Origin of the sequence: Chryseobacterium luteum, assembly GCF_000737785.1 — a bacterium.
Taxonomy (GTDB): Bacteria; Bacteroidota; Bacteroidia; order Flavobacteriales; family Weeksellaceae; genus Chryseobacterium; species Chryseobacterium luteum.
In genome coordinates this window covers 1-57,671 of sequence record NZ_JPRO01000014.1, presented here as the reverse complement: position 1 = coordinate 57,671, position 57,671 = coordinate 1, and the positions used below count along the sequence as shown (strand labels likewise).

Sequence of the window (57,671 nt, the reverse complement as noted above, 5' to 3'; positions counted from 1 at the left end):
GTAGTAAAATCCAAGTTCATCAAAAAATAAGGTTTATTAGACCATACCTTTGTAAAGCCGGCTGGAAGATTTTCCAACCGGCTTTTTTATCCCAAAAACTCATTTCTTCTTATCATTTCAGGATAAAACAAGATAAATGTCATGTTTTTATTTAGAATCATTAAAAATAAATACAATACTTTTGTAGAATCATTCTAAATAATAAATGTAAAAAATCAGTTATGAAAACAAAACTATTATTGGCTTCGGTATTGGCTCTTTCCGTTCAGCAGACTGTTCTGGCGCAAACTGACGCATTGGGATACACACAGGTAAATATGACGATGGGACCTTCTTACCAGAACCGGGTGTTTTTCAATCTTGCAAATGGTAATACGGTTTCTCAACCGGCTAATACCTGGGATGTTGCTTTTTACAGGAATTCCAACTTTTCATTCGGCACAAGAATTAATGATGCCCTGAATATTGAAGTGTACGCTGCTTCCACAAACTTAGCAGACTGGGAGAATATCAATATCAACAATATAGCAAACTGGGGTGAACCATTATACAACCCTGATCAAACAACAGACTTAAGCCAGGGAGCTTTTGAGCAGGGCCCTATCACATCCCCTAATCCCAATCTTCCTGCAACTGGCTGGGGCTTGTACAACAGCATGAATCACCATATCGAAGGGAAAGCAATTTTTGTTTTAAAGTATACCAACTCCGATTCATATATCAAATTTGCCATTGAAGATGCTTTTGCAGGATATACATTCAAATACTCCAAATGGAACGGAACTTCATGGGGTGCTACTGAAACAAGAACGATAGCCAACGGATCGGATGATGCCTATTTTAACTACTTCTCATTTACCACAGGGGCAAAAGTTCCCAATATGGAACCTTCCAGAAGTGCATGGGATTTTATGTTTACCAAGTATTACACTTTCTACAATAATATGTTGATGTATCCTCTTACGGGGGCAATTCAGGGACCCAGTGTAAAGGTGGCAAAAGTACAGCCTGAAGCACAGGAAACCGCGACTTTCACTATGCCTGCTGACGGTAGTTTCTCTTCCAATATTACCACCATCGGCCATTCATGGAAAGGTATCGGAACTGTTAATACGAATGTAGTGTATTATGTCAAAAAAGGAAGTGATTACTACAGAATGTACTTCACCACCAACGGAGGAGCCACTACGGGAGACATGTATTTCAAATATAAAAAGATCACCGGTTCTTTAGGAATAACTGAAGTAGGCAAAAAAGCATCTTTCGGGATCTATCCTAACCCTACAACAGCTGACAAGAAAGTGACTGTACTTTTTGATGTGAAGGAAAAAGCTAACAACAAAGGAAACATCGAGGTTTATGATCTTACAGGGAAAAAAGTATATACTGCCGAACTTACCAACCAGGCAGGTTTCTACAAGCAGGATCTGAACTTATCTCACCTTACTGCCGGAAATTACCTGGTAAAAATAACCTTCGGGGGCAGTACGGAGACGAAAAAACTTATCGTAAAATAAACTCAAAATTTTAACTTTCTATTTTTTCTAATCAAAAGGCGGTTTTCAGAATCCTGAAGCCGCCTTTTATATGCTATTTTTAATTTAAAGATTGAAAATTTAAAGATTAAAGGATTGAGACAGACCGTATTTAATCTCTGCTAAATCCAATATTTAAATTTTTAAATGATTAAATGATTAAATCTTTGAATCTTTGAATCAATAAATCTTAAACCCTTTATACACTTCCGCAGAGCTTTCCAACATTTTTGAAGCATCTTTACGAAAGTCAAGAAGATGGTCCTGTCCGTTGTGCCTGTTGTGGTGGTCAACGCTTTCCCAAAGCTCGATCAGGAAGAAAGTCCCTTTATTGTCTTTGTCTTCAATAAGATCATACCGGAGACATCCTTCTTCTTTTCTTGTCTCCTTTACAAGGTTCTGAAACAGTTCCACAGCATCCATCAGATAGTTTTCGTTAAACTTAAAAAGCGCAATTATATGCAAATTCATGTTCTATTATTTAGTGGTGTAAAAGTAGAATATTTTCAAAACCAAAAGTATTTTTAAGGGATTTATTTTTCTGCCAAAACCATAAATTTTACTTGAAAACTGATTTATAAATAGTTATAGAACTCATCACAATAACAAGGATCCCGATAACCACGAACATTTTTTTAACGGGAAGTTTTGCCGTAAGCATAGCCGAAAAAGGTGCGGTAATGATCCCGCCTATCAGAAGCCCGAGAATGATATTCCAGTGCTGGATCCCCAGGGTAAAGAAGAAAGTCACGGCGGCAGTGATAGTCAGTATAAATTTAGCAACAGTGGAACTTCCCACCGCAAACCTGGGAGTGAAGGCATTTTTGATAAGAGTTCCGGTAACCAGCGGCCCCCAGCCTCCACCGGCAAAGGAATCTATAAAACCTCCGATCACACCTAGTCTTGTAAGGTTGGTTTTTCTTTTCATCGACTTACTCTGTTTTTCTTTGAAGGCATTAGACAGAATCTGGATGCCCAGATAAAGGGTGTAAAAAGCAATAAGTGTTTTTGTGATTTTGGCGTAATATTCTCCTAAATATGTCAGGCTTACTGCTCCTATAATGGCGCCTATAACCGCCGGAACGGCAAGTTTTTTAACCAGGTTCCTGCTTACGTTTTTAAGCTTGATATGACTTAAACTTCCTGCGGCCGTCGTGAAACTTTCCGCAGAATGAATGCTGGCACTTACAATATGCGGAGGAATATTCAGGAATAGAAGGGTCGTTGTGCAGATTACACCGTAGCCCATCCCCATTGAGCCAGCTACAATCTCTGCGAATACACCTACCAGCAGCATCCAGTAAAAAATATAATTGTCCCGGGCTAAAATATTGAGCAGTTCGTCCGTATAACCCAATTCGTACATGGACAAAACCGTGACCAGCAGTACAGCCGCCGTAATAATGAATATATTGAGCCTTATCTGGATTTTTCTTGAAATTATCATATTGCAATATCATTACAGCTCCTGCCCTGCCCTTTAATGCATCAAATATCTGGTATCATCTGCTAAAAAAAGTAATACAGGGGCACTTTCAGGGTGATGAAAGCATTTAAGCCACTGCAAATATCAAACAAAAACACTATCCTACCAAATAAGTAGACTAGTTATTCAAAAAAAAGGACCGGGTCAGTCTACCAGATCCATCAGAGTTTTTTTCTCCAGGATATTCAGAGAGGCGTCCCGTACTTCGATGAGCACATCATGCAGCCCGCAGTGGTCTTCATTGCAGTCTTCACATTTTTCATAGAAATTCAAGCTTACACAAGGTAACATGGCAATAGGCCCGTTTACCAGACGGATGATCTTTGCCAGCTTTACATTTTCAGGGTTTCCTTTTAGAAAATACCCGCCTCCTTTTCCTTTTTTACTGTCCAGGATGTCTGCTTTTTTCAGTTCCAGCAGAATATTTTCTAAGAACTTCAAAGGGATCTTCTTGTGTTCTGCAATTTCGGAAATAAGAACGGGGCCATCATTCCTTTTTTCTACAAGGTATGAAAGCGCTTTAAAAGCATATTGGGATTTTTTTGAAAGCATTACAGCAAAAATAAGAAAATAGTTTGAATTAGATAAATTAAGAAATAATGATCTGAAAAAATAACAAACCGCCAAAAAATGAAAATTAAATTTTCTATTAGCTCTTCCTGAGCTCTTTGCCTACCATATATTTTGCCATTTTCCTATTAAATTCTTAAGTTTGTTTATATGTTCAGTAAACAAGAAGCACAGCAATTAAAAAAGGAGTTTTGGACGGCTTTTGGAAAGTCTTTTCCAAGAAAATGGATTCTGTACGATACCAAGGTGAAGGATATGTCATTTAAATTCTATGCCGATAATAAGAAAGCGGAAGTTTCACTGGACATAGAAATGAAAGATGAGATCTTCCGGAATGCTTATTATGAGAAGATCTGGTCTTTGGAAGATATCCTGAAAGATTTCACCGGAGATTTTCAAAAAGAAGAATATTTCACCCTTGACAATGGAAAAGTGATCAGCAGGATCTGGGTTGAAAAACATAACGTTTCTATATTCAATAAAAATACATGGCAGGAAATTTTCGAGTTTTTCCGGGAGAAAATGGATGGTTTTGAAAGGTTTTATTATGAATATGAGGATTTTATCAAGGACATTTAATTCTTTTTATATCTTTCAAATTACTGCAAAATAGAAGATATTTTCAAATGTTTTTAATTTATAACCATTAAAAATATGAATGTTCTGGACCAATATAAGCTGTTCTTTGTAGACCGTCCATTCACTTTTCCTGGTGATAAAACGGTTAATAGAAAAACAGCTATACACTGTGTTGACAATGATTTCCTTGGGTATTTTCTGAACCGTTTCACTGATGGAGAAAGCATTGATGAAATCATTACACAGATCGATTTTATTATTTCAGAGGGTTTCTATGATCCTGAATATGGTACAGAAATCTATCTGGATTTTATTACGATGCGGTACAAGGATACTTCTGCCCTGTTTGAAGATATTGACATCAATAAAACCCATCTTCAGGAAATTCCATTTTCTGACCTCAAGGAGATCCTTTATTTATGGAAAGACTTCATCCGGTCCTCTCCTTTTGACCGGACGACCATAGATAGCAGAACTGAGTTTTGCTACTCCCTGAAAGACTATGAAACTGAACAGGAAATAGCTTCATTCCTTGTAAAAACATTCCACGAAACAGACTTCACTTTAATCAGAACTGAGAATATGGGCGATTACAGAAAAGAATTCAGCGCAGGTTACAGCAAAGGAAAGGCTGATGAATTCTACGTTACCTCTCTGTATGACAAAAACGGCAGGATGATCTATGAAAAGGAGGAAGATTACTTCAATGGAGTATCCGAAATTATTATACGGAAATATTACTTTGATGAGCAACTTCAGTATAATGTCGAACTTTTATACAATCGTAATGGTGAGTTTTCTGCTATTGAAAATATCAATCCGGAGAGCCCATACATCTATGCTTCCGAGATTGATATGCTTTACCCCGGCTTCTTAGTAAAAAATCCTTATTATAAAAATTCAGATATGATTCCTTAATTCTCTGATTTTAAATATATTTGAACTCACAAAAACCAACCCATGAAAACCGAGTACAGAGATGAGAGCTTTAAGCTTGTAGACCGTTCTCATAACGATGAGAACAATTCAAACGGTGTGAACATTTCTTACGCAAAACCAAGATACTAGTAACACAATATATATCAAACTACTAAGCATGAAAAAAGTATATAAAAATATTTTTGGAGAAGTGATTTCAAAGGCAAAAGCTGAGAAACTGGATGACTATCATTTATATTATTATGAAAAAGATTCTGAGGTCCTGAAAGAGATTGAATTTCTGGCGGAAGAAGGAATATACAGCATCAATTATTTTATGAGCCCGGATGAAGATGAAACGCAGGTTTTGAATTATCTGAAAGAAAAATCAGATTTTTTTGATATTGAAAAGCGGGAAAATGCAGGAAATTTCATCGTTGCCACCAACACAATGTATTCATTAAGCGTAGACGAAAAGCCTTTGATCTCAAAGACAGTTTTTCATCACGATGATCCTGAAAATTTTATCTGCTCCCAGATCCTGGACAATACAACGCTGGAACCTATACCGGAAAGAACGACAAAATGCTGGTATAATTCTGATAAAAACGGCGAAAAATATGCTGCAATAGAATTCAGTTACCAGGAAGACGGAAAGCTTGAGCTGGCTATAGATAAGACCCCGAACCCGGATAATGAGACGGATTGGGAACATTATGAATACGCTACGTTTAAAGATCTGCAAAGCAAAATTCCGACAGATATAAGTTACTACAAAACAGCGCAACTGCTTCCTAAGACGGCAAAGCAGCAACAGTAACGCATTAAAATTTCCATCAAAATCAAACATTTGTTTATTTTTTTCCTTATTTTTAATCCAGCTAAAAAAATGCAGGGTTTAAGAATACTTTTAAACTTGGCATTCTATCAGATTTTAATCATTAACCACCAATTACAATGGAAGAGAATTCGTTTATATTTACCGATGGAAAAGATCCTAAGATGATCGAAGCGTATGAAAAAGCAAGGGAAACGTTTAAATATTTCTGGCGGGAGCAGTCCTGGGAAAACAGAAGGATCATACCGGGGCTTGACCTTGCCTGTGTAAAGGCATCATTCAGCCAGGAAGATCCCGAAACAGGAGAAAATACCGTGGAACATATGTGGATCAATGAAATTGATTTTGACGGCGACACAATAAGCGGTTTCCTGATGAACAATCCTAATGAACTTACCAATATACAGGCCGGAGATTATTTTGAAGTTCCACTGCATGAGATCAGCGACTGGCTTATTGCCATTACCCCTGCCGAAAAGGTACCAAAGGGACTTTCTCAACTATTTTCTTCACCTGAACAGCTTTTACCGAAAACTTACGGCGGATTTACCATTCATAAAATGCGTGCAGATATGGATGAAGATGAAAGAAAAGAGCACGATGACGCATGGCAGCTTGATTTCGGGGATTTCAATGATATACAGGTAGTGAATGAACAGAAAGAAAAACCGGAAAATCTTATTGAGCATCCTATGAGCAAAAACATGGCGGAAGAGTTCGTTAAGTTTATCAAGGAATATCCGGACGAACTTACCCATACTGATGAAAAAGGGCTTACTCTTCTTCATAAGGAAACCATCGCCGGAAATTTAACTTCTGTAAAAGTTATGCTGGAAGCCGGTGCAGACAAAAATGTACAGTCAAACACCGGAAAAACCGCTCTGGATTATGCAAAACAGCTGAAATGGGATCATATTGTTCCGGTTTTGGAAGGTTAAATAACATTCTGATTAAAAACATTCAGCATATAAAAGGGAAACTTCGGTTTCTCTTTTTGTATTTTATCAGAGATCTTTTTAGGCACTGGTATCTTAATTATTCTATCTATTCTATTCATGAAAAGTGAATGTTTTATTTTCCCATTATAATACGACAAGTTCTGTCGCTTTCTCGCAATATCTTTGTTTCATAACAACATTGAAACACCGGTAATTGATAATATTCATATTAAATCTCATTAACGGGACTTGAAATACGTTAAAAAGTGTTAAATTTGCCGGAAAATTATAAATAAAACTAATCTTAAATATACAAACAGATGAAGAAAATTTACTCCTGTGCATGTATTCTATGCACGGTTCTTGGATTGTCTGCCCAGGAAGTACTGTGGCAGAAAGATATAAAATCATCCACTCAGGATTTTCTAAGCCAGGTTACCACAACGATCGATCAGCAGTATCTCATTACGGGAAGCTCAATCCAAACATCCAAAATTCAGGATGGAAATAAACAAAATAACGGCTACGATTTTCATTTAATCAAATTGAATCAACAGGGACAGGAGGTTTGGGAAAAATACATTTCTGGTCAGAATCATGATTATTTATCTGCTGCTGTTTCTACACAGGACGGAGGCTTTCTGCTTTCCGGGACTTCTTATTCCGGAAAAGGTCTGGATAAGAAAGACGACAGCAAAGGCGGATCAGATATCTGGCTCATCCGACTGAATGAATTCGGGGATGAACTGTGGCAGAAAACAATGGGAAGTTCTTCCGACGACGAAGCCAGATCAGTCATTCAAACAACAGACCTGGGATTTTTTGTAGCTGGGAATGTTCAGAATTCAGCTAAAGGCTACGGTTCCAAAGATATTTTGATTGTTAAATTAGATAAGAACGGAAAAGAGCTTTCTCAATCTATTTTAGGAGGAAAAGGTCTTGATGAAGTAGAGAAAATGATTCCCACTAAAGATGGCGGTGCTTTGTTAGGGATCTATTCCAGAAGCAATATGGGAGGTTCAAAGAAAATTGAAAACTATGGTGAAGGAGATTACTATATCATCAAACTTAACAAGGAAGGAAAGGTTGAATGGGAAAAGAACTTCGGAGGAAAAGCAGATGACCATATCAGAACATTAGCTCTTACTTCCACAGGCTATTTAATCGGTGGAGAATCCAGATCAGAAAGATCAGGAAATAAAACAGTAGGAATAGAAGAAGGAACAGACTTATGGCTGATTTCTTTAAACGAAAGAGGCGAAGAGCTTTGGCAGAAATCCTACAATTTTGGGAACAGGGATATTCTGATGGGAATGAGTGTGCTTCATTCAGCAGATGATCAATCATCCAAAGGAATTTTATTAGGAGGTTACACTCAGGCAGAAGGCCGTATAGAAACTAACGATGAGACCTTTTGGATGCTGTACCTGGATCAGAATGGCAGCGAGCAGTGGAGAAAACACGTGAAAGGAGAATCCAGAAAAAAAGAAGAAAAATTATCTGACATCAAATTGAACAGAGACGGCTCAATCATTTTGGCGGGAACCAGTGCTGAAGAACTTGGAAAGGAGAATTGGAAGATTGTGAAACTGGGAGTTAAACAGCTAGATCAGTTAATTGAAAGACAGGATATCAAGATCTATCCGAATCCTGTTTCAGATTATGCTTATGTAGAAATAGGCTTTGAATTCAAAGAGGCTGATATTATGCTGTATGATATGGGCGGAAGGCAGCTTCAGAGTTTGAAGACTAAGAATAAAGTGACTAAGATTAATACCCAGAATTTGATTCAGGGGGCTTATGTGGTTACGATAAAAACGAATACCAATAAAACTGCTAATGCTAAACTTATTAAGTTATGAGAAAAATATTACTAAGAATTTGTCTATTTCATTTTTTTCTTATTGGAAAATTTTTATTTTCTCAAGGGGCGACGCCAACTGGTGCTAATTTTTTTCCGCAAAGTCCTAATTCGACACCTTTTGCTGTAAATGGTAAAATTCCAGTCAACATGTACAAGGGAACACCATCAATCAATATCCCTTTGTTCAATAAAACTATAAATGGAAAGTCTCTTGATGTTTCATTAAATTACAACATTAAATCCGTGAAACCGGAGACAATACCAACTTGGGCAGGATTAGGATGGAATTTACAAGTGGGTGGATCTATTTCGCGAATTGTAAATGGCGGAGTAGATGAAGTTTATCAAAGTCTTATTACTCCAAATAACAGGTTCTCTTATCTTGATAATTATTCGACATTGAATAACCCTTCATGGGCTAGTTTACAATCCATGCAAAACTATACCACTAATAATTTGGCTACAGGATCTTCTTTTAGTGATCCCGTTCCAAACCCTGATGAATTTATTATAAATTTTTGTGGTATAACCGGCAGCTTTTATCTCAATGAAAAAGGTCAATGGATTGGGAGGACAAGAGAGGGTAAAACATTTATGGTTTCTTATAACTACAAATCTGATTACATATTGAAAGAAAAGACAATAAGGGGATCAAGCTACCTAACTCCATTAAATACCACAATAAAAAGGATTTTATATGGCTTTACGATTACTTTAGATGATGGAACACAAGCTGTATTTGGGAATGACGACAATGCTTTAGAATTTACGTCTACTGCCGAAAACATCGATTCCTTTAATCCTCAGATCATAGTAAGTAATTGGTATTTAAAGGAACTTAAATTTATAGATAATAAAAAAATATTATTCTCTTACACAAGAGATGATAAGGCTGTATTTTTAAATAATAAGGGAGGAAATATATTTTACCATAAGCAAGGATCAAGTGGATGGGTATCCAATTCATCATTTGGTGGAAATTTTAATCAAATAATAAGTAATAGATTACATAACACCTATTTGACCAAAATTGAGGGAGATGATTTTACGATCAACTTTAACAAAAGCCTTTCTAATCAAAAGGAATATAACGATCTTAGTTATGCAATTGGTACTTGGGGAGGTATATACACACATCACATGAGTTCCTATGGTAATTTTAAGCATTGGTATAAATTAGATAATATCAATATTACTGACAAAGCTGGTACGGTTATAAAAAACATTGTGTTTAATCATAATAATGACCCCAGTGACCGATTATTATTAAATAATGTTACCATTAATGGAATTGAGAAATATGACTTTAAATACAATCCCCAAAAATTACCTGATTATCTTAGCACTTCTACTGATGCATGGGAATATTATAATGGTAATACATTCTTAACTGCAAATAATTCTGCTGGTTTACCTCAAGATCAGTTAAAGAATCTTCTTGTTAATAATTATCCTCCATCTAAAATACCTAATTTATCACTTTCTAAAGCAAGTACATTAGAGCAAGTGACTTATCCAACAGGAGGAAGTAGTTATTTTACTTATGAATTGAATAACTATTCAAAATATGGAGAAAAGATTTCAACAGAGACTCCTCTTAAAATAAATTCAACTACAAGCGATGAAGTGGCAGGAGGTCTTAGAATTCAAAAAATAAAATCCTGCGATGAGAATAACAATTGCTTTTTTAAAACATATTCATATGTAAATGATGATGGAAGATCAAGTGGTATTCTACCATACAAACCCACATATATGTTTGAAGGCAGCGAGCCATCAATTAATTTGGTATTTTGGGAATGGAGCACTCATTCTTATCAGTCACTTAAAGATGAGGACAATTCTGTTGGATATAGTAAAGTAACCGAAATTGATGATAACGGAGGAAAAAAAGAAACTTATTTTACTAATTTTGATAATCCTGATTTTAATGATGTTTCAGGGCTTGTATATTATGGATGGAATAATATAGGTATATACAAACAATTACCTTATACCTCGTATGCCTTAATGAGAGGGAAACCAAGTAAAGAAGTTGTATATTCAACTAGTAAAAAAATTTCAGAGACAAATTATTTATATTCAAAAAGCACTGACTTTATTAAATCCTATGCTTTTATTTATAAACAGTTTGGACAACCAATTAATAGTGGTCCGTTTATTGACTTAGGAGGAGTATCCTATGGTACGCTTCTAGATGCTCACAATATTAACTTTAACACGAGCTTTTTGACGCAGAAGAAAACAGTTTTCGAGAATATAGAAACAACGGAAACAAACACCTACAATTATGTTTATAATACTCCTGTAACTCAAACTCAAACTGAAAGCGATGGTACAACTTATCTTACCACGTATAAATATGCTTCAGACATAAATAACCAACCTATGTTGAATTCGTACATGGTTGGAATACCTGTAAGTAAAGAATCAAAAAAAGGTAATAAAATTATTTCAAAAACTGAAACCGTTTACCCCACTTCATTACCAACACCACAGACAGGTAATATAATATTACCAACATCAGTATTGTCTTATAATTTACAAACCCCGACAGTTACTTCAACAGAAATGCTATATGATAAGTATGATTCCAAAGGTAATTTGCAGCAGTACACAACAAAAGATGGGCTTTCGATAGCTATTGTTTGGGGGTATAACCAAACCCAGCCCATTGCCAGAATAGAAGGCGCAAAGCTTTCAGATATTTCACAAACACTTATCGACAGTATTGTTGGCGCATCTGCTAATGATGCCCAGCTGGGTACCGATGCTTCCGAGCAGTCTCTAATCTCCGCTTTGGATCTCTTTAGGAATAATTCTGCTTTAGCAGGGTATCAGGTCAGTACCTACACTTACGATCCATTAATCGGCGTAACCAGCATCACGCCTCCATCGGGAATCAGAGAGCTTTACAAATACGATAGCGCCAACCGCCTTGAAAAAGTGATTGACATCAATGGAAAAATACTGAAGGAATACAAATACAACTACAAAAACTAAACACAGACATGAAAAAAATACTCATTCCCATTGGTTTGCTGCTGGTCACTCATTCAGTACAGGCCCAGCTTACCCAGGAAGAAAACTATATTCAGTCCAAAACATACCTGGACTACAATGGCACCCAGCCACCGAAAACGTCAGAAATCGTTCAGTATTTTGATGGACTGGGACGCCCCAAACAAATCGTCAGCGTAAAAGCCTCACCTCTTGGAAAAGATGTTGTTACCCATATCGAATATGACGGGTTCGGAAGACAGGTAAAAGACTTCCTTCCTGTTCCACAATCGGGAACTTTGAATGGAGCTATCATTCCAACTCCACTAGGAAATGCTTCATCAGTATATGGATCAGAAAAGATATATGCAGAAAAAGTACTGGAAAATTCACCATTAGACAGAATCCAACAGCAAGTTCAAGTAGGAAATGACTGGTCAAACAAGCCTGTAACTTTTCAATATGAAACCAACAGTAATAATGAGGTTTATAAATTTACAACCAATACCACTTGGGTAAATAATGCTACATCATCAGCATTGGTTCTGGAATATTTCCCTCCTAACCAATTGTATAAAAATACAGTAACTGATGAAGATGGTAACACTACTGTAGAATACAAAAATGGGCAAGGACAGGTTATATTGGTAAGTAAAGAAGGAACAAATACCTATTATGTATATAATGAATATAATCAGTTAGCATTTGTTATTCCTCCCAAAGCATTACAAGGGCCCATTACAGAAACAGTGTTGAACGATTTATGCTATCAGTACCGTTATGATGGCAGAGGCAGACTTGTCGCAAAGAAACTTCCTGGCAAAGGTTGGGACTATATGGTGTATGATAAATCTGACAGATTGATTCTTAGTCAGGATGCTGTAATGGATTCACAAAATAAATGGCTCATGACCAAATATGATAAATTGGGAAGAGTGATCTATACAGGAATAGTGGCAGGAGGAGAAAGACCTGCTATGCAAAACCTTATTAAAGACCTCGTGATTACTGAATCCCGAAATACAACAGGTTTTACCAAAAACGGGATGCCAGTTTATTATACCAATGACTATTTTCCCGCAGACACACAATCTATTTTAAGTATCAATTATTATGACACTTATCCAAATTACAGCTTCAATCCCTCTTTTCCAACTGATATTTTCGGAGCAATTTTAACGGATAATTCAGCATCAACTGATGGAAGAAGTACTAAAGGACTTCCTGTCATGAGCCTGGTAAAGAATATTGAAGATGATAACTGGACAAAGAATTACAGCTATTATGACACGAAAGGTCGTGCAGTAGGAACTTACTCTATCAATCATTTGGGAGGATTTACAGAAACAAGATCAGAACTTGATTTTTCGGGAGTTACAAAACAAAGTGTAACCCGTCACAAAAGATTGAATTCGGATACAGAAAGAATAATCACAGAAACTTTTGAATACGATCATCAAAACAGATTACTCGTTCACAAACATAAAGTAGATAACAACCCGGAAGAGATCCTGACTCAAAATAAATACAATGAGCTTTCCCAGTTAGAATCTAAGAAGGTTGGAGGAACAAGTATTGCAACGCCACTTCAAAGTATAGATTACAAATACAATATTCGTGGATGGATGACTAAGATCAATGATCCTGATAATCTTAACGGGAAATTATTCGGATACTCAATGAGATACCAGGATCCTGCTATTCCTACCACATCGGCTCCCCAATATGGAGGGAATATTTCAGAAGTACACTGGAAAACCGCTGATGATGTTTACAAAGCATACCATTATGTTTACGATAAACTAAACAGACTGACCGATGCGATTTACAGAGAACCATACACTACTGCTCCCAATAATTATTTCTTCAATGAAAATGTGGCTTATGACCTGAACGGAAATATCACTCATTTAAATAGAAACGGAAAAGCCCCTACAGGAACAACTCAGCTTGTTGATGATCTTACCTATAATTATGCAGGAAACCGCTTGAACCAGGTCATTGAAAGTTCCTTAAATAACGCAGGGTATGAAGGAGGAAACAATATAATTGATTATGACCTGAACGGCAATATGATCAATATGAAAGATAAAGGGATACAGGATATTGTTTACAATTACCTTAATTTACCCAATACCTTTTCCATAACTCAGATAGAGCCATTAGGAAATGGCCAGCCTTCCAATATTAGCCTGGACTATCTGTACCGTGCAGACGGAACAAAACTTCGTAAAAACTATGTCAAAGAAGGCAAAAGAGGTTCGCCGGGGACAACCCATATTACAGATTATCTTGATGGGTTTCAGTATAGCTATTTAGATGGAGGTAGTGTGTGCCTAACATGTAGAACGGACACTGCTTTTGAAGAGCAGGCATATGGTAATATAGAAAAAACATTTCCTGTTATCGGAGGACCGCCTGAATGGAAACTGGATTTTGTAGCTACTGCTGAAGGATTTTACAGTTTCACGGAAAACCGCTATATTTACCAGTACAGAGACCACCTTGGAAATGCCAGGGTAAGTTTTACGAAAAACAGCGAAGGCGCTCTTGAAGTAACGGATACCAATAATTATTATCCATTTGGGTTAAATCATATTCAGGGAATGCTTATCAGTTCCAGGCTTGGAAGCTATTACAGTTATAAGTACAACGGCAAGGAGTTGCAGGAGACGGGAATGTATGATTATGGTGCAAGATTCTATATGCCGGATATTGGAAGATGGGGAGTGATTGACCCAAGAAGCCAATATACTCACGAAGCATATAGCTATGTTTGGAATAATCCAATAACCTTTACAGATCCAACTGGCATGCAAGGGGAGCTGGCTTATCCTGATAGGGATGGTAGGAAAGATGGAGAAATTTGGAAAGACACCGATGGAACATTTTATTGGGATGCAAAAAATAGTGTCTGGAAAGATTTTAACAATGGCAACTCTTTAATCACTCAGGTGAACTTATTGGGGAAATCCAAAGTTAGTGACACAAGTGGATATGCTGCAGCAACTACTCTTGGAGCTCTTACTTCAGAAAGTGGTGTTGGCTTGGTTATCCTAGGGTTAGTAGGACTTGCTTACATTGTAGATCAAGCTACAAAACCTTCTTTACAATGGCATACAACAATTGCAGATCCCAGTGTAGGTTACAAAAGTATGAATACCGAAGATAGTGCGGAAGAAGATAAAGATGTAAATGGAGTTGATGTTCCAAAAGAGAAAAAGGTTCCTGTTAGCGGTAAAACTGGTAAAGAAGCTGCCAAAGATGTACCATCATGGGTGAAAGAACAAGGTGAAGCACCTTATGTTGATGAAGATGGGAAAACTTTTGCAGAGAGGGTGTTAAATGGCCAGTATGGTAAAGGAGAATGGAATAAGGGTAAAGCAAGTAAAGGACCAGGTTCCGAGTTTAATAAAATAAAGAAATGGGGGGATAGAGGGTTTGAATTACCAAAGAAAAAATAATTGTAGATGAAAAATTTTATATACGTTCTTGAACATATTTATACAGTTGAATCACAAACAGATTATAAGCTTTTAGGTTTTTTTGATGATTTGAAAGAATTGGAAAAAACTATAAATATTATATCGAAGTTTTCGGGATTTAAAGATTATCCTGATTGTTTTTTAGTTAAAAAAAAAGAATTAAATAAAATACATTGGGAGACGGGATTTTATACTGTGGTAGGTGAGATAGGGAGAAACTATTTGCCTGAAGAAGATTTATTGAGTGAAGAAGCTCATATAGTCCAAAATTTAAAATCTATTTTTAATATTAGTCATGTATATACTGTTAATTCTTCCTTGGATGATGAAAGAACAATAGGTGTTTTTTCAGATTTAACAAAAGCAGAACAAGTTATTGACCAATTAAAAAAGCAACCTGGATTTAAAGAACATCCAGATGATTTTATTATCGATATGGTAGAATTAAATGAGCATTTATGGACTTCTGGATTTTAAAAAAACTTATGTTGTTAGCTTGGCATTAGCATCTCGATTGTGTCCCATAAAAATAACCTGTAATAGTTAAGACTTAATCTGACAGTTATAATCAAATTAAATAACTTTAAAACAGATTAAGTATTATGACAACACAACAAAAAATCATCAAAAACAAGTTAGGAGTACTTGAGTTAGCACAACATTTAGGAAATGTATCCAAAGCTTGTAAAGTAATGGGCTATTCCTGATCCCCCGCTGGCGCGAGCTTGTAGCTCGTGTCCTGGTATAAAACAAAACCCACTGCAATTGCGGTAGGTTTTGTGTTATACCGCTACAATATTTTTAATTTTCAGGATCAAGCTTTTCGATGTCGTTAAAACGGTTGAGCATTACACCACATCAGCTCCTCAATATGGTGGGAATATTGCAGAAGTACACTGGAAAACCGTTGATGATGTTTACAAAGCATACCATTATGTTTACGATAAACTGAACAGACTGACCGACGCGATTTACAGAGAACCATACACTACTGCTCCCAATAATTATTTCTTCAATGAAAATGTGGCTTATGACCTGAACGGAAATATCACTCATTTAAATAGAAACGGAAAGGCCCCTACAGGAACAACTCAGCTTGTTGACAATCTTACTTATAATTATACAGGAAACAGGCTGGATCAGGTTATTGAAACAATGAACACAGCGGGCTATGAAGGAGGAAACAATATGATTGACTACGACCTGAACGGAAGTATGGTTAATATGAAGGATAAGGGTATTCAGGCTATTGCTTACAATTATTTGAACCTTCCTGATAATTACTCAATCATCCAGAATGATCCGCTGGGCACATCAGTAAGTTTTGGTTTACATTATTTATACCGGGCTGATGGGTCAAAACTCCGAAAAACCTATTCATCGGGAGGAGGAAGAGGTCAGTCTATGACCAATAAGATTACAGATTATTTAGACGGTTTTCAATATAACTATAGTGAAACAGTAGCTCCCTGCGACTGGTGCAGAACAGAGGCGGCTTATGAACAGCAGGCTTTTAAAAATGAAATTACTGATCGTCCTCCTTCTATTCCTGAATGGAAGCTTGATTTTGTACCTACTGCCGAAGGGTTTTACAGTTTTACAGAAAATCGTTACATTTACCAGTACCGGGATCATTTGGGTAATGCCAGGGTAAGTTTTGCCAGAAACAGTGAAGGAGTTCTTGAAATTACGGATGTCAATAATTATTATCCGTTTGGTTTAAGCCATGTTGGTGGAAATAAGGGGCTTTTGGGTGGATATAAAAGCTATAAGTACAACGGAAAAGAACTGCAGGAATCTGGAATGTATGATTATGGCGCAAGATTTTATATGCCGGATATTGGTAGATGGGGTGTTGTGGATCCGCTGGCGGAGAAATCAAGGAGGTTTACACCTTATAATTATGCATTTAATAACCCGATTAGGTTTATTGATCCTGATGGGAGAGAAGGAGAAGACTGGTTTAAGAATTCAATGAGTCAAATGGAATTTAGAGATGATGTAAAGAGCCAACAGGATTTAACAGATAAAGGAATAAATGGGACTTATGTAGGCGAAACATCCCAGCAGGGAAGCTTAAATTATGCATCAGACGGATATGTTTATGATGATTCTACAGCTGGTGGAGGAAAAGCTATTGCTGATGGAAGAATTCATGATGTAGGAGAAGTTACGATTACAAAAACTAGTTCATGGAATAGTCCTTTAGCCAGATTTTTAGTTCCTGACAGATTTGGATTTACCACTAGTACGTCTGCTGGAGGCGGTTTAGAAGTTGGTGCTACTATGGGACTTGAAGTAATTACAAGAGGAAAAGACGCAGGAATTTATTTTGATCCAGGAAATACCTTTAGTACAGGTGTCTTAATTGGAGCTAGCGGAGAAGTCGATTATAATTTCTTTAGTAGTCGATTCTCTGGTAAAGTTTCTGATATGGATTTAAATTCTGTAGTTGGAACTGAGGCATATGTTAAGGCTTCTGTATTAGAAGGAGTTGGTGTTAATGGAGGCGTTGCTGTCAGTTTTGATCCTAAAGCTCCATTAAGCGGAAATAGGTGGTTCACTACCTTTGGAGGAGTTTCTGTAGGAGGAAGTGCTACAGTAGTTTCTGGTGGTGCTGGTGTGACTGTATCAAATACAAGAATTGGAGTTGGCTTTGATGGCAAAGTGCGTGTTGCAGATTATTCAGGTGCGATGAAAGTAAAATAAATTTTAAATAAATATGGAATTATCTAAGCGTAACATTTTGCTTTTTTTTACACTATTATTAGCTATTATTATAGTTTTTTTTATTGCTAAGCATAATCAAACGAAGAAAGCATATTCTAGTGAACTAAATGGGAAAGTTGAATCTTTGAGATATGTAGGACGAGGAGAAGGCTATCTACAAGTGAAATTTGAAGGAGAAACAGAATTTAATTCTTTATGTATAGTATATGTAGGTAGTGAGAATAGGGATGATCTAAAAGTGAGCGACTCCATCTATAAGGCGAAAAACTCTGAGGATTATCAAATTTATCGACAAGACAGTTCAGGAAATTATCATTTTTTTAAAACGTTAAAAAACAAGCCATAATAAAAACCGCCACTTGAAGGAGTGGTGGTTTTTATTAATTAGGGACTTATATAATATCCCACAACTTTAATAGAATCATCTTCTTTATGCAGAGTAAATTTTTCTTGGGTATTTTTGATATCTCGTTTTACATTATAAATTAATATATATTCATTTATAGAATGAATTCCTTTTATAATACTAGTCTGCTCATATATTAAAGAATCATTTTTAATATTACCAAATTGTGAAAAAGAAGCATCAAACATTTGATTTACTTGTTCTTTTGAAGCCATTTTAAAAAGTTCATCACCACATAATTTAAAAATTTCTTCTCTATTATTTTCTTTTAAAAGAGTATAAAATTTTTGTGTTATTTTTTCAGCCTCTTTTTTATCGTGTTCCTTAGGACTACAATTTATAAGAAACAGAGGAAGAAATATTAGGATATATTTTTTCATTTTTAGGTAAACATTGTCTTGATTAAGCAAATGTAGCTATTTTAGCTTTTAAATTAATAAAGTATTAAAATCCTATAATAAAAAAGTCTCCCCCCGCTGGCGCGAGCTTGTAGCTCGTGTCCCAGTATAACATAAAACCCACTGCAATTGCGGTGGGTTTTATGTTTTATAAAGCTGCTGCGTTTTTAGCAAAAAAATCTTTAAATTTTTTATTGGTAAGCATCTTTTCTACTAGTCTTAAAATAATTTGATTCCTTACTTAATTTTATTATTTTAAACTTGGAAAACCGCTATATTTACCAGTACAGAGACCACCTTGGAAATGCCAGGGTAAGTTTTGCCAAAAACAGCGAAGGAGTTCTTGAAATTACGGATGTCAATAATTATTATCCCTTTGGATTAAGCCATGTTGGTGGAAATAAGGGGCTTTTGGGTGGATATAAAAACTATAAGTACAACGGAAAAGAACTGCAGGAATCTGGAATGTATGATTATGGCGCAAGATTTTATATGCCGGATATCGGACGATGGGGGGTGGTTGATGAACTTGCGGAGAAATTTAGTCGTCATAGTCCATATAATTATGTTGTCAATGACCCTATTAATGGTTTTGATCCCGATGGAAGAGATGTAATATTTCTTGCGGATTCTAAGGCTGTTCCTGTAGCAGGGCATGGGGCTGTAATTGTTGGAAACTCACGAGATGGTTGGTTCTATTATTCAATGAATGGAACAGGAGAAGGGAGTAGTCCATATGGTGACGCAAAAAATGCGGATGTTGGTACTTTTTTAGGAAAAGGATTAAGCCCAAAACAGGCAGTGTTAAAAGCACGTGTTATCAATCCAAAAGAGCAACATCATTATGATAAATATGTTACCATTAAAACCACTAAGGAAGAAGATGAAAAAATAAAAAGTAAAACGGCAGAAGCTGCCAAAGCAGAAAAATATTGTGTTATTGGTCAGTCATGTGCAAATGTAATGTTAAATGCATTCAATAAAATTATAGAGATCAGAACAGATAATGCATGGTATGTGCCAAAACAAGTAAACCCCGCTCCCAATACAATTATAGATAACTTTGAACGTGGAATGAATTATTATAATCGTTTTTTTATCTCTTCTGAAAATAAAATAGAACCTCGTAAACAACCAATAATAACTGTTGGACCTTTAGTGCCTATCGATGCAAATGGAAAAGAAATAAAAAAATGAAAAAAATAGCAATTGTTTTTACGGGGCTATGCTTGATTGGTATCCTATTATATTATTTATTCGGCTTATTCTCTTCTTCTGTTGGATGGTATGGCTACAAAAAATGGAAATATAGAGTTGGAACTACGAGCATTTTAGAGTCAAAAAATAGAAAAATTTTTGTGAAACACCTGAATTATCAAATTGTTGATTCAAGTAATTTAAAAGGATTTCATTTTAGACCATATATTGAAAAAGGATTTAGATATGGCTATCATTCTATGGAAGAAACAAGAATTGATACTTATACTAAATATCCATACAATTTGAGTTATGAAAGAAATAAAAAAGATTCTATTGTATTAAATATTTTTCCAGAGGATAGAGTGAAATTAGATAGTTCAGATGTAAATTGGGGGTATTTAAAGCAACCATATTTACAAGATACCATTAGAATAAAGATTGAAGGGGTTACAAATCAGAAAGGTATAATAAAAATATGGTAAAATTATTCTGCTACATACAAAAATTATAAGTACCAAGGACAAGAGTTGCAGGAGACTGGTTGGTACAGTTTCAAATGGAGAAACTATATGCCCGATGTTGGTAGGTTTTTTAATATTGATCCGCTTTCTGAAAAGTATGCTTATCAGTCTCATTATAATTTTTCTGAAAATAGAGTTGTTGATGGTAGAGAATTGGAAGGTTTAGAATGGGTAGCGAGTAGAAACTTGAAAAATAAAACTGTCAATTTACACCTTACATACAAGCCTGTAAATAATACAGTAGGAGTTCTTTCTAATGCTCAAATGTCGACATTAAATCAGGAGCGAAATGCACAAATTGTTTCTTCTTTTGGAGGGAAAGATTCTGATGGCAATCAGGTTAATATTACCTTTAGTGAAAGCAATAAAGCTACTATTATAAGAGAATATAATATTGGTTATGATACTAATAACGTGGATGATTTTAAAGGAAAAAGCCAAGAATTTATTGATAATAATGTAGTTTTTACTAATGGAATGGCTGATACTACTAATAATACACAAACCAATAGAACCCAAATTAATGTTTATACAACCCAAGGAATGCCTATGGATGCAAGTGGTAATTTACTCTTTGATAAAAGGGATAGTAAACAACTAGCTAAAACAGGGGCTCATGAAGACCTTCATACGGCTGGACAGAAACATGATAGTAAATGATTTAATGCGTAAAGGAGGTCCTGGTACAAAAATGACTCCAGAACAAAGGACAGAGTCTATAAAACTAATAGAAAAACAACAACCCAAAACGAGATAATGAAAGCTTTTAATAGAATAATAATCTGCTTTTCGTTTGTTTTTATAAGCTGTTCTGCTGTAAAGACAACTGAAGAATATGGTAAAGAAATGGAAATAGTTGATAATGTGCGTTCAAGAGTAATGATTAAGCATTTTAATGCAAGTGATAAAAATAAATCTTTTTTAACCTTTACATCGGGATTTGATAATCTTATAACCGTTAAAAATGATGATAGTATAGTTCTGAATGAAAAAAGTAAAACCATGCCGATGTTAGGGCTTACAAACTCTTGTGTAATTTTTAATAATAAAGAGGTTGAAATTATTATTGATAATAAGCATAAAATAAAATTAAACAAAGAACAATTACCAAAATATAAGTTTATATATATTGGAAAAGACAAAAATCATTATAAAATAGAATATACTAATAAAGCTCATTCTTTTATGTAAAAAAACAATAGATAAAGAAAAACCGCAATTGCAAGGTTACTTATCAGTATAAGTACAACGGAAAGGAGTTGCAAGAAACGGGGATGTATGATTATGGCGCAAGGATGTATATGTCGGATATTGGAAGATGGGGAGTAATGGATCCTTTAAGTGAAAAATTCTTTGACTTTAGTAATTATAATTACGTTTTAAATAATCCTATAATGTTTGTTGATAAGGATGGAATGGATGTTTATTTATTAAATGAACAAGGTAAATTTATTCTTGCAAAAAAGCAAGCAGGAGATGATTTGGTTTATGGTTATAATAGTAAAACTGGATCAATTAATGATAACAATGGCGATAAAAAAGGTGATTATAAAGATGGTATAAGGATAAAGACCAAAGGGCTTGTAGGACAACTGCAATATTATAGAGATGGTAGGAAGGATGATAGTAATCCTGCATATCACCAATCTATTAAAGAATATAGTTCACAAGTTGAGGATGATATGTTTGAATTATTCCAATACGCAGCCAATAATGCTAAAAATGTGGAATTTTCACTCATTGACTTTAATTTGGGAAAAAAAAGATATTTGGCTTTGCAAACATATAATGATTCAGGTTTTGCGCCAGGATCTGGGCAAATAGGGAAAGATGTTAAAACAAACGCAGAATATCATTATCATCCTTTTAAAACAAAGTACGAAGAAGATTACACAGAATTAAATTCTTTAGGTGCTAGAGAAAATGGTGCATATTATGGTGAGAGAGGAGGAGATTATCGCAATGCAATTATATATAAGGCTAATTATCCTAATTATGTGTTTTTTCCGAAGTCAACTAACCTCTATAATATCACTTTGAAAGGAGTTTATTTGGTCAAGAAAATTAATAATGACAGTAAAAATTTTAAAAGATGAAAAATCTAATCATATCCTTTTTTATAATCTCATTAATAAGTTGTGACAAAGAAAAAAAAGAGCAGTTTTTCTTTAGCCAGAATTTATATACCGAAATATTGAAATACCAGCAAGAGAATCCAATTCCAAATAACAAACTTAATTCGTTATCTATATATGACATCTCTTTTTCAAAAAATCAAGATACATTAATCACCATAACAATCAGTCCACAGGGAATACAATATAAAAACTGTTTTGGCATTTATGAAAGTAATATTCTTAAACCTACTTATGTCATAGACAGTCAAAAACTAGGAAGAAAATTTATAAAAATTTATAAAAAGGATAGTATCGACAATTATATATTAAAAGGTACTCCACCTCATAGTGATGTGATTTATCCTTTTTACAAATATAAAGTACAAGGTGATAAATTAATTTTAATTGATTCATTGAGATAAAGTAGCAAGTGTAAGTTTGTAAATAAGTAGAATTATAAGTACAATGGAAAAGAACTCCAAGAGTCTGGAATGTATGATTATGGAGCGAGATTTTATATGCCGGATATCGGGAGATTTGGAACTTTGGATAGATTTAGTGAGAAATTCCCAGCTAATTCGGTTTATAGTTATGCTTCAAATAATCCAATTTTATTTATTGATAAAAATGGAGATTATGCAGTATCTGTCCATTATGACATTACCTATAAGCAAATGTTAAAATTGAGATATTCAAAAAGTAGAGCTGATTTAATATCTTATTAATCAAGTACATATGCGGATCACCCTAGTTCAAATGTTCATTTTGTTGATGGGACACTCCATCTTAAAAATGGAAGTGGCACAGCCTATAGAACAGGAGTAGGGATAAATTATAATATAACAGCAAGATCACAAGACGAAGCTAATAGTAAATGGCATTCAATGATGAGTGATCAAGAGGCAGAGGATGGAATGACTGAATATCAAGCAATGTCAAGAGGTCTAAGTTTTGGTTGAGATAATATATTCGCATATGCAAATTCATCAGATGATTCAAAAATTGGAAATCTAGGACAAGGTTTACACGCGTTACAAGATGCTATAGCGCATAAAGGCGCAAAAACAGATGATCATTTAGGGTTTAATGTGTCATCAGTTAAAAAACTAACAAAAGATATGTATGGATCAACCCAAGAAGCTGCACTCCTTACTAAATCCGCTCTAATTGTTGTAGGGGTTATTAGAGGAGAGAAAACGGATTTTAAAAAAGGAGAAACTCTGGATTTTCGAGGTATGTCTAAAAATCAGTTCAATCAGTTTGTACAAGCTTTATTGAAACAAGGATTTCAAGGAACAATTAAAAATCAATAAATGAAAATAGTATTGGGTATTTTACAATTTGTTTGTATTGCTTCTTTTTTAATTTTTGTCTTTTATCTATTAATGGTACTTGGAAGTAGTCACAAAATTCCACTTCAAACGTATCTTAAAATAATAATTTCAATTGTGATTTCTATAGCTCTTTATTTATATATTCGTTATATTAAAAGAAAAGGTTAATAAACAACACACCCTCGCATATAGACTGCACCCAAATTATTAGACAAAATTAAACAATATAATTAGATGAAAGAGTTCGGTACTGTACCGGGCTCTTTCCTTTTAAATTTAGCCTTATTCTGTAGTCGTTGTAATAAGTGATATATTCTTTTATTTCTTTTTTAAGCTCATCGATTGTTTTAAATTTTTTGGTATAAAACATTTCAGACTTCAGTGTTCCGAAAAAGTTTTCGATCACCGCATTATCCAAACAATTTCCTTTTCTGGACATACTTTGGATTATTCCCTTCTCGTTTAATATTTTCTGATAGGCTTTCATTCGATACTGCCATCCCTGATCCGAGTGAATAATGAGATTTTCCGTGTGTTTTACTTTACAGAAAGATTTTTTCAGCATATTGATCCCCCGCTGATGTGAGTTTGTAGCTCGTGTCCCGGTATAACACAAAACCCACTGCAATTGCGGTGGGTTTTGTTTTTATAGAATATTTCGTTTTTCTGATGAAAACGAAACGACATTGCCGCAATATTTTTAAATTTAGAAACTTTAATAGATCATCAATAGTAGCAAAAAAATATGAGCTTTGGTATTGCCATCAAGTCTTGTGTTGCTTTTAGTTTATTCAGAGTGTCGTTGTCGATCTGCTTTATATCCTGATTTTCACTTCACCCTTCCCGGATTCTGTTTCAGAAAACTTTCCCAGCCGCTGAATGATTTGGTTTCCGCTATAGTTCCGGAATTGAAATGATGGCAAACCGCAACAGCCAGGCCGTCTGAAGCATCTAAATATTTTGTGGGAAATTCTTTCAGTTTCAAAAGATTCTGAAGCATTCCGGCTACCTGTTCCTTGCTGGCATTTCCGTTTCCTGTGATGGCCATTTTGATCTTTTTAGGCGAATATTCCGTGATGGGAATATTTCTGTACAGGCTTGCAGCCATTGCGACCCCTTGTGCACGGCCCAGCTTAAGCATACTCTGTACATTTTTCCCGTAAAATGGAGCTTCCAGAGCTACTTCATCGGGATGATATTCATCAATCAGGGCTAATGTTTTGTCAAAGATGTATTTCAGTTTGGTTTCGTGGTTTGGATATTTTTTCAGGATCAATTCGTGGATGGAAATCATTTCCATTTTACTTTTGGTCACGGAAATAATACCGAAACCCATAATTGCTGTCCCGGGATCAATACCTAAAATTATCTTCTCTGAAATCATGGCTCAAAGATAGCGTTTATAAATCTTTTTTGCTGAATCAGGATAAAGTTTGATTAACCTTATTTTAAATGCTTTTCAGCAATAGGAATCCATTTTCCATCATGACGGAGAAGTAGAATTTTGTCGACTAAAAATTTAGTTTTATATTCCTTATGCTTGTAGATCTCCCATGCTTTCAGGTAATTATCATAGCTGAGATCTCTGTAACCTACCGTCATGTGAGGAGTAAAAGAATTCTTGCCAAAACTGAAGTACCGCCTTCCTTTCATGAAGCAGATTTAAATTTTCATTGGCTTCGGGCTGTACAAAAATGACTGGATTTTTGGGATTAGGAAAGCTTCCAAAACCATTCAGCGTTACTTCAAAAGGAGAAATATCCGTATCTATTTTTTGGAAAGCTGCATGAATATCACTTTCCAGTTCAATATCCCGGGAAAAAGGCGGAAATAAAGTAATGTGGGCATCATTTTTTAATGCCTTTGAATTTTCATAATTCAGGGCAAGGTCTTTTTTAAATACTTTAATCTCGTCAACGACTCCCTGCAGAGGATAGATGGCGATGAAATACATTTTTTTCATACAAAGAAATCAATGTTTTACTTTAAGGTTCAGCAGGACGTTTTCCAGCTGGTCTGCAATCTTTTTTACCTCCACATGAGGTCTGAAGGTCCAGCTTTTTCCCTTTTCCTCATCCGCAATATTGGACAAAATAATAACAGATGTTTTCGTCTGTGGATAATAAATATTCAGAGAAGGGGAGCCCTTTACATAGCCGCTGTGAAAATAACTTTCAGGCTTTCCGGTATTGATCATAATCCCATACCCATAACCCATTTTTCCCAGGATTGCATGATGTCTTTCTGTACTTTTAGAAACAAACTGCTTTAAAGTTTCAGGCTTCAGGATTTTTCCGCTATACATAGCATTATTCCAGATGCGAAGATCCTCTATGGTCGAGAGAATACCGCCTGCAGGGATTCCTATATCTTTTCCGCCCAGCCGTTTGGGCATATCGGGAACAACTGAAAATTGTGCAGCATTACCCAGATAAGCACTGGCGAAGTTTTCACCTTTAAATATATTGCCCGTGGAAGAATTTTTCATTCCCGCTTTTCTGAACAGCTCCATGACATTTTCATCATATGATTTCCCTGAAACGGCTTCTGCAATTTGTCCCAGTGCATTAAAACCGTCATTAGAATAGAAAAAATCCGAGCCGCTTTTGAACATCAGCTTTCCTCCGAAAGTATTTAATCCGGAAGTATGGTTTAAAAGCTGGTGAATGGTAATATCTCCATACTCCTTATTCTGAAATGCTTTCAGGTATTTGGAGGCCTTATTGGTGATATTCAGTTTTCCCTGTTCCATCTCAAGAAGAACGAGAGCGGCGGTAAACTGCTTGCTTACAGAACCGATGGCAAAAACTGTATTGCTGTCGATCTTTACCTTACCCTTGAAATCAGAATATCCGTTTTCCTTTCTGTACAGCTGTAGCGAATCCTTAAATACCGCAATACTTCCGTTGAAATTATATTTTTTAAATACAGAATCGATCTGCTGTTCCAAAAATGTTCTCTGAAAAGCAGTAATGGTAGAATCAATCACTGCATTTTTGTCCACCGTTTTTTTTGGAATTTCAGTTGTACAGGAAAACAAAAAACAGAAAAGTAAAAGGAAGGTAAAATTTTTTATCACAGTTTTTTTTATATTAAAAGTTACAGATCCGGAGATTAATTTAAAAGACTGCTTAAATTTTTAAAATCTCACTGATTTGGCAGATCACGCAGATTTTTATAACTGAAATAAATCTCCTTAATCTGTGAGAGGAATATATTTTCTTCAGTAATTATTTCTAGATAATTATTTTTTATTGAATAAAATTTAAGCAGGCTCTAAGAAAATCCTTTGAGGTCTTAAAGAGAAGCAAAATTTATGCTAAGCCAGGGTAGTCCATTGAACAAGAGCCTGAATTACAATAATTATAGTAAGCCCAAAGAAATCAGAGTAGCTTTTGTTAACAGCAGACCAATGAATGATTGAAACAAAAAAAAATTAGCAAAACTAATCTATTAAATTGCCGGGATAAATTGTATTTCATTTCACAATCAGGTCGCAGAACCAGAAAACATATTCGCTGTCTTCATCTTCCGGGCTGACTTTTGGTTTGGGATAGGTTTTCTTTACTGTTTCTCCAATTCCAAATTGTGCAGGAGTTTTAAAAATCGGTCCGTTAAAAGTAAAAGTATGAAATTCTCCGTTTTCTCCACATGGATCAACATTTTCAGGTAAATCATTAATGAAGTTTTCATCAATAATTCTGCCTGCAAAACTTTTATCAAGATATGTTTCATTGACGCAGGTTACGATTGTTTTAAAACCCAGATTTAAAAATTCGTTGATGAGGTCGGTTGTATCAATCTTCCAAAGCGGAAAAACAGCTTCCATTCCGATTGCCTTTAACTGGTCTTCTCTATATTTTCTCAAATCTTCCAGAAAAATATCTCCAAAAATAGAGTGGGTAACACCTTTGGATTTTATTTCTTCCATTGTTTTGCCCATTATTTCCCGATATTCTTCCATGGAAGGTTCCTTTGGAAGTTCCATCTTAATCAATGAAAAGCCCAAACTTTCGGCTTGCCGTTCCAAAAGCGAAACAGAAACACCATGCATAGAAATTCGCTGAAATTCTTTATTAATGCTCGTCAATAAAGAGGTAATTTCAAATTGATCTTCCTTTAAAATTTTATATAATGCAAAGGCAGAATCTTTTCCGCTGCTCCAGTTGAAGATGGCTTTTGGTTTCATTATGTAAAGTTAAACCTTCAAGGTTTTCAAAACCTTGAAGGTTTGGATTATATTAATTAAAATTCAATAATAAATTCGTCAATATCTGAGTAGTCTTTATCTTCAGTGTGATAAAGCTTAAAATAATCCTCGTTTTTAAAAAGTTCTGTTACAAATTCCCTGTTGAGCTTGGTTGGCTTATGAGAGATAATACTTTGATAGGAACTCCACGGATAATCCCAAATATATTCTGAAAAACCATGTTTTACAGGATTGAAATGAATATAGTGGATGAGTTTTTTGAAATATGCTATTGTCGGAACTTCTTTTCTCTCAAAGTTTTTTTCAAACAAGCTTCCGGTTCTGTTGTATCGCTTATTAATGGCCTTAGCATAAGAATTAAAAAAATGACCAAACTGTAAATGAATATCAATCTTTTTAGGAATTTCAGTTGCGGTATATTTTAATTTTTCAATCTTTATTTCTTCAAAAGGTTTCACATAAACTAGAATATGAAAATGATTTTTTAATAAAACCCAGGCAATTGTATCGCAAAATGGAGAAATGTATTGATGAAATCTATTCAGAAAGAAAACATAATTTTCAGGATCAAAAAAAATATTTTGTCCATTATTGCCTCTATTATAAATATGGTAATACTTACCAGATTCTAGTAAAGGTTTGTTGTTCATTGTATCATTTGTGTGTATTATAAACCTTCAAGGTTTTTAAAACCTTGAAGGTTTGTTTTATGACTACATATTTCTTCTATACTTACCACCCACTTCAAACAAAGCATTGGTAATTTGTCCAAGCGAACAGTATTTCACGGCATCCATCATAACATGAAATAAATTCTGCTGATTGATGGCTGCGTGTTGTAACGTTTTCAGAGCGGCTTCGGATCTGTCTTCATTAGATTTCTGGAAATTATGAAGCGTTTCAATCTGAACCTGCTTTTCTTCCTCAGTCGAACGGATTACTTCTCCCGGACGAACCGTTGGTGAACCGTCTTTTCCTAAGAAAGTATTTACACCAATAATTGGATATTCTCCTGTATGCTTTAACCATTCGTAATGCATCGATTCTTCCTGGATTTTCGAGCGTTGATACATCGTTTCCATCGCACCAAGAACACCGCCTCTTTCTGTAATTCTGTCGAATTCTGCATAAACAGCTTCTTCAACTAAGTCTGTCAATTCTTCAATAATAAATGAACCTTGAAGCGGATTTTCGTTTTTCGCTAAACCAAGTTCTTTATTGATAATCAACTGAATCGCCATGGCTCTTCTCACAGACTGTTCAGTCGGCGTTGTAATCGCCTCGTCATAAGCATTCGTGTGAAGAGAATTACAGTTGTCGTAGATTGCATAAAGCGCCTGAAGCGTCGTCCTGATATCATTAAAATCAATTTCCTGAGCGTGAAGCGAACGTCCTGAAGTTTGGATGTGATATTTCAACATCTGGCTTCTTTCGTCTGCTCCGTATTTCAGTTTCATGGCTTTTGCCCAGATTCTTCTCGCCACACGTCCGATCACTGAATATTCAGGGTCGATACCGTTGGAGAAGAAGAACGATAAGTTCGGTGCAAAATCATTGATATCCATTCCTCTTGACAAATAATATTCAACATAAGTAAAACCATTTGCCAATGTAAATGCCAACTGAGAGACCGGATTCGCTCCTGCTTCTGCAATGTGATATCCTGAAATAGAAACCGAGTAGAAGTTTCTAACCTTTTCTGTAATAAAATATTCCTGAACGTCACCCATCAATCTCAGGGCAAATTCAGTAGAGAAAATACAAGTATTCTGAGCCTGATCTTCTTTTAAAATATCAGCCTGAACGGTTCCACGAACTGTCGCGATCGTTTTAGCCTTAATTTCAGCATAAGCTTCAGCAGGAATAACTTCATCCCCTGTAATTCCTAATAATTTTAACCCTAAACCATTATTGGAAGGAGGTAATTCCCCGTTATATTTTGGTCTTTCCAGGCCTTTATCGTCGAATTTTGCTTTTAAAGCTTTTTCAACATTCGCTTCAAGTTTATGTTCAGCAATATATTTTTCAACATTTTGGTCAATAGCAGCATTCATAAAGAAAGCCAGCAACATCGGAGCCGGACCATTGATGGTCATTGAAACGGAAGTCATTGCATTCACCAGATCAAATCCGGAGTACAGTTTTTTCGCGTCATCTAATGTTGCGATAGAAACTCCCGCATTTCCGATTTTACCATAAATATCCGGTGGTAGAGCAGGGTCTTGACCATACAAAGTCACAGAGTCAAATGCTGTTGACAAACGTTTTGCATCCATTTCCGCAGAAACGTAGTGAAATCTTCTGTTCGTTCTTTCTGGTCCACCTTCTCCTGCAAACATTCTCGTCGGGTCTTCTCCCGTTCTTTTGAAAGGATAAATTCCCGCAGTATAAGGGAATCCTCCAGGAAGATTTTCCTGACCTTTCCATTTAATCAAATCACCCCAATCGGTGTATTTTGGTAATGAAATTTTTGGAATTTTTAAATGGGATAAAGATTCTGTTGAGGTTTCCACTTTAATTTCTTTTCCACGAACGAAATAAGAATAAAACTCAGCCTTGAAAGCGTCTTTCGTATCATCCCAATTTTTTAAGAAATCGATATTTTCCTGCTGAAGGTCTTTTTCGGCTTTCTGATATTCAGCATCTAAGGTTTCATTGGAAAGAAATTTTTTCACTCCTTCAATATGATACATTTTTCTTGCAAGCTCTGCCTGTTTTTCAACATTGGCGTCGTAAATTCTATTATTTTCAACAATTTCAGATAAATAACGAACTCTTTTTGGAGGAATGATGGTAATATCTTCAGAAACTTCCTGCTCAACAAAACCTTGTAAGTTTAAACCGGAATATTTCTCATTAACTTTTTCAATTAATCTATTGTACAAATCAGTGGTTCCGTGATCATTGAACTGAGATGCTTTTGTTGCATAAACCGGCATATCATCCAACGGACTTTCCCACAACAAATGATTTCTCTGGAATTGTTTTCTAACGGCTTGAAGTGCGTCAAGAGCACCGCGTTTGTCAGATTTATTTAAAGCAACTAAATCTGCATAATCCAACATATCGATTTTTTCCAACTGTGTAGAAGCTCCATATTCAGGAGTCATTACGTACATTGAAACGTCTGCAAAATCTGAAACTTCCGAACCAGATTGTCCGATACCCGAAGTCTCCAGAATAATAACATCAGGGTGAGCCAGTTTCAACACATTCAAAGCTGAATGGATAAACGGAGAAACAGAAACGTTGTTTTCTCTCGTCGCCATCGAACGCATATAAACTCGCGGATCATTGATCGCATTCATACGGATTCTGTCACCCAACAATGCACCTCCCGTCTTCTTTTTGGAAGGGTCAATTGAGATGATGGCAATTTTTTTATCTGGATTTGAACGGATAAAGCGTCTTACCAACTCATCTGTCAAAGAAGATTTTCCGGCTCCACCTGTACCTGTGATACCGATGATCGGGATATTCAAATCTTTTGATTTTTCGTCAATCGCTTTTACCAAATCCGGTTTTTCTTCTGAAAAGTTTTCAACCGCTGAAATAATTTTAGCAATGCTTGTAGAATTTTCAAAACTGATTGAATCTAAGTCATTTGCTGTAACCTCTTTTCCTGTTGGGAAGTCAGATCTTTTTACCAGATCATCAATCATTCCCTGTAAGCCAAGCTCACGGCCGTCATCCGGAGAATAAATTCTGTCAATTCCATAAGACATGATGTCTTCAATTTCCTCGGGCAGAATTACACCGCCACCGCCGCCGAAAATTTTAATTTGGGGTGAGTTTTTCTCTCTTAAAAGGTCGTAGATATATTTAAAATATTCATTATGGCCGCCTTGATAGGAGGTTAACGCAATGGCGTTGGCATCTTCCTGGATTGCTGTGTTAACAACTTCCTCAGCTGATTTGTCGTGGCCAAGGTGGATCACTTCACATCCTGTTCCCTGGATCACGCGGCGCATGATATTGATCGCAGCGTCGTGTCCGTCAAATAATGACGCCGCTGTTACGATTCTTACTTTGTTGGTTGGAGTATATTTTTGGGTTTCCATAAAAAATCTAGAAAATTTCTGAATTTTCAAATATAATAATAAAATAAGAACCTTATGGTTTTGTTTAATGATTTGATTTTAAAACGGTTGTTTGTCTTTAGAGGATTGGTTTTTCCCCGACTTAGCAATCATTCGTTTAAAAATGATAAGTAAATTCTCTATTTTTGCAGAATTATATACAGCGTATGAAAAAGGCTTTGATGTATTTTGCTTTAGGAACGGTTTTGAGTTTCCTTATTAATTATTTTTTTTACAGTTCTGAAAATATCGGACTTGATGTATATTATGCACTGGCTTTTGGGATTGCGTGGGGAATTGCGTACTATCTTGATACACCCAATTTCACACTGCCGCAAAAACTGGGTATTTCTTTTGCGTTAATGGGAGTCCTGGTATTGGTTGGGGCATTTATATTCAGCTTAGAGCTGGCAATTCCATCGATACTTAAATTTTCTACGGTTTTTGTAGCCTACTATCTGATTGCAAGTTTCAGGGGAAGCAAGTCGCTCCGCAGTTAATGCAGAAATAAAAAGCTGATGATCCCCAGGCCTATCAATAAAAAGCTGAATAGAATGGTATTGATGGCAAACAGGACCGCACCGACTATAATAGTAAGAGCAGGGTGGGTTCTGTACGTTCTGTAGTGAGCTATAAAAAAGTAACATCCGGCGTAGATAATAGCGGCTGAAACAAAAAAACCGTTCATTGCCGTTGCAAAAGTACTTTCATCAAAATAGCTCAGAAGCTTATTGATTATAAATAAGAGCAGCGTGATCAGCAGTAAAAAGGAAAAGTAATGGAGTGTAAAAACGCCGTGGTCAAAATACCACCACTTTTTTTTGCTGTGGAATATCCATAGAAGGAAAGCAAATAGGGGAAGGTATAGAAAAAGAGCTTTCGGTAAGTTGTGAATAGAGTTCTTAATAAACATATCGGTGATCTCACCGGGAGCATGACCTCTTTCTTCCAGTTCAAAGATCTTGCTAAGAAACGGACGGAATATCTGATATTTATGCCCGTTTTCTTCTTCTCTTTTGTCAAAATCTCTCATAGAATGCAATCCAAAAGATTCTGTGATACTTTTGCTTTTAAATATTTTCTCAACATCTATATCACTGGCTTCGGCACCTGTTTTTACGGAATCCAGGACTTTAGTCACTGCTCCACCTGTAAGAGAATCCGCTTTCATCATTTCAGTGGATTCTGTAAGAAGCTTATGTATGGAGTCATTTATTGCAGCACTCTTTTCAATTTCTTGGCTGGTGGCTTTTCCTTTTTCCATTCCCTGTTTTCCAAAATCGATACTTGCTACCTGGAATGAAATGAAAAGAAATGTTACAAAACTGATGAAAATATAAAGTTTCACGGGAGGAACAAACTGTGTTCTTTTCCCATCCAGATAAATCTTGGTAAGTTTCCCCGGTTTGAAAAGAAGGTTTTTTATAGTTCCCCAAAACTGCCCGTCATAATGAGTGAAATCCTCGAAAAAGTGAGTGAACAGATAATAAAAAGGATGGCGGCTTTCAACATTCTCCTGTCCGCAGTGCGGGCAGAATCTCTCTTCAACCTCGTGCCCGCAGTTCAGGCAGGTTTTATCTTCTCTTATTTTTCCGTGGCTCATGGGATTAGTTGGGACTATGATTCGGACGCAAATATAAATATTTCGCCACAAAAATAATCACATCAGCAGGCTTTAAGGGAAATCTTTAAATAAAATTAATAAAAGAAAAATTAGTATTTAATCTCTTTACTTTATCATCTGCGTTTTTGGATTCTGGGAATATTTTTTATCAGCATTCATTTTATAAACTATTGCCACCTGTCAGTTGATAAAATCTATAAAGAATAGGGATCTTCGCCAGACAGGATAGATTAAATAAAATATGTTTTTGGGTTACAAAAATAATTTGTACCTTTGCACACCCTTTTAGGGGAAAATTATGTTTAATCTTTAACTAAAACGTGTGAATACATTAAGTTACAAAACTGTTTCAGCGAACAAAGCTACTGCTAATAAAGAATGGGTTGTGGTAGACGCTGAAGGACAGCCGTTAGGAAGACTAGCTTCTACGGTTGCAAAGATTTTGAGAGGTAAGCACAAAACGAACTTTACACCTCACGTAGATTGTGGTGATAACGTAATCGTTTTGAATGCTGGGAAAATTACGCTTTCCGGAAATAAGTGGGCTGATAAGACTTACATCTGGCATACAGGTTACCCTGGTGGACAGAAGTCTATGACTGCGGCTGAACTTCAGAAGAAAGATTCTTTAAAAGTATTGGAAAAATCTGTAAAAGGTATGTTGCCTAAAAACAGATTAGGATCTGCTTTATTGAAGAACCTTTATCTATATGAAGGAACTGAGCACAAACATGAAGCTCAGCAGCCTAAAACAATTAATGTTAACGAATTTAAATAATTAATTATGTCTATAGTTCACAAAATCGGAAGAAGAAAAACTTCTGTAGCTAGAGTTTATGTAAAGCCAGGTTCTGGTGTGATTACAGTAAACGGTAAAGATGCTGCAACTTATTTCTCTACAGACGTGATGGTTTACAAATTGAACCAGCCGTTTATCCTTTCTGAAACTGTTGGTCAGTATGACGTTACCGTAAATGTTTTCGGTGGTGGTAATACAGGTCAGGCAGAAGCTATCAGATTAGGTATTTCAAGAGCTTTATGTGAAATCAATGCTGAATTCAGATTAGCTTTGAAGCCAGCTGGTTTACTTACAAGAGACGCAAGAATGGTGGAAAGAAAGAAGCCAGGTCAGAAAAAAGCAAGAAAGAGATTCCAATTCTCAAAACGTTAAGAATTGCGGTAAGCTTAAAGCAATATGCAATAAGCTGTTTGAAAAACTTATTAAACTTTTTAACTCGCTTGAAGCTTGCAGCTTAATGCCGAAAGCCGAAAGCAAATTGCCCGTTACGTTTAGCATCCAAACGCTTCTCCCATCTAAAGAAGCCGTTGATTGCATAAAAAGCGGAAAGTAAACTAACAAAAACAGAAAACATGGCAAAAGCAAATGTAAAAGACCTTCTAGAGGCTGGTGTACACTTCGGTCACATGACTAGAAAGTGGAATCCAAATATGGCTCCATACATTTTTATGGAGAAAAATGGTATTCACATTGTAGACTTACATAAAACAGCAGTTAAATTGGATGAAGCGTGCAGCGCTTTGGAAAAATTAACTTCTGCAGGTAAAAAAGTTCTTTTCGTAGCGACTAAAAAGCAGGCGAAAGAGGTTGTTGCAAAACACGCTTCTGAACTTAATATGCCTTATATTACAGAAAGATGGCCAGGTGGTATGTTAACAAACTTTGTTACAATCAGAAAGGCTGTAAAGAAAATGAACTCTATCGACAAAATGAAAAAAGACGGTACGTTCGAAACTTTATCTAAAAAAGAAAGACTTCAGGTTGACAGACAAAGAGCTAACCTAGAGAAAAACTTAGGTTCTATCTCTGACATGGTTCGTCTTCCTTCTGCAATCTTTGTTGTAGATATCATGAGAGAACATATCGCTGTAACTGAAGCTAAGAAATTAGGTATTCCAGTTTTCGGTATTGTTGATACAAACTCTGACCCTAGAAAAGTTGACTTCGTTATCCCAGGAAACGATGATGCTTCTAAATCTATCGATATGATCTTAAACATCGTTTCTGATTCTATCAAAGAAGGTCAGTCTCAAAGAAAAGCTGATAAAGAAAAATCTAAAGAAGAAGGAGAAAAAGTATCTGCTGAAACAGATGCTGATTTCGATGCTGAATAATTAAAGATTTTCTTTAATATAGAAAAAACGCTGGATTCTGTCCAGCGTTTTTTTTTATTTTTATATATGTAATTCAATCCTAATATAACATGAGTTCAGGGTAAGAAAATTGTTGAAACCGATTTACTTATCCGAATTCAGGTTAATAAAAAACAGCTTTGTTGAGTAGAGTTTTATCTTAATTGCTGATCTTTATAGCATAGGAAGTTGTGACAAACTTCGTAGAATTATAAGAAGAGTTACAGAGCATTCCGGTAAGCCTGTAATTCCGGTTTTTAGGAACCATGGTATAGCCAACTTTTCCTGAACCTATCGGGATCTTTTTAAAGAAGCCGGTGCTGCTCACGGTAAGAACCATATTGCAGGGAGATTTATTTTCCACGGAAATAGAAGTTCTGGGATTGGTGGGAGAATCCTCATTAAGAAGATCATTTAAAACATCTGCTGTTTCAGGTTTATATGTTTTTATAAGCTCTGCATATTCCTGTTCCGTATTCATTGCAGTACTTCCCGTATTTGGAATAGATGAAGTCCTTATGGGATAGCTGCCGTAGTTTGCACTGCAGCTTATAAGGATAAATGAAATTCCGGAGAAAGCAAAAAGCTTTTTCATACAGCTATTTTTTTGATCTTTTCTTTTTTGGAGTTTTCACCGGTGCCGCTTCTTTCTGATCTTTTAAATCTTTGTTTACATCAGGTGTACGTGTACCCGGGTTTCCAATGACTACAAATATACTTTTTTTTATGTCTTTTTGAGAAGAGTACCTTACATCACAGACATTGCTGTTCAGGGTATAAGAGCCTTTATTGAGGATGATGAAATTCTCTCCGTGCGCAGGAACTGCCAGGTTATAGAAATCTTTTCCTTCAATTCTCAGGATGATATTGCAGTCCGAATTATTTCTGAACAGCAGTACAGCTTCTTTTCGGGTAATATCTTCATCAAACATAGCATTCAGAAGCTTTACCGTTTTGTCTTTGTGCTGGTCAGACGTTTCGGCAATGAGCTTTTTAAACTCTTCGGCATCATTAGAATTTGAATTTCTCATAAACCTGTTCGGAATGTCGGTCATTACGGGCCTGGCTTCCATAGGTTTAGCAGTCCTGGCACCTTTCGTCCATTCAGAATTCTTTAAAGCAATAAGTTTGGGTTTTAGCACCATCCTTTTAGGGTCTTCAGGATGTGCATTTCTGAGATACTCTTCAATTTCTCTGATATTTGTGGTTTTCAGGATGTCATTGTGTTTTTTCTGCGCCGAAGCCAAACCCGGGATCAGGAAAAAGAAGAGGAGGGCCGTTACATTTTTTTTCATCAGTTTGTTGTGCTATTTACTTAGCTTATCCTGAACTTTATGTAGGTTATTGTTTTTCCTTTGGCCGAGAAAAGCTCTTCATAATAAGTTTTTATGTCTCTGAGATGCTCTGTATTCGGATCATATTCAGGAGCTCCGTAAATATCATGATGGGCTGTAATGATTTCATAGCCTGCACCCTGTAAATAGCCCAGTGTATAGCCATGCAGAAATTCCGAATCTGTTTTCAGATGGATGATTCCACCCGGTTTCAGGAATCTTTTATAGCGTTCTAAAAAATCAGGATGAGTAAGTCTGTGCTTTGTACGTTTGTATTTAATCTGGGGATCCGGGAACGTGATCCATATTTCGTCAACTTCATTCGCTGCAAAAAAATGATCCACAAGTTCGATCTGTGTTCTGAGAAATGCCACATTATTCATGCTGCTTTCCACAGCTTCTTTAGCTCCAAACCAGAATCTTGCACCTTTAATATCTATTCCGATGAAGTTTTTTTCAGGGAATGTTTTGGCAAGTCCCACAGAGTATTCCCCTTTTCCACAGCCCAGCTCCAGTACGATTGGATGATCATTCTTAAAGAAATCCTTTCTCCAGTTTCCTTTAAGCGGAAAGCCGTTTAATGCATCCTCCCTTGTCGGCTGGATAACATTTGGTAAAATCTTGTTTTCAGCGAATCTTGCTAATTTATTTTTGCCCATCGAGTCATTTATAAAATCCCGCAAAAATAGCAAATTTTACATACATTACCTTGCCTTTAAGCATAAAAGACAGGTCCGGGCATATTTATAAAAGGTTTACTGTGCTGCGGAAGTTCCCAATGCTACCATAATCGCTTTTTCAATTGTCTTTTGGGAAGCATACTGTGCGCCGCAAACAAGACTTGTGAAAAGATACTGTCCCTTGGCTATAACAATCGTGCTTTCATCGTGGGCAGGAACGGCAAGCCTGTATTTAGTGGTTCCCACTCCTTCCATTCTTACAATGATATTACAGTCAGAATTATTCTTGATAAGAACTATACTTTCCTTGCTGTTCGGGTCATTATCGAACAGTGAATTTAATATTTTTACCGTTTTATTCTTGTGTTCCACGGGATTCACGGCCATCAGCATATTGAATTCTTCAGCTTCTGCATTCGGAACAGCAACATTGGCGGAGGTATTGATAACAAAAGCATTTTGGGTAGTGCTTGGGGTATAAACAACAGTAGGCTGTTTGGCAGCGAGTTCTGCCTTATACTTAGCGATCTGTTTCTGTTTGATAATGGCATTCATTTCATCAAAACTGATCTTTGTAGACGGTCTTCTTTTCAGCAGGGCAAGCATTTCCTGCATATCTTTTACTTTCTGGTCCGCAGGGTGGGCATCTTTTATGTATTGGGTCATCATCTCCATAACCCGGGGCTTTAGTACAGACCTTCTGGGATCATCAGGATGTGCATCCCTTAGAAATGCATTGATTTCATAAATATTCTTACTTTTTAAAATATTGCTGTAGTCTTTCCCTTTTTTTTGGGCAGATACATTAAAAAATAGAACAGAAACAAACAGTAAAAGTAATTTTTTCATTAACAGATATTAAGTTAAAAGCTGATGTCCTCCTTAATTTGTGTTTTGGTCGGTTAGTTATTATAATAACGAAATACCCTGGCTTTTATTTTATACACTTTATTGTGAGATAAAAATAAACATTTTTTTAAATAAAAAGGAATGTGCATCACAAATTGTTAAACAATATACATTCCTTCAATGACCCGGACGGACTTATTTTATGACTTCCTGAAGATTCGAGGTCTTAAGTCTTTTCTGGTAGATCGGCAGATATTTTTCGATAGGGATTTTTATAGCTTCAAAATTACCGGAGAGTACATAAGCTTCAATATTTTCTGAAGTATAAACAAACTGAAGGAAATTGTCAATAAGATTTTCAGGGATTTTGAATTTTGCGAAATAGTCTTTACCAAGATAATTCTTAATCTGCGTCACAGAATTATTCATTCTCTCATATGCCATATAACGCTGTTTTTTCTTACGGTCTCCCGAAAGGATATCATAGATGCTTTCTAAGCTGAAAGTAAGTCCTCCGTCCCTCAATCCGGCAACCGGAAGCTCCGGAGAGGTCCCGTCACCTTTTGGCTCAGGCAGCCCGATTACTTTTTTGATCGCCAGTCCTTTATCCTCTTTTCTTATGGAATTTACGTCATACCTCAGGTTTCCGGTAGGCTTGAATCTGCTCAGTACAATCTCCTGAATCTCGTAATACGCAATTTTTAGTTCAATTAAATTTTTCTGCTGCATCATCTGAGGAGTAAGTTTCACATCTTTTCGCTCTGTGACGATAGAAGTAAAACGGATCACATCTCCGGGAGCTGCGGGGACGGTATAAGTGCCGTTATAGTCGGTAAGTACCGTTTTCTGAGTATTCAGATTGGTTACATAAACCTGGTTGAGATACAAGATTGAATTGTCTCTTAAAAATACCTCTCCGGAGTATGTCTGTGCATTGATTTTTGCCAGAAAAATCAGCATCAAAAGGGTAATTAACTTCTTCATATAATTGGGGCAAAATTACGTAGAAATACAGCAATTTATACCTATTAAGATAGTTATTGGAGGTTAAAGTTATATTAAACTTTAACACTCAACTGTTAATGAATGTTATAAATTTTCACAAATGAAAACGGTATCATGAAATTTAAGCTGAAATCATTTCATTACTTATGTTTTACCAGCAGCCAGCTTGTGTATTTTACAGAAGTAGAAGTGCCGTATTCAGTCCATGTGATAAAATACCAGTAGGTGGCTGTTGGTACGGGCCTTCCGCCCATTCTTCCATCCCAGGTATACCGGTTGGTAGGGCTTCCTCTGAATATTTCGGCTCCGTAACGGTCAAATATTCTGAATTCCAGATTCGTATTACTCATTAAAGCGGAGTAGTTTATGTCATCATTGTGGCCGTCGCCGTTAGGAGTGATGGTATTGATCAGGTTGATGATGGCAAATGGTCTGCTTGCTTCACTACATAACTTAGAATCTCTCACAAAAACGAAATGGCTTCCTCTTGGCACGTTGTTGAAAGCATTCGAGCTCTGCCAGCTAACTCCATCCAGGGAATATTCATAAGGAGGTGTACCGCCGCTTGCTCCAACCGTTACGGTGGTTCCGTTGATTTCAATAGAAGCAATTACCGGGATAGCGGCTTCTGTAACGGTAACATACTGTTTGTAAACACAGCCATTGAATGTAAGCTCTACCCAGTAGCTTCCTGCCGGAACATTGGAAATAGAAGGTGAAGTAGCTCCCGTACTCCACAGGTACTTTTCAAATCCGGGACCGGCATCTAATTTAGTGGTGGCTTTAGGACAGATAATCTGGTCTTTCAAGAGATCAGATTTCTTAGGGACTTTAACTGTGATTTTAATAGATGCAACCTCGGGGCAGACACCATTTTTCTCAAACCGTATATAATAAGTCTGTGTCCCGGTAATATTAACTGTTGCCGCTATAGGATTGCTGTCATTCTGGGCATCCGTCAAATTTCCGTGAAAAGTATAAGTTACGTTGGGATCTGCTGTAAACTGTGGAATAAACTGTGCGAGATTAACTGCTTTTATTCCGTCAAGATCATCATCACAAATATTTGTCACCGCTGCAAGTGTTAATAAAGAAATACGCGCTCCGATACTGAACTGTAAAGGTTTCACTACGACAGCACAGCCATCGGGAGATTCAACTCTTATGTAAATGGTAGTTGTAGCCGTATAGCTCCAGTTATTAGGAAGGGTATTGGCATTTCCAGCATTGGCATCAGCAAGGGATGCGTAATACCTTACGTTGGTAAAATAACCGGGGTTATTCAGTACAATGCCTGTTATATTGGAGAGTATGACGGTCACTGTTCCGTCCATATTGTCATCACAGAAAATACCGTTATAATTATTCTGTACAATAGCCAGATTGTATAAAGAAAGGGTGATCTGGGCTATACTTTTACAGCCCTGGTTATTTTTCACCACAGCATACACTATAGTTCCGTCCGGCGCAGTATAGGCATTGGTGGAAGTGATAAGTGTCCCGGGATTTTCCGTCTGGGCATCTGCCAGGCTAGGGTAGTAGGTAATAGTTACCGGTGAATTGTTGGTTATATTGGCAGACGTAAGATTAAAGGTTCCCTGCCCGTTGATATTACAGGCATGCAATGTAGCATTCGTTACAATAAGAGAAAGAATATTGATGGTGACGGTTATTGTTTCACAGTCTGGGAAAACAGGATCATTTCCGCAGAAAGTATAGGTGAAGGTATCCGTCCCGGTAGTTCCGGGTGTATTAACGGTATAAGTAATGATTCCCGTCACAGGGTCTATCACTGCCGTTCCGAATGCAGGAGCACTTACGATAGCAACTGTAGAAGGTACAGGTGTCTGTGGAGAGCTGCTGAATGCAGGTGTAATAGTTTTTGTGCTGCAGACATTATAGGTTGATGTAGTGAGTTTTGTACAGTTCAGCACTTTATACTGGTCCGTTACCAATGGCGCACATCTTCCCATGGTCACTGAACAAGTGTAATATCCGGACTGTGCAGGAGTGATGGATGCTCCTGTAGCCCCGGGAATTAGCGTTCCATTCACAAACCATTGGTAGGTATCATAAATAACAGGGTCTACCGTAAGTACGATGCCCGGAACACAGGTTCCTCCAGACCTTAATATAACAGGCTGCGTAGGAAAACCGGCGAAAAAGCCTCCATATCCTACAGCATTACTTCCTGCCGTAATTCCTGCTGTGATGGCTTTGTCTGAAATTACAGTGATGGTTCCGGTTACATTAGGTATTCCATAGGTGACCCAGTTGTTCGTACCTGTCATATCGAATGGACCTGCTGTTGCTGGCGGAACAGCTCCGTTTACCGTGACATTAGCCCCTCTTTCTGTAATAAGGTTCAGCCTGGTAGGAATATTAAGAACTCCTGATGGGTTAGCCGTGGAATGAACAAAGTTCTCATTAATAAAACCCAGCTCATTGATCTGCTTCGGAAGATAGCAGTTCAGGGCAGGAATAAAATTGAAACCGCCCGTTGCTACCTCGCTTCCTGAAACGGAATCTCCCGCAAGAATCTGGTAAACATAGGCGTTTTTAGATGTTTTAAGATAAAGATTATAATGTCCTCCTCCCTGAAGCTTATATTTTGAATTCGGAACAATAAAATACTGTCCAGTATTTAAGGTGGTAAGCGGCGGAATTTCATCATTGACAAAGATCTGCGTATTGTCTTCTGTGGCAACGACAATGGCTCCTTCCATGTTGGACCCGACGCTGCCGTTTCCTTTTACCATGGCAAACTCAGTTCCGAGCCTTTCGACAGGAACAGCCTGATCCATTAAAATATCAGAACTTAAAGGTTCATTTCCTGCATACTGGCCGTTGAAATTTCCATTGGTGACATTTACGGGTTTATTGGCTGTGATCTTAGCGCCAATGAAACCATCCGTGTTGGCTGTACCTATACCATCTATAATGTATGACTGTCCTTTATTGAGTGTAAAAGTCATTGTGGGATTTGTAGCTCCGGTAGTTCCGTTTGAAAACTGTACTGTAGGCTTATATCCACTGACTGTAACTGTTGTGTTGTCCTCGGTTGCAAGAACGCTGGCCATAAAGTTTAAGATAGGATTACTGACCGTGATAGGAGCGTTTGCTGCATAAAAGTTCTTTCCTGTAGAAGGTATTCCCTTGGAAGTAATGATCTCTGCATGATTGAATACGGAAAACCTCAGATTGGCATAAAAAGGAAATTCTGCTTTTAAATATAATCCTTTCGTAGTAGGAGTGAAAAGATCTGTCTGAAGAGTGGTGATAATATAATTTCTTAGTACATCAAATTTCTGGGGATTATTCTTACTGATGGTTACGGTACCGATAAGTACATTGTTATTATAAATGTTTACCGGAAACGGGGTGGTCCTGTTGGTCGATAAATACAACTTCTGATACGGATTGGGACTTGCACTTCTATCCATCATGGGAGCAAACCAGTGTTCCCTGTCCAATTGGGCAAAGGTAAAGGCGAAAAAGCAAAGTATAAATAAAAAAGATAAATTTTTTTTCATTCAGCAGGAGGATTTAACACAAATTTAATAATAAAATGGATTCATGGCTTGAAAAAGTAATAAAAAAACCGCGACGTTAAAATCGCGGTTTTTTTGTTATTGATTTAAGAGTATTATTCAATGTTTTTAACTAAAATCCATCCTGTATAATGGATAGGAGTTTTTTCTTTATTGGATTCATTCCAGTTGATATGATACCAATAGGTTCCGGTTACCAGTTTTTTGTCATAATGTTTTCCGTCCCATTTGTAATTATTGAATTTGTTTCCGGTAAATATCATGTTTCCGTATCTGTCATAAATTACAAACGTAAGGTTTTCTTTATAGGCAAGCTCACTGTAATCTATATAATCATTTTTATTGTCACCGTTAGGAGTAATGGCGTTTACTAAATTAGGAACCGTTACTTCTACAGATGTAGGGTCACAATTGTAGATGTCTTTCACGTAGAAAGTATGCTGGCCTCTTGTCAGTCCTGTAAATATATTAGAATCCTGCCAGTTGCCCGGTGTATCCACAGCATATTTGTATGGAGGTTTTCCGCCGTTTACAATCACTGTAGCTGTGGTGTTGGATATTTCAATCTTGGTGATGACAGGGTCTTCCACTTTTCTTACTCTTACAACCTGTTTAAGTGAACATCCGTTTTTGCCCAGAATTACATAATATTCTCCAATACCTACATTTTGAATAGAAGATGTTGTAGCTCCTGTATTCCATAGATAAGATTCGTATCCGGGTCCTGCATCCAGGTTTGTCTGGCTGTCTACACAGATAAACTGATCAACAAGTATCGGTGATTTTTTGATAGGAAGAGGAATCAACTGAATTTTTGCATTGGCTGTACATCCTTCGCTGGTCGTCACTTTTACATAAACAAATCCGCCGGCAGATGGATAATTGTCAGGAGGAGTAATCTCATTGGTTCCTGCAATAAGATCCGCCATTGTAGGATAATATTTTTTGGTTACCGCATTATAGTCGGTAACGCTGGCTTTGGTTAGGTCAAAATAAGCATACGGATCCACATCATACTGACATGCCTGGATTACTGCATCTCTCACAACGAACGGCACTACAGTGAGTTTTAAAGTAACCTGTTCACAATCGATAAACTCAGTAGCATTACCGCAGAATTTATATACGATCTGGTCCGGACCGTAGTAGTTGGTAGTAGGAGTATAGGTGATCGTTCCGTTCGCGTTCACTACGGCTGTACCGTTTGCCGGTGGAGTTATGATAACCAGTGTTCCTGCTACAGGAGTCTGTGTTGAAGAGGTGAAGGCAGGCGTAATTACTTTCGTAGAACATGCATTCAGTGTTTGTGTAGTCAGTTTCAAACAGGTAAATACCTTATAGATAGGAGTTGTAACAGGTGGGCATGTACCCATTGTTACTTTTACCGTATAGTTTCCGGAAGCAACAGGAGAAAACGTATTGGCTGTTGCGCCCGTAATAGCTGTCCCGTTTAAGAACCACTGGTAGCCTTCATAGCTGTCGTCCACTTCAAGAACAATCCCGGGAGCACATTCTCCGGAACGTTTGGCAATTACAGGGATGGATGAGAATCCGGCAAAGTAACCACCGTACCCTACAGCTCCACTTCCTGCAGAAATTCCTGCTGTAACTGCTTTAGAGGATACAACGGTAACATTTCCTGTAATATTGGGAACAGAATAAGATACCCATGCAGTAGTTCCTGTTACAGTGAAAGGTCCTTGTGTAGCCGGAGGTGCAACTCCATTTACGGTAACTGCTGCTCCCGTTTCAGTAAGGATATTTAATTTTATATTTTTAGTTCCGCTGGAAGAAGTTTCAGGAAGTTCATTGATCAATCCGATCTCGTCGATTTTTCTCGGCAGGAAGCAGTTCAAAGGCGGGATGTAATTGAAGCCTTCTGTTGCCGTACTGTTTGGAAGACCGGCTAAAAGCTGATATACATATGCATTTTTAGAGGTTTTGATGTGCATATTGAAGTGAGAATTCCCCTGATCAATATATGGGAATACATAGGTATTGTTGGGTCCCTGGCCTACTCTCATCCATTGTCCTTCATTCAGGGTTTGGACAGGAGTGGTAGACCCGTTGAGAAATATTTCCGTGTTGTCTTCAGTTGCGATGATCAGTGCATCTTCATCTCCGTCGTTGTTGTCTCCGTTTCCTTTTACAAGCACGAATTCATTTCCTAATCGGTCTGTAGGAACTGATTGGTCCATTACAATATCAGAACCGGAGGATCCTGCGCTTGGAGGAAGGGCAAACTGACCGTTAAAGTTACCATTGGTAACCGATACGGGTTTATTGGCTTCTATTTTCGCGCCAATAAAACCTGTGGCATTGGTTCCTGTATTATCGCGTCCCTCAATGATATAAGCCTGTCCTTTGTTAAGGGTAAACGACATTGTTGGAGTCGTAGTTCCTGTACTGCCGTTTGTAAACTGCAGTCCCGGGCTATATCCTGAAACGGTAACCGTGGTATTGTCTTCAGTAGCCATAACACCGGCCGTAAAATTTAAATAGATAATACTTTCACCGGTCATCGGGGCAGAAGCAGCGTAGAATTTTTTTCCAATCCCTGCTTTCCCCTTGGAAGTTAATATTTCCCCGTGGCTGGTAACACTGAATCTGAAATTAACATAATATGGCTTTAGTCCTTTAGTATAGATTCCTTTACCGATTGGTGTAAACATTTCGGCCGGAGTAGAAGTGATCATTGTCGCTGTAGTAATGTTAAATACTTTTGGATCACCCTTCATGATGGTTACTGTCCCAAGCAATGCACCGTTACTGTATATTTCTACAGGAAATGGGGTTACAGAATCTGTAGAGAAATATAAGGCCTGTTTAGGACTGTTCAGCGCGCTGGGCTTAGCTGCCATAGGGGCAAACCAATGCTCCGTATCTCTTTGTGCAAAGAGTGTATTAACTGATAAAAGAAATAATACCAAGCTGAGTAGAAATCTTTTCATGTTTGTGGAATTAGGATTTCTACAAATTTAAAATAATATTTGAAAAAGTATTAATAAATATAACAAAAGTTAGAAATTAATCACGATTTTTAATTAAAAGCCATCCGGAATGTGAAACTGGTAATTTGGTGTCAGGCTCTGTCCATGTGATAACATACCAATAGGTACCCGTAGGAAGATTTCTTCCGTTTGCCTTTCCGTCCCATATATAATTCTTGTCGGACGATTGGTAAACAGAGAAGCCATAGCGGTCGGCAACCTCTATTTTTACATTCTGCTTGATCCTTAAATCTGAATAATTGAGAACATCATTAAGACCGTCGCCGTTCGGTGTGATGGCATTAACAAGATTCAGGATCAAAAATTCTTTGGTAACAGGCATACATCCGTCTGAACCCAGCACATATACCTTATGCATCCCTCTTGAAAGCCCGATGAAAACATGAGAAGACTGATAATTAAATCCATCCAGTGAATACTGATAGGGAGGGGTTCCGCCGGTTACATACACTGTCGCTGTAGAACCCGATGTGTCAATTCTGGTAATAGCAGGAGCCTGAGCCGTTGTTACACTTACGGTCTGGCGGTATACACATCCGTTAGATCCAAGGTCTACATAATAATTTCCCGCCCCTACTGTGATGCTCTGCGTTGTAGCACCATTGCTCCAAAGGTAAGATGAGAATCCCGGTCCTGCATCCAGTATTACTTTTTCATCTGAGCAGACAACCTGATTGTGGAGCCTTTCAGATCGTTTAGGCGTTTTCAAAGTAAGCTTAAGGATTCCGGTATTGGGACATCCTGTGCTGCTTTGAAATCTTACATAATAAGTGTGTACTGAAGTGATATTCTGTGCAGGAGAAATAGGATTGGTTCCCGCCTGAGCATCGGCCAGGGAAGTATGAAATGACAGGATTACCGTTGGATCTGCCGTAAATAAATTTTTATAATCGTTAAGACTGGATGATTCAGATCCGCTGAGGTCATTGTCGCAAACATCTGCTGTAACAGAATTTGTTATTAAAGTGATTTTATTTCCGATCGTAAAGTTGATCTGTCCAAATGCCGGAGGACAGTCACCAACGTTGGATGAAACTCTTACATAAACAGTTGTATTCGTATTATAGGTCCAGTTGGCTGGAAGCGTATTGTTGTTTCCCGCAGTCGCATCCGCCTGGACAAGATAATATTTCACAGTGAAGCTGGCAGGGTTGCTTACTATCTGCGGTGTCACAGTACCAAAGTTTACACTTATGATTCCGTCAAAATTGTCATCACAAAAGCTTGCATTAAAATTACCGGTATTCACATTGGGTGAAGAATTCAGCGTTAATGTAATCTGCGTAGGTTTAGAACATCCGGATGCCGAAGTCACATTAGCATAGATCGTTCCTGCAGGGCCTGAATAGGAGGTAGGAGTTGTAATCTGTCCCGTTAAATTAGCATTGGTGTAATAAGTTGCCGTAGTGCCCGGATCCGGACTTAAAACAGCAGCAGTAAGGTCAAATGTTCCGTTTCCGCCGGCATTGGCGCAGGAAGATAAAGCTGCATTTTGGGTTTGAAGAACATCAATGTTCACCACTACTTTGAAATATTCAAAATCAGCAGGATTCCCATTTCCATCAATATAATAGATGAAGGAATCTGTCGTATCAGTCGTAAGACCTGTATTGGGAACATATGTAATCTGTCCTGTGGCAGGATTTACTGTGGCTGTACCATTGGTTGCCTGGGAAATAATGCTTGTGTGTGAAGGGACAATCGTCTGTGTAGAATTTGTGAAAACCGGAGTAATCACTTTTGTATTACACGATCCGATGTTGTAGGTTGTTGTAGATATCGGCGGGCATAAGGTATATTGATATTCAGAGGTAAGTCTGGACTCACAGTTATTTTTCGTGATATAGCAGGTATAAGTTCCGGCACCGTATAATTCCGGGTTGATAAAATAAGAAGTCGCCCCGGGAATTGCCACTCCATTAAAATACCATTGATACGCATCATAGCTGTTATCTACTTCAAGACGGATTCCAGCATAGCAATCCCCTGTTTTTGTGATGGCAGGAACGGAAGAGAATCCTGCAAAATAGCCTCCATAACCTACAGATCCGTTTCCGGCTGCTATTCCGGCTGTCACAGGTTTTGTAGAATTCACGGTAATATTTCCTGAAACATTCATCACGGAATAAGTGACCCAGCCAGGGTTTCCGGTTACTGTGAAAGGACCGTTGGCTGCAGCGATGGGATTCCCGTTCAGCGTTACAGATGCACCAGTTTGCGTGATGATATTAAGTTTAGTATCATAATAGGTTGTTCCGATTTTATTAATAAATCCAATTTCATTGATCTCGTTAGGTAAAAAACAGCTTAACGGTGGTATGAAATTCATTCCACCTGTCTGATAAACCGTATTTCCGGAAGTTCCGGCCAGAAGCTGATACACATAGACATTCTTGCTGGCAGAGATGCTCATATTATAATTTCCGTTACCCTGATTGATATAGCTTGTGCCTTCTATAAGATAATATCCTCCGGCATTGAGGCTAACACCCGGTACAGGATTTCCGTTGACAATAAGGGTGGTATTATTCTCTGTTGCAATCACTAAGGCCTTTTCCATCCCTGAGCTCGCAGGTCCGTTTCCTTTTACCATGACGAAATCTTTTCCTAATCTGTCCACAGGAATTGCCTGGTCCATAAGGATGTCTACATTACTGTTGTTCTGAGTGGTATAGAGACCGTTGAAGTTTCCGTTCGTTACCGATATTGGTTTGTCTGCAACAAGTTTTGCGCCCAGTAATCCTTTTCTGTTACTCAATCCTCCCATGTCACTTATTACATCTAAGATATAGGATTTTCCCTTATTGATGGTGAATGTTCTGGTTGGCATTACACTGCCGTCGGAGAAAACAACGTCAGGATTATATCCAGATAAAGTTACAGTAGTATTGTCTTCAGTAGCGGTTACTCCCACAGTGGAGTTTACATAATCTTTTGGATAGGTAGTGGGGGCTGTTCCTATGAAGAACGTTTTCCCGATTCCGGCCAGCCCTTTCGAGGTAATAATTTCAGCCTGGTTGGGTACTGAAAACCTGAAATTGGCAAAGAATTTTTTGGATCCTTTTGCATGCAGGCCCATGTTGTTCTGGGTAAACAGGCTGTTCACGGTGGAAGCAATCATATAATTGACTGGAACGTTTAGCTGTACAGGATTTCCTTTGCTCACCTGTACGGTAGAAAATACAGTGTTATTATTGGAAACCTGTACCGAAAATGGGATGGTCTCATTGGTAGACAGGTATAAATAGCATTGCGGCGCACCCTGGAGAGAGCTTGCGGACATAGGAGCAAACCAGTGCTCGGTATCCAATTGTGCATTGACGAATAAACAAAGAAAAGTGCAGACAGCCAGTAGAAATTTTTTCATGCATTATTATAAAGGGGCCGCAAATTTAAACATTAATAATCAAAATTTTACATTAAATATTTCCCGTATTGCTGTTTGTGGTCATATTGATGAATATTTAAAATTGGCTTCATATTGGGTTAACAGTCCGCATTGTCCCATAAAAAAATCCCGGTGAATTTCACCGGGATCAGTATTTTCTTTGAAAGATGATTAAGCCAGGCTTACTCTTACAAATCCTGTTACTTTAAGGTCTCCGTTTACCGATTTTACATAGTCCGCAACAGAAATACTTCCGTCTTTAATGAAAGACTGGTGTACCAATGTATTGTCTTTGTAGAACTTCTGCATTTTACCTTTAAGGATATTGTCGATAATGTTCTCCGGCTTACCTTCTTTTACAAGAAGTTCTCTTTCGATTTCTAATTCTTTATCGATAGTTTCCTGAGAAACTCTGGTTTCATCCAAAGCGATAGGGTTCATGGCAGCAACCTGCATAGAAACAGATTTAGCAGCTTCGTCAGCTCCGTCTACTTTAGCAGAAAGCGCAGTGATAGCAGCAATTTTGTTTCCAGCGTGGATGTAAGCACCCAAGAATGGTCCTTCGATTCTTTCGAAAGCTCCGATCTCGATCTTCTCACCAATAACTCCTGTTTGCTCAATTAATTTTTCAGCAACAGTCATTCCGTGGAAATCTGTAGCTAAAAGCTCTTCTTTAGTAGCCGCGAAGATTGCCATTTCAGCAAATTCGTAAGCCAGCTCGATGAAAGCTTCATTTTTTGCAACGAAGTCAGTTTCGCAGTTTAAAGAGATTACCACACCTAAAGTGTTGTCCTCGTTTACTCTAGCGATTACCGCACCTTCGGAAGAGTCTCTGTCAGCTCTGTTAGCAGCAACTTTCTGTCCTTTTTTTCTAAGGATATCTACCGCTTTTTCGAAGTCTCCTTCTGCTTCAACTAGAGCTTTCTTGCAGTCCATCATACCTGCACCTGTTTGGTTTCTTAATTTCGCTACGTCTGCAGCAACTGGTGTATAAGACATAATATCTATTATTTTTTTATTTAAGATTAGTATTAATTTTTAGCTTAATTTTAAAGCAGTGCAAAGATAATGATTTTAATGATAAACTAAAAAATGACTTTTCACGTTATTGATATATTTAATACTATTTTAAAGACCTGATTAATGAAAAAAATCTTTCTACTTATATTTCTATGCATTTTTACCCTAGGTTTCTCCCAAAAAAAGAAGAAACCGAAATCCAAGGCTGTAGTAGAAAAAGAAACGGTAATCATCTATACAGAGCAGGATGCCGAAGCTTCTAAAGAGGCCAGGGTGATTGCCGGCTTCCTGAAACAAAACCCCGGGCACGCCAAAACGGATTATTTTAAAAGAAAACTTATTGATATGATTATGGCTGACAATTCCCCTGAAGCCAAACCTACCATTAAACCGATCAGTAAAGAAAAAATTGAAAGAATTGTTCAAAACAATGAACTGAACAATCGTAAAGTGATCTCCACCAATAAAGCATCTGTTGAAAATAATACAAAAAAAACAGATAAAGTGAATGATGCTATCAATGCTTTAAAGGAAGAAAGACTGGCAAGTTATGCTTCGGTAAGTTCAGCCAAAACTGCTGGTGTTGCCAAATCAGGACCCAGTGAATCTAATAAAAAAACGGCAGCAATGCTTACTCATCTTTTTAATAATGACCTGAATAAAAATGAAGCTTATATCAATATCAAAAACAGGTCAAGCTGTAACCTGATCATAAAAATAAGCGGAAAAAAATATTATAATTTGACGGTTCCGGCGAAAGGACAGAATTTTATTCTGATAGATAAAGGAGAATATGTCCTCACTACAATGGTGTGTGATGCCAAATATTCTTCGATAAAGAAGGTCACTCAGGATATTGAAATTGCCCTCAATGTAGCTGAATAATAAATGAGGAGGAACTGAATTAATCTGAATTCGGATAAAGAGTAAAAATAAAATTGGTTCACATATTTTCTTTTCCCGGATTCAGCCTAAACTATAAACAAAAACGGTTAAGAAAATTTCTTAACCGTTTTTGTTTTTTTTATCCTTTATATTGACCCATGGCAATGAATTTCTCCTGCCTTTGGGTTTCAAGTTCCTGTCCTGAGAATTTTGAAAAAGCTTTGATATTCTGTAAAATCGAATGTTTCAGATTCAGATAAGCTGTTTCCGGATCATATTGAGCCCCTCCAAGCGGTTCTTCAATAATACCGTCAATGAATTTTTCTCTTAAGGCATCTTTTGGGGTAAGATTTAATGCATTGGCTGCATCTTCTTTGTGATCCCAGTTTCTCCATAAGATAGAAGAACAGCTTTCCGGAGCAATTACTGTATACCAAGTGTTTTCAAGCATGTATACTTTGTTTCCTACACCTATTCCCAAAGCTCCGCCACTAGCTCCTTCACCGATAATATAAGTGAAAATCGGAGTTTTAAGCTGCACCATTTCGAAAATGTTTCTGGCAATTGCTTCACCCTGTCCTCTTTCTTCAGCTTCCAATCCAGGATAAGCTCCCGGTGTATCTACTAAAGTCACCACAGGGATTTTGAATTTTTCAGCAAGCTTCATCAGTCGTAAAGCTTTTCTGTATCCTTCAGGATTCGGCATTCCGAATCTTCTGTACTGTCTTTCTTTGGTGGTTCTCCCTTTCTGGGTACCTATGATCATTACTTTCTGACCATCCAATGTCGCTAAACCGCCAATCATTGCAGGGTCGTCCGCGAAATTTCTGTCACCGTGAAGTTCCAGAAAACTTCCCTTATCTACCATTCCTTTGATATAATCAATTGTATAAGGACGATCGGGATGACGGGATAGTTGTACTCTCTGCCAAGGGGTGAGGTTTTGGTAGATTTCTTTTTTCTTTTCCAAAATCTTATCCTCAATCTGGCTGCATGCTAATTTTACATCAACACCACTTTCTTCTCCTACTAAAGAACAGGTCTGAAGTTGATCCATCAGATCTTTTATAGGAAGTTCGAAACTTAAATATTCCATTTCTTGAAGTAAATTAAATCTTTCAAATTTATGAAAAATTATGAAAAACTATTTAAAATTATTGATAGCATTGTTTATTCGGGAGATACTTTCCTCTTTTCCAATCAGTTCCATGATATCCGGAACATCCGGGCCTTTCAGCTCTCCCACTAAAGATAAACGGAGTGGCATCATCACTTTTCCCATCCCCAGGCCTTTGTTTTCCGCGAAATCGTGGACTGTATGCTTCAGGATTTCTGAGGTGAATTCAGTGTTGGTAAGATTTTCTGCTAATTCGCCTAAAACGGCAGAAGTTTCTTCATTCCAGGCTTTTTTACCTGCTTTCTCATCATAAGAAACCGGAGCTTCAAAGAAAAATTTTCCGTTTTCGTAAATATCTTTCGGGAAGATAGCTCTTTCTTTCATCAAACCGATGATCTTTATCAGTTTTTCATCGGAAACACCGGAAAAGTCAAGATCTGTATTCTTTAACATCTGAAGAAGTTCATCGTCAGACGTCATCTGGATATACTGATGGTTGAACCATTCTGATTTTTCCTTGCTGAATCTGGCACCTGCTTTATGTACTTTATGAAGATCGAATTCTTTACCCATTTCTTCCAGTGACAGGATTTCTTTATCATTTGCAGGAGTCCAGCCTAACAGGGCAACCATATTGATGAATGCATCAGGAAGATATCCGTTTTCTCTGTATCCTTTAGAAACAGCTCCTGTTGAAGGATCTTTGAAATCCAGCGGGAATACAGGGAATCCAAATTTATCACCATCTCTTTTGCTTAGCTTTCCGGAAAGTCCTTTCTTTAAAAACTGTTTTACAGAAGCCGTTAATGGATTATCTTTATCATTTTCGCCCAGCATTGATTTAAATCTCGGGCTTTTTACTTCTGCAAAGAATGACTTAATCAGCGCTGACGATTCATCAAGAGAAAACTGGCTGTTTTTCAGGATAAATTCTTCTGCAAAAGATTTTGTGATGCTGTCAATATTATCTTTATTAATTAAAGTTGATATATCAGGCTTTAATATCAGAGAAAGATGGGCGAACTGAGGTGCTTCCCAGCCCATAGCTTCGTATAATAAAGTGTGAAGGCCTAAGGACGGCAGCCATTCTTCGCCACGGATCACATGGGAAATTTCCATTTCGTGGTCATCGATGATGTTGGCGAAATGATAAGTCGGCATTCCGTCGTTCTTTACAAGAACTTTATCGTCCAGTGTATTGGTATTCACGGAAGAATTTCCGCGGATGATATCCTGAAGGTTTAATGTTCTGTCAACCGGCATTTTGAATCTCACCACGTAAGGTGTTTTTTCATCCAGTAATTGCTGAACTTCCTCTTCAGAAAGTGCAATGCTGTTTCTCAGCCTGTTTCTGGTTTTGTTGTCATAAGAGAAAACATTTCCTTCCGCTTCAAACTCAGCACGGATCGCATCCAGTTCTTCAGGGGTGTCAAAAGCGATGTAGGCATAATCTGTTTTCAGGATCTGCTCCGTATATCTGTCGTAGATGTCCCTTCTTTCAGACTGTCTGTAAGGTGCAAATTTCCCTCCTTTCTTAGGACTTTCATCTGGAATGATTCCGCACCATTCTAAAGCTTCTTCGATATAGTCTTCAGCTCCTTCTACATATCTCGCCGTATCTGTATCTTCTATTCGAAGTACAAATTCACCACCCTGGTTTTTGGCAAAAAGATAATCATATAATGCGGTTCTTACGCCTCCCAAATGCAAAGGTCCGGTAGGACTTGGAGCAAAACGAACTCTTACTTTCTCCATTTCAATAAAAATTTTGGTGCAAATTTACTTAAAATTAAGCGAGTTCGTGTTAAGAAAATAAGATTAAAGGGCCGGAAGCTGGAAGAGGGAAGGGAGGAAGTTATTATTGGGTGAATAATTTCTTACAGTTATTGTAAAATTCGATTAAATAAGTTTAAGAAAATTAATAAAATAGTGTCATTATTCTTTAGAGGCCTCAATACCTTCAATCTTTCAATCTTTCAATCTTTTATTTATTTTTAAGCATCAGCAGCTTGAAGAATAGAACAGGATTTTTGTACTTAATTCTGTACTTTTCTTTTTTCCATTCTGTTTGCAGTTTTTCTTTTTCAGATTCTGAAACCGTTTCAGATAAAAGGATTTCGTATTTGAAATGGATAAGCTTAAGCCTGTATTTTTTATAAAGCTCCTGATCTGCTTTTATGTAATCAATATATTTATGAGTCACTTTTTCATAAGAATCTTTCATCAGTTTCCAGTTTCTCGAAAGGCTGGTGGAAAGGATTCTGTAATAAAATAATTTCTTGTCGAGAAACCCAATTTTATAGCCTTTGGAGGTAAGCCTCAGATTCATATCCCAGTCTTCGGTATTGATGTTTTCATCAAACGGATATTTCACCAGAAGTTCTCTTTTTACAAATGTTCCTACATTGGCCGTTTTGTTTTCCGAAACATTTTCATGGAAAAAATTGTCAAGACCTTCTATGATCTGTTTTTTCTCTTTCGGAGTATAGGCATCTGTCATTTTCTCTTCCGACTGGTAATATTTATAGCCGTCCGAAAGGATAAAGTCTACCGGATTTTTCCCTATGTATGATACTTTTTCTGAAAGATGGTCTTCCGTAAACCAGTCGTCTCCCGAAAGTATGGAAATGTATTCTCCCGAAGCATGCGAGACTGCAATGTTAATGTTTTTGGCCACACCGAAGCTTTCGGTGTTTCTGATCATCTTATAATGCTTATCAAACTTGGAAAGGGACTGTTCTGCATTTTCAAATGTCCTGTCATTTGAGGCATTATCCAAAAGAATAATTTCGTAATTGGGATAGGTCTGCGAAATGGCGGACAAGCATGCCTGCTCAATGAACTTTTCATGGTTCATAGTGATGATGATAAGGCTTACAAGCGGCGGATTATTCATTGTTTAAAGATACTGATTTTAGATAGGATGAGTTTAATTACCGTAAATGGTAAAATATTTTGTCTTCTTGATTGCTTTTTTTTGTTTCATAAGTTCAAGCGTTATTGAACTGACAAAGAAGCCGTCTTTATAGTAATGCAGGAGATTATTATCTACTGCTATTGTGTTTGTTTTTATTTTTTGAAGATCAGATTTCCAGCTCGGATATTCAATATCCATTTCCCATGATGCACGATTTAAAAAACTTGCGTTAATAATATCCAGAAGCGGAGAGGCGGGTAAGAATATAACATCTTTATGTATTTTATGTATCTGCTGTGCCTCCAGGATATAGGAATATTCTTTTTCCGAAACCAACAGCCCTGAAACTGCCGGAACGTTTTTAATAAAAACATGTTTAGAGGTAAGACTTTCGGAATGATAAGGATACTTATCCCTATATATTGAAAAAACGGTTAATATAATTCCCCATAAAAGCATGAAAAATCTGTCTTGGTTTTCTATGAACTTATAAAGAAGAATTAAAATAAAAAAAGCAGGTGTATTATATCCCCAGGATATGGAAGAGCACCACCCGAGAAACAGCAATAAAAATATAAATTTATTTTGCCGTTCATACTTTAGAAATAAGATAAATAAGATGACATACAAAACATAAGTTCCCTTGAACTGTCCGTCATTAAAAAAAGGATATATGATAAAGACAGGCAATACAGCCACCAATGCTATTTCAAATACTTTCCTGTTAATGTTTATAAAATAGATCAGTACCAATGAAATGATATAAAGTATGGTGTGAAATTTTTTTTCAAAAGAAAAGTAAGGAGCTATACAACCCTCATAAATATAAGATGGCGATGCAGGTTGTAAAACCTGTTCTATAAATAAGTTGAAATTTTCAATAATCCGATACTGAAACAGTACTGCAATGAAGAATAAAAAAGAAGGAATGAAGAGGTACAGATCTTTTTTTGTGATCACAAATTTTTTAAACAGATCAATCAGAATAATCACTCCAGCCCCCAGTCCGAAAATAACAAACGATTGCTTGGTAAGTGAGGCAAATACAATAAAAAGAAGTGAACTCAGATACCATTTTTTTTTATAAAACAGCAAAGCAAGCACAGCAAAGAAAACTCCATCTATAGTATGCCAGGGCATGATAGGGAAAGTATGGAGAAAACATAATACCAGAAATACGGTAGTCTGTAGGTCCTTCCTGTTAAAGATAAGCTTCTGTATGACATAACAGATGATAAAGCTTTCTACAATAACAAGGATTCTGGAAATTAGAATTAAATAATCAGACTGCAACGGAATCAACTTGAGCAGGTAATCCCAAAAAATAACCCCAAAAAATGGACGGATAAAATCGTAGTCTTTATAGATAATCTGCCCTGTTTTTAATCTTTCCACTGCTGATAACTGAAATCCCAAATCAGCCTGATTGATAGAATAAACACTTATGAAAGCAAAATATAGACCTGATAAAAATAATATTCCGTAGGAGAAAATCTTTTTTTCATTATAAAGGGGTATCGAATCCATATTTGTCATATAATTCCTGCCTGCAATAAGTACATTTTTTATTTCTTTCATGAATTCAGTTTAAAAACAGTGTTCACCCAATGGTCAAGAGTATACTTATAATAAACATCTTCCAGGAGTTTTTCGTATGGCTTGCTGAAAAAATCTTTTTTCAGATTGCGGAAATTCTTATCCAGGACCAAGATATTGTTGGGATTATAAAAATCATACGTCTTGATCGTCGGATTATCCGTAATGATTTTCTTTTCCAGGGCCATTGCTTCAAATATCCTGAAGCTGAGTCCCGTCTGGTCAGCACGCATCAGGTCAAGGATCACTTTGGTATTCTTATAATAGCCAGGGAGTGCGTGATGAGGTATTTTTTTTCTTCCGAATTTTAAAATATCAATATTCTTCTTATCAAT

Annotated in this window: 49 protein-coding genes and 3 pseudogenes (1 of these 52 running past the window's edge); 25 read left to right on the top strand and 27 right to left on the bottom strand. The window is 36.9% G+C overall.

Annotated elements, in window-relative coordinates; genetic code table 11:
- Together IX38_RS14345 and IX38_RS14340 are read left to right on the top strand one after the other, a co-directional pair.
- Nucleotides 1-30 carry the 3' portion of a T9SS-dependent choice-of-anchor J family protein gene (locus IX38_RS14345; RefSeq protein WP_034706132.1) on the top strand. It extends 774 nt beyond the left edge of the window, so 30 of the gene's 804 nt are visible here — the last part of the coding sequence; its start codon lies off the left edge, out of view; its stop codon occupies nt 28-30.
- A gap of 191 nt (nt 31-221) precedes the next feature.
- A complete protein-coding gene (locus tag IX38_RS14340) occupies nt 222-1,517 on the top strand; it encodes a T9SS type A sorting domain-containing protein (RefSeq protein WP_034706131.1) in 1,296 nt (431 codons plus the stop codon).
- A gap of 198 nt (nt 1,518-1,715) precedes the next feature.
- Here the strand turns inward: IX38_RS14340 and IX38_RS14335 are convergent, their stop codons facing one another.
- The 3 genes from IX38_RS14335 to IX38_RS14325 form a co-directional block, all read right to left on the bottom strand.
- On the bottom strand, nt 1,716-2,006 hold the full coding sequence (locus tag IX38_RS14335; RefSeq protein ID WP_034706130.1) for a putative quinol monooxygenase: 291 nt from the start codon (nt 2,004-2,006) through the stop codon (nt 1,716-1,718).
- 88 nt (nt 2,007-2,094) lie between these two features.
- Nucleotides 2,095-2,982, bottom strand: a complete 888-nt coding sequence (locus IX38_RS14330) for a sulfite exporter TauE/SafE family protein (protein ID WP_034706129.1) — start codon at nt 2,980-2,982, stop codon at nt 2,095-2,097.
- 183 nt (nt 2,983-3,165) lie between these two features.
- Nucleotides 3,166-3,573 carry an RrF2 family transcriptional regulator gene (locus IX38_RS14325; RefSeq protein ID WP_034706128.1) on the bottom strand — a complete coding sequence of 136 codons (408 nt, stop codon included), beginning with the start codon at nt 3,571-3,573 and terminating at the stop codon, nt 3,166-3,168.
- Nucleotides 3,574-3,741: 168 nt separating this feature from the next.
- Here IX38_RS14325 and IX38_RS14320 point away from each other — a divergent pair, with 168 nt between their 5' ends.
- The 10 genes from IX38_RS14320 to IX38_RS14270 all read left to right on the top strand — a co-directional run bounded on the left by IX38_RS14320 (nt 3,742) and on the right by IX38_RS14270 (nt 18,289).
- Nucleotides 3,742-4,170 (top strand): DUF4268 domain-containing protein, encoded by a 429-nt coding sequence (locus IX38_RS14320; protein ID WP_034706127.1) that lies wholly within the window; start codon nt 3,742-3,744, stop codon nt 4,168-4,170.
- A 75-nt stretch (nt 4,171-4,245) separates the two neighbouring features.
- Nucleotides 4,246-5,088, top strand: coding sequence for a hypothetical protein (locus IX38_RS14315; protein ID WP_034706126.1), 843 nt, complete (start codon nt 4,246-4,248; stop codon nt 5,086-5,088).
- 178 nt (nt 5,089-5,266) lie between these two features.
- Nucleotides 5,267-5,908, top strand: coding sequence for a hypothetical protein (locus IX38_RS14310; RefSeq protein ID WP_034706125.1), 642 nt, complete (start codon nt 5,267-5,269; stop codon nt 5,906-5,908).
- 137 nt (nt 5,909-6,045) lie between these two features.
- Nucleotides 6,046-6,864 carry a DUF2314 domain-containing protein gene (locus tag IX38_RS14305; RefSeq protein ID WP_034706124.1) on the top strand — a complete coding sequence of 273 codons (819 nt, stop codon included), beginning with the start codon at nt 6,046-6,048 and terminating at the stop codon, nt 6,862-6,864.
- Nucleotides 6,865-7,184: 320 nt separating this feature from the next.
- Nucleotides 7,185-8,726, top strand: coding sequence for a T9SS type A sorting domain-containing protein (locus IX38_RS14300; protein WP_034706123.1), 1,542 nt, complete (start codon nt 7,185-7,187; stop codon nt 8,724-8,726).
- Entirely contained in the window at nt 8,723-11,731 is a 3,009-nt protein-coding gene (locus tag IX38_RS14295; protein ID WP_034706121.1) for a hypothetical protein, read from the top strand. Before IX38_RS14300 ends, IX38_RS14295 begins: the two co-directional genes overlap by 4 nt.
- Nucleotides 11,732-11,739: 8 nt before the next feature.
- Nucleotides 11,740-15,192 (top strand): DUF6443 domain-containing protein, encoded by a 3,453-nt coding sequence (locus tag IX38_RS14290; RefSeq protein ID WP_051884775.1) that lies wholly within the window; start codon nt 11,740-11,742, stop codon nt 15,190-15,192.
- Nucleotides 15,193-15,198: 6 nt separating this feature from the next.
- Nucleotides 15,199-15,690: a DUF7336 domain-containing protein gene (locus IX38_RS22020; RefSeq protein WP_051884773.1), complete on the top strand. Its 492-nt coding sequence runs from the start codon at nt 15,199-15,201 to the stop codon at nt 15,688-15,690.
- A gap of 300 nt (nt 15,691-15,990) precedes the next feature.
- Nucleotides 15,991-17,922, top strand: a complete 1,932-nt coding sequence (locus IX38_RS14275; RefSeq protein WP_051884771.1) for an RHS repeat-associated core domain-containing protein — start codon at nt 15,991-15,993, stop codon at nt 17,920-17,922.
- A gap of 13 nt (nt 17,923-17,935) precedes the next feature.
- Nucleotides 17,936-18,289 carry a hypothetical protein gene (locus tag IX38_RS14270; protein WP_034706119.1) on the top strand — a complete coding sequence of 118 codons (354 nt, stop codon included), beginning with the start codon at nt 17,936-17,938 and terminating at the stop codon, nt 18,287-18,289.
- 38 nt (nt 18,290-18,327) lie between these two features.
- Here IX38_RS14270 and IX38_RS14265 read toward each other — a convergent pair whose 3' ends face one another.
- A complete protein-coding gene (locus IX38_RS14265; RefSeq protein WP_034706118.1) occupies nt 18,328-18,729 on the bottom strand; it encodes a hypothetical protein in 402 nt (133 codons plus the stop codon).
- 279 nt (nt 18,730-19,008) lie between these two features.
- On the opposite strand from IX38_RS14265, the gene IX38_RS14260 reads away from it, so the two are divergent.
- The 8 genes and pseudogenes from IX38_RS14260 (at nt 19,009) to IX38_RS14230 (ending at nt 23,898) form a co-directional block, all read left to right on the top strand.
- Nucleotides 19,009-19,944 carry an RHS repeat domain-containing protein gene (locus IX38_RS14260; protein ID WP_034706116.1) on the top strand — a complete coding sequence of 312 codons (936 nt, stop codon included), beginning with the start codon at nt 19,009-19,011 and terminating at the stop codon, nt 19,942-19,944.
- Nucleotides 19,941-20,429 (top strand): hypothetical protein, encoded by a 489-nt coding sequence (locus IX38_RS22015; RefSeq protein ID WP_051884768.1) that lies wholly within the window; start codon nt 19,941-19,943, stop codon nt 20,427-20,429. The genes IX38_RS14260 and IX38_RS22015 overlap by 4 nt, the downstream gene beginning before the upstream one ends.
- 24 nt (nt 20,430-20,453) lie before the next feature.
- Nucleotides 20,454-21,128: pseudogene (locus IX38_RS23235) on the top strand (RHS repeat-associated core domain-containing protein); the annotation flags it as partial.
- 96 nt (nt 21,129-21,224) lie between these two features.
- Nucleotides 21,225-21,659 (top strand): hypothetical protein, encoded by a 435-nt coding sequence (locus IX38_RS14250; RefSeq protein WP_034706114.1) that lies wholly within the window; start codon nt 21,225-21,227, stop codon nt 21,657-21,659.
- A gap of 41 nt (nt 21,660-21,700) precedes the next feature.
- A pseudogene (locus IX38_RS23495) lies at nt 21,701-21,886 on the top strand (RHS repeat domain-containing protein); the annotation flags it as partial.
- A gap of 674 nt (nt 21,887-22,560) precedes the next feature.
- Nucleotides 22,561-23,007, top strand: a complete 447-nt coding sequence (locus tag IX38_RS14240) for a hypothetical protein (protein ID WP_034706112.1) — start codon at nt 22,561-22,563, stop codon at nt 23,005-23,007.
- A gap of 42 nt (nt 23,008-23,049) precedes the next feature.
- Nucleotides 23,050-23,310, top strand: a pseudogene (locus tag IX38_RS23490) (RHS repeat-associated core domain-containing protein); the annotation flags it as partial.
- A gap of 393 nt (nt 23,311-23,703) precedes the next feature.
- Nucleotides 23,704-23,898: a hypothetical protein gene (locus IX38_RS14230; protein WP_034706109.1), complete on the top strand. Its 195-nt coding sequence runs from the start codon at nt 23,704-23,706 to the stop codon at nt 23,896-23,898.
- A 238-nt stretch (nt 23,899-24,136) separates the two neighbouring features.
- Here IX38_RS14230 and IX38_RS14220 read toward each other — a convergent pair whose 3' ends face one another.
- The 8 genes from IX38_RS14220 to IX38_RS14190 all read right to left on the bottom strand — a co-directional run bounded on the left by IX38_RS14220 (nt 24,137) and on the right by IX38_RS14190 (nt 32,190).
- A complete protein-coding gene (locus tag IX38_RS14220; protein WP_262483456.1) occupies nt 24,137-24,547 on the bottom strand; it encodes an IS3 family transposase in 411 nt (136 codons plus the stop codon).
- A gap of 201 nt (nt 24,548-24,748) precedes the next feature.
- The gene (ruvC, locus tag IX38_RS14215; protein ID WP_034706105.1) at nt 24,749-25,303 is read right to left on the bottom strand and encodes a crossover junction endodeoxyribonuclease RuvC; all 555 of its coding nucleotides are present in this window, start codon (nt 25,301-25,303) and stop codon (nt 24,749-24,751) included.
- A gap of 59 nt (nt 25,304-25,362) precedes the next feature.
- Nucleotides 25,363-25,521 (bottom strand): hypothetical protein, encoded by a 159-nt coding sequence (locus IX38_RS23485; protein ID WP_394331191.1) that lies wholly within the window; start codon nt 25,519-25,521, stop codon nt 25,363-25,365.
- The gene (locus IX38_RS14210; protein ID WP_228377971.1) at nt 25,490-25,882 is read right to left on the bottom strand and encodes a 2'-5' RNA ligase family protein; all 393 of its coding nucleotides are present in this window, start codon (nt 25,880-25,882) and stop codon (nt 25,490-25,492) included. Before IX38_RS14210 ends, IX38_RS23485 begins: the two co-directional genes overlap by 32 nt.
- A gap of 9 nt (nt 25,883-25,891) precedes the next feature.
- Nucleotides 25,892-26,923, bottom strand: a complete 1,032-nt coding sequence (locus tag IX38_RS14205; protein WP_228377970.1) for a serine hydrolase domain-containing protein — start codon at nt 26,921-26,923, stop codon at nt 25,892-25,894.
- Between the two features lie 474 nt (nt 26,924-27,397).
- Entirely contained in the window at nt 27,398-28,108 is a 711-nt protein-coding gene (locus tag IX38_RS14200; RefSeq protein WP_034706102.1) for a Dph6-related ATP pyrophosphatase, read from the bottom strand.
- Between the two features lie 56 nt (nt 28,109-28,164).
- Entirely contained in the window at nt 28,165-28,587 is a 423-nt protein-coding gene (locus IX38_RS14195) for a hypothetical protein (RefSeq protein WP_228377969.1), read from the bottom strand.
- Between the two features lie 255 nt (nt 28,588-28,842).
- On the bottom strand, nt 28,843-32,190 hold the full coding sequence (locus IX38_RS14190; RefSeq protein WP_034706099.1) for a methylmalonyl-CoA mutase family protein: 3,348 nt from the start codon (nt 32,188-32,190) through the stop codon (nt 28,843-28,845).
- 185 nt (nt 32,191-32,375) lie between these two features.
- Between IX38_RS14190 and IX38_RS14185 the strand changes: the two genes are divergently transcribed.
- Entirely contained in the window at nt 32,376-32,708 is a 333-nt protein-coding gene (locus tag IX38_RS14185) for a hypothetical protein (RefSeq protein ID WP_034706098.1), read from the top strand.
- Here IX38_RS14185 and IX38_RS14180 read toward each other — a convergent pair.
- The gene (locus IX38_RS14180) at nt 32,705-33,811 is read right to left on the bottom strand and encodes a DUF3667 domain-containing protein (RefSeq protein ID WP_034706096.1); all 1,107 of its coding nucleotides are present in this window, start codon (nt 33,809-33,811) and stop codon (nt 32,705-32,707) included. The genes IX38_RS14185 and IX38_RS14180 overlap by 4 nt on opposite strands.
- 343 nt (nt 33,812-34,154) lie before the next feature.
- Between IX38_RS14180 and rplM the strand changes: the two genes are divergently transcribed.
- From rplM to rpsB, 3 genes are all read left to right on the top strand, one after another.
- Entirely contained in the window at nt 34,155-34,610 is a 456-nt protein-coding gene (gene rplM / locus IX38_RS14175) for a 50S ribosomal protein L13 (RefSeq protein ID WP_034706094.1), read from the top strand.
- 6 nt (nt 34,611-34,616) lie between these two features.
- On the top strand, nt 34,617-35,003 hold the full coding sequence (gene rpsI, locus IX38_RS14170; protein ID WP_034706090.1) for a 30S ribosomal protein S9: 387 nt from the start codon (nt 34,617-34,619) through the stop codon (nt 35,001-35,003).
- A gap of 200 nt (nt 35,004-35,203) precedes the next feature.
- Nucleotides 35,204-35,965, top strand: coding sequence for a 30S ribosomal protein S2 (gene rpsB / locus IX38_RS14165; protein WP_034706088.1), 762 nt, complete (start codon nt 35,204-35,206; stop codon nt 35,963-35,965).
- A 178-nt stretch (nt 35,966-36,143) separates the two neighbouring features.
- On the opposite strand, the gene IX38_RS14160 is transcribed toward rpsB, so the two are convergent.
- The 9 genes from IX38_RS14160 to tsf all read right to left on the bottom strand — a co-directional run bounded on the left by IX38_RS14160 (nt 36,144) and on the right by tsf (nt 50,800).
- Nucleotides 36,144-36,578 carry a DUF6759 domain-containing protein gene (locus IX38_RS14160; RefSeq protein ID WP_034706086.1) on the bottom strand — a complete coding sequence of 145 codons (435 nt, stop codon included), beginning with the start codon at nt 36,576-36,578 and terminating at the stop codon, nt 36,144-36,146.
- A gap of 4 nt (nt 36,579-36,582) precedes the next feature.
- Entirely contained in the window at nt 36,583-37,278 is a 696-nt protein-coding gene (locus IX38_RS22005) for a DUF6759 domain-containing protein (RefSeq protein WP_051884762.1), read from the bottom strand.
- Nucleotides 37,279-37,298: 20 nt separating this feature from the next.
- A complete protein-coding gene (trmB, locus tag IX38_RS14150; RefSeq protein ID WP_034706084.1) occupies nt 37,299-37,976 on the bottom strand; it encodes a tRNA (guanosine(46)-N7)-methyltransferase TrmB in 678 nt (225 codons plus the stop codon).
- A 96-nt stretch (nt 37,977-38,072) separates the two neighbouring features.
- Nucleotides 38,073-38,846, bottom strand: coding sequence for a DUF6759 domain-containing protein (locus tag IX38_RS14145; protein ID WP_034706082.1), 774 nt, complete (start codon nt 38,844-38,846; stop codon nt 38,073-38,075).
- Nucleotides 38,847-39,041: 195 nt separating this feature from the next.
- Nucleotides 39,042-39,830: a hypothetical protein gene (locus IX38_RS14140; RefSeq protein ID WP_051884761.1), complete on the bottom strand. Its 789-nt coding sequence runs from the start codon at nt 39,828-39,830 to the stop codon at nt 39,042-39,044.
- Nucleotides 39,831-39,991: 161 nt separating this feature from the next.
- Nucleotides 39,992-43,384 carry a T9SS type B sorting domain-containing protein gene (locus tag IX38_RS14135; RefSeq protein WP_034706077.1) on the bottom strand — a complete coding sequence of 1,131 codons (3,393 nt, stop codon included), beginning with the start codon at nt 43,382-43,384 and terminating at the stop codon, nt 39,992-39,994.
- A gap of 113 nt (nt 43,385-43,497) precedes the next feature.
- Nucleotides 43,498-46,353, bottom strand: a complete 2,856-nt coding sequence (locus tag IX38_RS14130; protein ID WP_034706076.1) for a T9SS type B sorting domain-containing protein — start codon at nt 46,351-46,353, stop codon at nt 43,498-43,500.
- A gap of 76 nt (nt 46,354-46,429) precedes the next feature.
- Nucleotides 46,430-49,780 (bottom strand): T9SS type B sorting domain-containing protein, encoded by a 3,351-nt coding sequence (locus IX38_RS14125; protein ID WP_034706075.1) that lies wholly within the window; start codon nt 49,778-49,780, stop codon nt 46,430-46,432.
- A gap of 192 nt (nt 49,781-49,972) precedes the next feature.
- Nucleotides 49,973-50,800: a translation elongation factor Ts gene (tsf, locus tag IX38_RS14120; protein WP_034706073.1), complete on the bottom strand. Its 828-nt coding sequence runs from the start codon at nt 50,798-50,800 to the stop codon at nt 49,973-49,975.
- 144 nt (nt 50,801-50,944) lie between these two features.
- Between tsf and IX38_RS14115 the strand changes: the two genes are divergently transcribed.
- On the top strand, nt 50,945-51,706 hold the full coding sequence (locus IX38_RS14115; RefSeq protein ID WP_034706071.1) for a DUF6759 domain-containing protein: 762 nt from the start codon (nt 50,945-50,947) through the stop codon (nt 51,704-51,706).
- Nucleotides 51,707-51,845: 139 nt separating this feature from the next.
- Here the strand turns inward: IX38_RS14115 and IX38_RS14110 are convergent, their stop codons facing one another.
- From IX38_RS14110 to IX38_RS23040, 5 genes are all read right to left on the bottom strand, one after another.
- Nucleotides 51,846-52,802 (bottom strand): acetyl-CoA carboxylase carboxyltransferase subunit alpha, encoded by a 957-nt coding sequence (locus tag IX38_RS14110; RefSeq protein ID WP_034706069.1) that lies wholly within the window; start codon nt 52,800-52,802, stop codon nt 51,846-51,848.
- Between the two features lie 48 nt (nt 52,803-52,850).
- Nucleotides 52,851-54,578, bottom strand: a complete 1,728-nt coding sequence (gene gltX, locus IX38_RS14105; RefSeq protein WP_034706067.1) for a glutamate--tRNA ligase — start codon at nt 54,576-54,578, stop codon at nt 52,851-52,853.
- A 229-nt stretch (nt 54,579-54,807) separates the two neighbouring features.
- On the bottom strand, nt 54,808-55,719 hold the full coding sequence (locus IX38_RS14100; RefSeq protein ID WP_034706065.1) for a glycosyltransferase family 2 protein: 912 nt from the start codon (nt 55,717-55,719) through the stop codon (nt 54,808-54,810).
- A 33-nt stretch (nt 55,720-55,752) separates the two neighbouring features.
- Nucleotides 55,753-57,318 carry a hypothetical protein gene (locus tag IX38_RS14095; RefSeq protein ID WP_034706063.1) on the bottom strand — a complete coding sequence of 522 codons (1,566 nt, stop codon included), beginning with the start codon at nt 57,316-57,318 and terminating at the stop codon, nt 55,753-55,755.
- Nucleotides 57,315-57,671, bottom strand: a 357-nt coding sequence (locus IX38_RS23040; protein WP_034706061.1) for a glycosyltransferase family protein, incomplete at its 5' end; no start/stop codon positions are given. The genes IX38_RS23040 and IX38_RS14095, both read right to left, overlap by 4 nt.

Coding starts and splice junctions, on each gene's coding strand:
- IX38_RS14340 (WP_034706131.1), top strand. CDS start 222: ATGAAAACAAAACTATTATTGGCTTCGGTATTGGCTCTTTCCGTTCAG.
- IX38_RS14335 (WP_034706130.1), bottom strand. CDS start 2,006: ATGAATTTGCATATAATTGCGCTTTTTAAGTTTAACGAAAACTATCTG.
- IX38_RS14330 (WP_034706129.1), bottom strand. CDS start 2,982: ATGATAATTTCAAGAAAAATCCAGATAAGGCTCAATATATTCATTATT.
- IX38_RS14325 (WP_034706128.1), bottom strand. CDS start 3,573: ATGCTTTCAAAAAAATCCCAATATGCTTTTAAAGCGCTTTCATACCTT.
- IX38_RS14320 (WP_034706127.1), top strand. CDS start 3,742: ATGTTCAGTAAACAAGAAGCACAGCAATTAAAAAAGGAGTTTTGGACG.
- IX38_RS14315 (WP_034706126.1), top strand. CDS start 4,246: ATGAATGTTCTGGACCAATATAAGCTGTTCTTTGTAGACCGTCCATTC.
- IX38_RS14310 (WP_034706125.1), top strand. CDS start 5,267: ATGAAAAAAGTATATAAAAATATTTTTGGAGAAGTGATTTCAAAGGCA.
- IX38_RS14305 (WP_034706124.1), top strand. CDS start 6,046: ATGGAAGAGAATTCGTTTATATTTACCGATGGAAAAGATCCTAAGATG.
- IX38_RS14300 (WP_034706123.1), top strand. CDS start 7,185: ATGAAGAAAATTTACTCCTGTGCATGTATTCTATGCACGGTTCTTGGA.
- IX38_RS14295 (WP_034706121.1), top strand. CDS start 8,723: ATGAGAAAAATATTACTAAGAATTTGTCTATTTCATTTTTTTCTTATT.
- IX38_RS14290 (WP_051884775.1), top strand. CDS start 11,740: ATGAAAAAAATACTCATTCCCATTGGTTTGCTGCTGGTCACTCATTCA.
- IX38_RS22020 (WP_051884773.1), top strand. CDS start 15,199: ATGAAAAATTTTATATACGTTCTTGAACATATTTATACAGTTGAATCA.
- IX38_RS14270 (WP_034706119.1), top strand. CDS start 17,936: ATGGAATTATCTAAGCGTAACATTTTGCTTTTTTTTACACTATTATTA.
- IX38_RS14265 (WP_034706118.1), bottom strand. CDS start 18,729: ATGAAAAAATATATCCTAATATTTCTTCCTCTGTTTCTTATAAATTGT.
- IX38_RS22015 (WP_051884768.1), top strand. CDS start 19,941: ATGAAAAAAATAGCAATTGTTTTTACGGGGCTATGCTTGATTGGTATC.
- IX38_RS14250 (WP_034706114.1), top strand. CDS start 21,225: ATGAAAGCTTTTAATAGAATAATAATCTGCTTTTCGTTTGTTTTTATA.
- IX38_RS14240 (WP_034706112.1), top strand. CDS start 22,561: ATGAAAAATCTAATCATATCCTTTTTTATAATCTCATTAATAAGTTGT.
- IX38_RS14230 (WP_034706109.1), top strand. CDS start 23,704: ATGTATGGATCAACCCAAGAAGCTGCACTCCTTACTAAATCCGCTCTA.
- ruvC (WP_034706105.1), bottom strand. CDS start 25,303: ATGATTTCAGAGAAGATAATTTTAGGTATTGATCCCGGGACAGCAATT.
- IX38_RS23485 (WP_394331191.1), bottom strand. CDS start 25,521: ATGACGGTAGGTTACAGAGATCTCAGCTATGATAATTACCTGAAAGCA.
- IX38_RS14210 (WP_228377971.1), bottom strand. CDS start 25,882: ATGAAAAAAATGTATTTCATCGCCATCTATCCTCTGCAGGGAGTCGTT.
- IX38_RS14200 (WP_034706102.1), bottom strand. CDS start 28,108: ATGAAACCAAAAGCCATCTTCAACTGGAGCAGCGGAAAAGATTCTGCC.
- IX38_RS14190 (WP_034706099.1), bottom strand. CDS start 32,190: ATGGAAACCCAAAAATATACTCCAACCAACAAAGTAAGAATCGTAACA.
- IX38_RS14185 (WP_034706098.1), top strand. CDS start 32,376: ATGAAAAAGGCTTTGATGTATTTTGCTTTAGGAACGGTTTTGAGTTTC.
- IX38_RS14180 (WP_034706096.1), bottom strand. CDS start 33,811: ATGAGCCACGGAAAAATAAGAGAAGATAAAACCTGCCTGAACTGCGGG.
- rpsI (WP_034706090.1), top strand. CDS start 34,617: ATGTCTATAGTTCACAAAATCGGAAGAAGAAAAACTTCTGTAGCTAGA.
- rpsB (WP_034706088.1), top strand. CDS start 35,204: ATGGCAAAAGCAAATGTAAAAGACCTTCTAGAGGCTGGTGTACACTTC.
- IX38_RS14160 (WP_034706086.1), bottom strand. CDS start 36,578: ATGAAAAAGCTTTTTGCTTTCTCCGGAATTTCATTTATCCTTATAAGC.
- IX38_RS22005 (WP_051884762.1), bottom strand. CDS start 37,278: ATGAAAAAAAATGTAACGGCCCTCCTCTTCTTTTTCCTGATCCCGGGT.
- trmB (WP_034706084.1), bottom strand. CDS start 37,976: ATGGGCAAAAATAAATTAGCAAGATTCGCTGAAAACAAGATTTTACCA.
- IX38_RS14145 (WP_034706082.1), bottom strand. CDS start 38,846: ATGAAAAAATTACTTTTACTGTTTGTTTCTGTTCTATTTTTTAATGTA.
- IX38_RS14140 (WP_051884761.1), bottom strand. CDS start 39,830: ATGAAGAAGTTAATTACCCTTTTGATGCTGATTTTTCTGGCAAAAATC.
- IX38_RS14135 (WP_034706077.1), bottom strand. CDS start 43,384: ATGAAAAAAAATTTATCTTTTTTATTTATACTTTGCTTTTTCGCCTTT.
- IX38_RS14130 (WP_034706076.1), bottom strand. CDS start 46,353: ATGAAAAGATTTCTACTCAGCTTGGTATTATTTCTTTTATCAGTTAAT.
- IX38_RS14125 (WP_034706075.1), bottom strand. CDS start 49,780: ATGAAAAAATTTCTACTGGCTGTCTGCACTTTTCTTTGTTTATTCGTC.
- tsf (WP_034706073.1), bottom strand. CDS start 50,800: ATGTCTTATACACCAGTTGCTGCAGACGTAGCGAAATTAAGAAACCAA.
- IX38_RS14115 (WP_034706071.1), top strand. CDS start 50,945: ATGAAAAAAATCTTTCTACTTATATTTCTATGCATTTTTACCCTAGGT.
- IX38_RS14110 (WP_034706069.1), bottom strand. CDS start 52,802: ATGGAATATTTAAGTTTCGAACTTCCTATAAAAGATCTGATGGATCAA.
- gltX (WP_034706067.1), bottom strand. CDS start 54,578: ATGGAGAAAGTAAGAGTTCGTTTTGCTCCAAGTCCTACCGGACCTTTG.
- IX38_RS14100 (WP_034706065.1), bottom strand. CDS start 55,719: ATGAATAATCCGCCGCTTGTAAGCCTTATCATCATCACTATGAACCAT.
- IX38_RS14095 (WP_034706063.1), bottom strand. CDS start 57,318: ATGAAAGAAATAAAAAATGTACTTATTGCAGGCAGGAATTATATGACA.